At 62.1% G+C, this 56387-nt stretch carries 57 protein-coding genes, 1 tRNA gene and 2 pseudogenes (1 of these 60 running past the window's edge); 20 read left to right on the forward strand and 40 right to left on the reverse strand.

The features are described 5' to 3' along the window. Positions 1–109: 109 nt before the first annotated feature. The 5 genes and pseudogenes from DIE11_RS37550 to tssI form a co-directional block, all read right to left on the reverse strand. A pseudogene (locus DIE11_RS37550) lies at positions 110–394 on the reverse strand (HNH/ENDO VII family nuclease); the annotation flags it as partial. Positions 395–520: 126 nt separating this feature from the next. Next, positions 521–622, reverse strand: a pseudogene (locus tag DIE11_RS25585) (RHS repeat-associated core domain-containing protein); the annotation flags it as partial. 22 nt (positions 623–644) lie between these two features. Then, positions 645–1148, reverse strand: a complete 504-nt coding sequence (locus DIE11_RS25590) for a DUF4265 domain-containing protein (protein WP_124627982.1) — start codon at positions 1146–1148, stop codon at positions 645–647. A gap of 7 nt (positions 1149–1155) precedes the next feature. Continuing rightward, positions 1156–5700 (reverse strand): RHS repeat-associated core domain-containing protein, encoded by a 4545-nt coding sequence (locus DIE11_RS25595; protein ID WP_124627984.1) that lies wholly within the window; start codon positions 5698–5700, stop codon positions 1156–1158. Positions 5701–5751: 51 nt separating this feature from the next. Continuing rightward, the gene (gene tssI, locus DIE11_RS25600; protein WP_124627986.1) at positions 5752–8931 is read right to left on the reverse strand and encodes a type VI secretion system Vgr family protein; all 3180 of its coding nucleotides are present in this window, start codon (positions 8929–8931) and stop codon (positions 5752–5754) included. Between the two features lie 357 nt (positions 8932–9288). On the opposite strand from tssI, the gene DIE11_RS25605 reads away from it, so the two are divergent. Continuing rightward, positions 9289–10089 (forward strand): cystine ABC transporter substrate-binding protein, encoded by an 801-nt coding sequence (locus tag DIE11_RS25605; RefSeq protein ID WP_059599833.1) that lies wholly within the window; start codon positions 9289–9291, stop codon positions 10087–10089. Positions 10090–10171: 82 nt separating this feature from the next. On the opposite strand, the gene DIE11_RS25610 is transcribed toward DIE11_RS25605, so the two are convergent. Together DIE11_RS25610 and DIE11_RS25615 are read right to left on the reverse strand one after the other, a co-directional pair. Then, on the reverse strand, positions 10172–10375 hold the full coding sequence (locus tag DIE11_RS25610; protein ID WP_059599832.1) for a hypothetical protein: 204 nt from the start codon (positions 10373–10375) through the stop codon (positions 10172–10174). 822 nt (positions 10376–11197) lie between these two features. Continuing rightward, on the reverse strand, positions 11198–11530 hold the full coding sequence (locus DIE11_RS25615; protein WP_124627988.1) for a hypothetical protein: 333 nt from the start codon (positions 11528–11530) through the stop codon (positions 11198–11200). 1061 nt (positions 11531–12591) lie between these two features. On the opposite strand from DIE11_RS25615, the gene DIE11_RS25620 reads away from it, so the two are divergent. From DIE11_RS25620 to DIE11_RS25645, 6 genes are all read left to right on the forward strand, one after another. Then, positions 12592–13119, forward strand: a complete 528-nt coding sequence (locus tag DIE11_RS25620) for a PAAR domain-containing protein (RefSeq protein ID WP_124627990.1) — start codon at positions 12592–12594, stop codon at positions 13117–13119. Beyond that, positions 13116–13856 (forward strand): VRR-NUC domain-containing protein, encoded by a 741-nt coding sequence (locus DIE11_RS25625; RefSeq protein WP_105810533.1) that lies wholly within the window; start codon positions 13116–13118, stop codon positions 13854–13856. The genes DIE11_RS25620 and DIE11_RS25625 overlap by 4 nt, the downstream gene beginning before the upstream one ends. 4 nt (positions 13857–13860) lie before the next feature. Beyond that, positions 13861–14979: a DUF3396 domain-containing protein gene (locus DIE11_RS25630; protein ID WP_124627993.1), complete on the forward strand. Its 1119-nt coding sequence runs from the start codon at positions 13861–13863 to the stop codon at positions 14977–14979. A gap of 390 nt (positions 14980–15369) precedes the next feature. Then, entirely contained in the window at positions 15370–16671 is a 1302-nt protein-coding gene (locus DIE11_RS25635) for an AAA family ATPase (RefSeq protein ID WP_185633820.1), read from the forward strand. Next, entirely contained in the window at positions 16668–17222 is a 555-nt protein-coding gene (locus DIE11_RS25640; protein WP_124627997.1) for a hypothetical protein, read from the forward strand. The genes DIE11_RS25635 and DIE11_RS25640 overlap by 4 nt, the downstream gene beginning before the upstream one ends. Positions 17223–17663: 441 nt before the next feature. Next, positions 17664–18032 (forward strand): hypothetical protein, encoded by a 369-nt coding sequence (locus DIE11_RS25645; protein WP_260437178.1) that lies wholly within the window; start codon positions 17664–17666, stop codon positions 18030–18032. Positions 18033–18295: 263 nt separating this feature from the next. Here DIE11_RS25645 and DIE11_RS25650 read toward each other — a convergent pair whose 3' ends face one another. Then, entirely contained in the window at positions 18296–18871 is a 576-nt protein-coding gene (locus DIE11_RS25650; RefSeq protein ID WP_124627999.1) for a recombinase family protein, read from the reverse strand. 239 nt (positions 18872–19110) lie between these two features. Here DIE11_RS25650 and iteA point away from each other — a divergent pair, with 239 nt between their 5' ends. The 12 genes from iteA to DIE11_RS25720 all read left to right on the forward strand — a co-directional run bounded on the left by iteA (position 19111) and on the right by DIE11_RS25720 (position 31041). Next, the gene (iteA, locus tag DIE11_RS25655; RefSeq protein ID WP_260437179.1) at positions 19111–20271 is read left to right on the forward strand and encodes an anti-phage ATPase IteA; all 1161 of its coding nucleotides are present in this window, start codon (positions 19111–19113) and stop codon (positions 20269–20271) included. Between the two features lie 148 nt (positions 20272–20419). After that, positions 20420–22513 carry a S8 family peptidase gene (locus DIE11_RS25660; protein ID WP_185633821.1) on the forward strand — a complete coding sequence of 698 codons (2094 nt, stop codon included), beginning with the start codon at positions 20420–20422 and terminating at the stop codon, positions 22511–22513. A 331-nt stretch (positions 22514–22844) separates the two neighbouring features. Further along, the gene (locus DIE11_RS25665) at positions 22845–23525 is read left to right on the forward strand and encodes a hypothetical protein (protein ID WP_124628003.1); all 681 of its coding nucleotides are present in this window, start codon (positions 22845–22847) and stop codon (positions 23523–23525) included. 116 nt (positions 23526–23641) lie between these two features. After that, on the forward strand, positions 23642–23863 hold the full coding sequence (locus DIE11_RS25670) for an AlpA family transcriptional regulator (RefSeq protein ID WP_089466515.1): 222 nt from the start codon (positions 23642–23644) through the stop codon (positions 23861–23863). After that, complete coding sequence (locus DIE11_RS25675) at positions 23860–24138, forward strand: hypothetical protein (protein ID WP_124628005.1); 279 nt, start codon at positions 23860–23862, stop codon at positions 24136–24138. The genes DIE11_RS25670 and DIE11_RS25675 overlap by 4 nt, the downstream gene beginning before the upstream one ends. Positions 24139–24301: 163 nt before the next feature. Beyond that, positions 24302–24676, forward strand: coding sequence for a hypothetical protein (locus DIE11_RS37080; protein ID WP_260437180.1), 375 nt, complete (start codon positions 24302–24304; stop codon positions 24674–24676). Next, positions 24669–24971, forward strand: coding sequence for a hypothetical protein (locus tag DIE11_RS25690; RefSeq protein ID WP_038765559.1), 303 nt, complete (start codon positions 24669–24671; stop codon positions 24969–24971). The genes DIE11_RS37080 and DIE11_RS25690 overlap by 8 nt, the downstream gene beginning before the upstream one ends. Next, complete coding sequence (locus DIE11_RS25695) at positions 24964–25176, forward strand: hypothetical protein (protein ID WP_124628007.1); 213 nt, start codon at positions 24964–24966, stop codon at positions 25174–25176. The genes DIE11_RS25690 and DIE11_RS25695 overlap by 8 nt, the downstream gene beginning before the upstream one ends. Beyond that, positions 25169–25516, forward strand: coding sequence for a hypothetical protein (locus tag DIE11_RS25700; protein WP_004522498.1), 348 nt, complete (start codon positions 25169–25171; stop codon positions 25514–25516). Before DIE11_RS25695 ends, DIE11_RS25700 begins: the two co-directional genes overlap by 8 nt. Positions 25517–25526: 10 nt before the next feature. Then, positions 25527–25820, forward strand: coding sequence for a hypothetical protein (locus tag DIE11_RS25705; protein WP_124628009.1), 294 nt, complete (start codon positions 25527–25529; stop codon positions 25818–25820). A 127-nt stretch (positions 25821–25947) separates the two neighbouring features. Continuing rightward, the gene (locus DIE11_RS25710; RefSeq protein ID WP_185633822.1) at positions 25948–28809 is read left to right on the forward strand and encodes a DUF927 domain-containing protein; all 2862 of its coding nucleotides are present in this window, start codon (positions 25948–25950) and stop codon (positions 28807–28809) included. Positions 28810–29592: 783 nt separating this feature from the next. Next, entirely contained in the window at positions 29593–31041 is a 1449-nt protein-coding gene (locus DIE11_RS25720) for an RES domain-containing protein (RefSeq protein WP_124628013.1), read from the forward strand. A gap of 259 nt (positions 31042–31300) precedes the next feature. Here DIE11_RS25720 and DIE11_RS25725 read toward each other — a convergent pair whose 3' ends face one another. From DIE11_RS25725 to DIE11_RS25765, 8 genes are all read right to left on the reverse strand, one after another. Further along, a complete protein-coding gene (locus DIE11_RS25725; protein WP_124628016.1) occupies positions 31301–32518 on the reverse strand; it encodes a phage integrase central domain-containing protein in 1218 nt (405 codons plus the stop codon). Positions 32519–32692: 174 nt separating this feature from the next. Beyond that, positions 32693–32768, reverse strand: a tRNA-Thr gene (locus DIE11_RS25735). Positions 32769–32787: 19 nt separating this feature from the next. Continuing rightward, a complete protein-coding gene (locus DIE11_RS25740) occupies positions 32788–33306 on the reverse strand; it encodes a ClpXP protease specificity-enhancing factor (RefSeq protein WP_124628018.1) in 519 nt (172 codons plus the stop codon). A gap of 71 nt (positions 33307–33377) precedes the next feature. Beyond that, positions 33378–33989, reverse strand: a complete 612-nt coding sequence (locus tag DIE11_RS25745; RefSeq protein WP_006400565.1) for a glutathione S-transferase N-terminal domain-containing protein — start codon at positions 33987–33989, stop codon at positions 33378–33380. 94 nt (positions 33990–34083) lie between these two features. Next, positions 34084–34842, reverse strand: a complete 759-nt coding sequence (locus DIE11_RS25750; protein WP_124628020.1) for a cytochrome c1 — start codon at positions 34840–34842, stop codon at positions 34084–34086. A gap of 21 nt (positions 34843–34863) precedes the next feature. Continuing rightward, entirely contained in the window at positions 34864–36246 is a 1383-nt protein-coding gene (locus DIE11_RS25755; protein WP_108064681.1) for a cytochrome bc complex cytochrome b subunit, read from the reverse strand. Then, positions 36243–36863, reverse strand: coding sequence for a ubiquinol-cytochrome c reductase iron-sulfur subunit (petA, locus tag DIE11_RS25760; protein WP_059599826.1), 621 nt, complete (start codon positions 36861–36863; stop codon positions 36243–36245). Before petA ends, DIE11_RS25755 begins: the two co-directional genes overlap by 4 nt. 218 nt (positions 36864–37081) lie before the next feature. After that, the gene (locus tag DIE11_RS25765; RefSeq protein ID WP_059599825.1) at positions 37082–37828 is read right to left on the reverse strand and encodes a Nif3-like dinuclear metal center hexameric protein; all 747 of its coding nucleotides are present in this window, start codon (positions 37826–37828) and stop codon (positions 37082–37084) included. A gap of 21 nt (positions 37829–37849) precedes the next feature. Here DIE11_RS25765 and DIE11_RS25770 point away from each other — a divergent pair, with 21 nt between their 5' ends. Then, positions 37850–39055 carry a Do family serine endopeptidase gene (locus tag DIE11_RS25770; protein ID WP_059535654.1) on the forward strand — a complete coding sequence of 402 codons (1206 nt, stop codon included), beginning with the start codon at positions 37850–37852 and terminating at the stop codon, positions 39053–39055. A 228-nt stretch (positions 39056–39283) separates the two neighbouring features. On the opposite strand, the gene tatC is transcribed toward DIE11_RS25770, so the two are convergent. The 24 genes from tatC to mlaE all read right to left on the reverse strand — a co-directional run. Next, a complete protein-coding gene (tatC, locus tag DIE11_RS25775; protein WP_124628022.1) occupies positions 39284–40066 on the reverse strand; it encodes a twin-arginine translocase subunit TatC in 783 nt (260 codons plus the stop codon). Between the two features lie 41 nt (positions 40067–40107). Beyond that, complete coding sequence (gene tatB / locus DIE11_RS25780) at positions 40108–40638, reverse strand: Sec-independent protein translocase protein TatB (protein WP_059599822.1); 531 nt, start codon at positions 40636–40638, stop codon at positions 40108–40110. A 26-nt stretch (positions 40639–40664) separates the two neighbouring features. Further along, positions 40665–40895 carry a Sec-independent protein translocase subunit TatA gene (gene tatA / locus DIE11_RS25785; RefSeq protein WP_034183658.1) on the reverse strand — a complete coding sequence of 77 codons (231 nt, stop codon included), beginning with the start codon at positions 40893–40895 and terminating at the stop codon, positions 40665–40667. 93 nt (positions 40896–40988) lie between these two features. Then, the gene (locus DIE11_RS25790) at positions 40989–41354 is read right to left on the reverse strand and encodes a histidine triad nucleotide-binding protein (protein ID WP_044845951.1); all 366 of its coding nucleotides are present in this window, start codon (positions 41352–41354) and stop codon (positions 40989–40991) included. 29 nt (positions 41355–41383) lie between these two features. Continuing rightward, positions 41384–41776 (reverse strand): hypothetical protein, encoded by a 393-nt coding sequence (locus DIE11_RS25795; RefSeq protein ID WP_059599820.1) that lies wholly within the window; start codon positions 41774–41776, stop codon positions 41384–41386. A 71-nt stretch (positions 41777–41847) separates the two neighbouring features. Beyond that, complete coding sequence (locus DIE11_RS25800) at positions 41848–42213, reverse strand: phosphoribosyl-ATP diphosphatase (protein WP_044845953.1); 366 nt, start codon at positions 42211–42213, stop codon at positions 41848–41850. After that, positions 42210–42626 (reverse strand): phosphoribosyl-AMP cyclohydrolase, encoded by a 417-nt coding sequence (gene hisI, locus DIE11_RS25805; protein ID WP_044845954.1) that lies wholly within the window; start codon positions 42624–42626, stop codon positions 42210–42212. The genes DIE11_RS25800 and hisI overlap by 4 nt, the downstream gene beginning before the upstream one ends. Beyond that, positions 42626–43399, reverse strand: a complete 774-nt coding sequence (gene hisF, locus DIE11_RS25810; RefSeq protein ID WP_059599819.1) for an imidazole glycerol phosphate synthase subunit HisF — start codon at positions 43397–43399, stop codon at positions 42626–42628. Before hisF ends, hisI begins: the two co-directional genes overlap by 1 nt. 105 nt (positions 43400–43504) lie before the next feature. After that, the gene (gene hisA, locus DIE11_RS25815; protein ID WP_039366646.1) at positions 43505–44260 is read right to left on the reverse strand and encodes a 1-(5-phosphoribosyl)-5-[(5-phosphoribosylamino)methylideneamino]imidazole-4-carboxamide isomerase; all 756 of its coding nucleotides are present in this window, start codon (positions 44258–44260) and stop codon (positions 43505–43507) included. A 163-nt stretch (positions 44261–44423) separates the two neighbouring features. Further along, entirely contained in the window at positions 44424–45065 is a 642-nt protein-coding gene (gene hisH, locus DIE11_RS25820) for an imidazole glycerol phosphate synthase subunit HisH (protein WP_059599818.1), read from the reverse strand. After that, entirely contained in the window at positions 45062–45682 is a 621-nt protein-coding gene (locus DIE11_RS25825) for a YchE family NAAT transporter (RefSeq protein WP_059599817.1), read from the reverse strand. The genes hisH and DIE11_RS25825 overlap by 4 nt, the downstream gene beginning before the upstream one ends. A gap of 62 nt (positions 45683–45744) precedes the next feature. Next, positions 45745–46332 (reverse strand): imidazoleglycerol-phosphate dehydratase HisB, encoded by a 588-nt coding sequence (hisB, locus tag DIE11_RS25830; protein ID WP_059599816.1) that lies wholly within the window; start codon positions 46330–46332, stop codon positions 45745–45747. A gap of 65 nt (positions 46333–46397) precedes the next feature. Next, a complete protein-coding gene (gene hisC, locus DIE11_RS25835; protein WP_059686481.1) occupies positions 46398–47471 on the reverse strand; it encodes a histidinol-phosphate transaminase in 1074 nt (357 codons plus the stop codon). Between the two features lie 119 nt (positions 47472–47590). Further along, the gene (gene hisD / locus DIE11_RS25840; RefSeq protein WP_059599814.1) at positions 47591–48907 is read right to left on the reverse strand and encodes a histidinol dehydrogenase; all 1317 of its coding nucleotides are present in this window, start codon (positions 48905–48907) and stop codon (positions 47591–47593) included. Positions 48908–48931: 24 nt separating this feature from the next. Next, positions 48932–49585, reverse strand: a complete 654-nt coding sequence (hisG, locus tag DIE11_RS25845; protein WP_059599813.1) for an ATP phosphoribosyltransferase — start codon at positions 49583–49585, stop codon at positions 48932–48934. Further along, positions 49582–50931, reverse strand: a complete 1350-nt coding sequence (gene murA, locus DIE11_RS25850; RefSeq protein ID WP_059599812.1) for a UDP-N-acetylglucosamine 1-carboxyvinyltransferase — start codon at positions 50929–50931, stop codon at positions 49582–49584. The genes hisG and murA overlap by 4 nt, the downstream gene beginning before the upstream one ends. Positions 50932–50944: 13 nt before the next feature. After that, positions 50945–51184 (reverse strand): BolA family protein, encoded by a 240-nt coding sequence (locus tag DIE11_RS25855; RefSeq protein ID WP_006477131.1) that lies wholly within the window; start codon positions 51182–51184, stop codon positions 50945–50947. A gap of 50 nt (positions 51185–51234) precedes the next feature. Then, positions 51235–52074, reverse strand: coding sequence for an ABC transporter permease (locus DIE11_RS25860; RefSeq protein WP_226118283.1), 840 nt, complete (start codon positions 52072–52074; stop codon positions 51235–51237). Further along, positions 52071–52997, reverse strand: coding sequence for an ABC transporter ATP-binding protein (locus tag DIE11_RS25865; protein ID WP_124628024.1), 927 nt, complete (start codon positions 52995–52997; stop codon positions 52071–52073). The genes DIE11_RS25860 and DIE11_RS25865 overlap by 4 nt, the downstream gene beginning before the upstream one ends. 192 nt (positions 52998–53189) lie before the next feature. Continuing rightward, entirely contained in the window at positions 53190–53465 is a 276-nt protein-coding gene (locus tag DIE11_RS25870; RefSeq protein WP_124628026.1) for a lipid asymmetry maintenance protein MlaB, read from the reverse strand. After that, positions 53462–54091: a phospholipid-binding protein MlaC gene (locus DIE11_RS25875; RefSeq protein ID WP_124628028.1), complete on the reverse strand. Its 630-nt coding sequence runs from the start codon at positions 54089–54091 to the stop codon at positions 53462–53464. Before DIE11_RS25875 ends, DIE11_RS25870 begins: the two co-directional genes overlap by 4 nt. Before the next feature lie 110 nt (positions 54092–54201). Then, a complete protein-coding gene (locus DIE11_RS25880) occupies positions 54202–55167 on the reverse strand; it encodes a VacJ family lipoprotein (RefSeq protein WP_124628087.1) in 966 nt (321 codons plus the stop codon). Between the two features lie 31 nt (positions 55168–55198). After that, positions 55199–55759, reverse strand: coding sequence for an outer membrane lipid asymmetry maintenance protein MlaD (mlaD, locus tag DIE11_RS25885; protein WP_059599808.1), 561 nt, complete (start codon positions 55757–55759; stop codon positions 55199–55201). A 24-nt stretch (positions 55760–55783) separates the two neighbouring features. Next, on the reverse strand, positions 55784–56387 hold the 3' portion of the coding sequence (gene mlaE / locus DIE11_RS25890; protein WP_059599807.1) for a lipid asymmetry maintenance ABC transporter permease subunit MlaE. It continues 164 nt past the right edge of the window; only the last 604 of its 768 coding nucleotides appear in the window; the start codon falls outside the window, past its right edge — the gene reads right to left on this strand; the stop codon is at positions 55784–55786.

Below are 56387 nucleotides of genomic sequence, written 5' to 3' on the forward strand. Positions count from 1 at the left end.
GCGCTCGCCGTCACTCTCGTACGCCAGCGTGTCACCATCCCACCCGAACACCGTCCGCTCGCCGTTCAACTCCTTCGCAATACGCCGGCCGAATCGAGTAATTTCGACGAAACCGGTCATATCCGCGTGCGGCTGCTGGATCATTTCGGAAGCTGGCTCCATCGTCAATCAACCCGTGAAGTTGCTTGTAATACCTTTGATGCGTCGCGGCGGACAGCTCCACGATAGGTCCCGGTTCGTCACCAAGCACATGATGCAGATTTACCTGATTGCCATCGGGCCCGAAAGGCGCATAGCCCGCTTTCATCAAGTCCACATTCGTCGCAACGTTGTTGATCATACCCTTCAGCTTATCGAAGCTAGGCGAATTGAGTGCCTTCTGATTGATGCTCATTTGAATGATGGGAGTGGTCGCGTCAATCAAGGAGTCGTCTTGATTGACCTTGCGGCCAAGAACGCTATTAGGGCAACGCGCCAAGCCGAGGGGATCAACCCATCCAGTTGGATTGGGCGCGTACTAATAAACGTTGATACCGCCCGCGAGCCCGATCGGGTCTTTCGAGAGGAAGCGCCCGGTGCTGGGATCGGAATACCGATGCCAGTTATTGTGTAAGCCCGTATCTCACGCAACGGAATTGCCCGTGCTAATTGAGCCGCAATGGTACCGTCGCTAGTGACGCACACTCTTCCGTTCGCATGCTGTCTATTCCCGCGTGCTGTAGGCATGCATCCTCATAGGCAACGTGCTCGCCATCGCATTGTGAAGCCAAGAAGGCGTCGATTCTCTGAAATTCGACATCAGCAGCAATGTCAACTGCAAAGAGCGATAACCCGTCGGTTACTGAGCATTGTGCTCCAAGTTGCGTGAGGTTTTGGACAATTGCCTTTCTGGTTACATCATCCTCCGCAAATACCCGGAGGGTCGAGTGCCCCCCCCGAGCAACTACTCCAGCGGCAACAAGTTCGCCGTCAATCTCCTCGGTCACGACCGTATCACCTTTGCTCACCCCACATATGTAGTAAGGCACGTTGTCGATCACGTAGGAATTCTCGCCAAGAGCCCCCCCCCACAGTGATTCGAAGCCAACGGGCGGATATCCGTCAGCGTCAGTCTTCAGACGAAACACGATTTTTGCGAAGCCTGGCATGATGATCCTATTCGTTTCCGCAGGGGTTGCGCCCCAAACGGTTGAGTTGCTTGAAATTTTCCTTCAGCTTATTCGAGAAGCCACGATTGCACTTACGGCAGAGCAGTTGGGTGTTTTTTTCGTTGTTCGCCCCACCCAGCGAGTCGGGTTCGACGTGGTCGAACTGACGTTCGTTCGCCGGAGGTGTGACACCGCGTTGACTCTTTTGGCCAGGAATCACGTCGGTGCCACAGCACTCGCACTTTTCCGTTCCAAAGAAGTCTTTATTCTCCTGAGCAACCTTCTGTTTGACAGACGCCGGGATGCGCGCTAGCCCAAGCGGATCGATCCATCCGGTTGGCGCGGGTACGTATTGATAGACGTTGATGCCACCGGCGAGCCTGATCGGGTCTTTCGAGATGAACCGTCCACTGCTCGGATCGTAATATCGATGCCGGTTATAGTACAACCCCGTTTCCGCATCAACCTGTTGCCCCTGAAACCGCAACGGATTCTTAGGCACGATCCCCGCCGCCTTCGACGCCCGCGCGATCACTTCCCGCGCTTCGCCCCAAGCCATGTACGACGCTTCCCACACAACATCACCGTCGCCATCCGTCATCAATTGAGGCGTCCCGATCTGATCGCAGTGGTAATAGAACAGGGCAGCATCACCACGCCGCTCCGGCACCTGCTGCAGCGGGTCCTCCTCCGGCACATAGCGGTCGGTACTCTTCCACTCCGGCGTCACGATCCCATCGACCGGTTCCGCCACATACTGGGCCAGCGGCACGAACGTCCCCGGCTCGTAGAGATAGTGCGTGGTGCGCTCGCCGTCACTCTCGTACGCCAGCGTGTCACCATCCCACCCGAACACCGTCCGCTCGCCGTTCAACTCCTTCGCAATACGCCGACCGAACGCATCATAGAAATACCGCGCGCGACTCTGCCGCGACGTCTCGGCAACCCGCGCGGATAGCAATCGATTGAATTCATCCCACTCGTATTCCTGCTCACCCGCAGGCGTGCGCTTGCGCACGAGATTCCCGCGCGCGTCGTACTCGAAGTGCATCCCCGCATACGTCTTCAGCAAGTTACCGAGCACCTTCGGCACCTCAACCGGCAACGTGCTGTCCGGCCGCACCGGACTCGGACGCGGCGCGGGCGTCTCCGTAGTCCGCGCCGGATCGATGATGTTGCTCGCCGGATCGAACGCAAACCGTTCCTTCGCGATGGGACTGATCGCCTCGATCAGCCGTCCGACAGGATCGTATCGATAGTCGGTCCCGCCCTTGCGGCTGTCCTCGATTCGCGACAACTGCCCCGCCGCGTCATAGCGATACCGCCGCTCGGCGAGCGGCGCAGGTGACGTCGATCGCTGGATCGACTGCTGCAACACGCGTCCCGCCGGATCGTAGTGCGTGCGCTGCCCGACCTTGCTCGACAGCACGCGCACCGTCTCGCGATGAAGATCATCGCGCTCGAACTGCACGCGGTCCTCGCCGTCGAGCAGCATCCCGTGCACATGCCCCGAGCCATACAGCAACCAGTCGACGACATGCCCGTCCGGCCGAACGGTACGCCACCGGTTGCCGAGTTCATCGTATTCGTGATGCCATACGTAGCTGCGCCGGTCACCGAACAGATCGTAGGCGTGATGTTCACGCACGAGATTGCCAACCGGATCGAAGAAGAACTGCACGCGGCTGTATCGGTTCACCGCGTCGATCAACCTGCCGCTCGGATCGTAGGCAAACCGTTCCTCGCTTTCCCCGGCGACACGCTTCAGCAGACGGCCATTTGCATCGATTTCGACCGAAGTCAGGCAGCCCGCTTCATCGATCGAAACAAGACTGCCGCTGTCCGGATCGTACTGGTAACGCGTCGACTTGCCGTCGAAGCCGATTTCCTCGATCAGCCGACCTGCCGGATCGTAGTGGAACTGATACGTCGCAAAGTTCGCATCGGTCAGCGCGGACAAGCGGCCGAGACGGTCATAACGATACGCAACCGTCTGCCCGAGCACATCGGCGCGACTCGCAATGCGACCGACCGCATCGTAGGCATATCGCGTCGACCGATTGAGCTGATCCGTATGCGCAAGCAATCGCCCTTCGGCATCGTGTTGCACATGTTCGACACCGGCCGGCGAACGAATCGCCGTCAACCGGCCGTTCGGGCCATATGCATAAGCAACGACGCCACCGGACGCGTCCTTTTTCTCGATCACACGCCCTATATCGTCGTAGCGCCACGCCGTCTTCTTTCCGGAGCAGTCCGTGTAGCTGGTCAATTGCCCGGCGGAGTTGTATTCGAGTGCCTTCGATCCGCCTTTGGCATCGGTGATCTGTGTCGGCAGTCCCTTGTCGTTATAGCTGTACTTCGTAGCGTGCTCGAGCGGATCGATTTCCTCGACGAGATTGCCAGCATCATCGTACTTGCGCTGCCAGACATGCCCATTCGGATCGACGAGCCGGATCATCTGATCCTTGTCGTCATATGCCATTTCGACAATGCTGCCGTCAGCGCGCTCGTGCCACGTCCGGTTACCGCGCGCGTCGTAACGCATCTGCTCGATGCTGCCGTCCTGCAGAATATGCAACGTCAGATTGTTGTGCTCGTCGCGCCTGAACCACTCTTCGTTTCCATCCGGATAGGCGATCCGATAAACGTAGCCCTTGATGTTGAAGTAATAACGCGTCGTCTGACCGAGCGCATCGGTTACGTAGGTCAATCGAATGTTCGGGTGCCACGCAAGACGGATATCGAGACTGCCATCGTCCGCGTACTCACGCACGCATTTCGCATTCGCGTTGTCGTCAGCGTCCGCGCCGTCCCATTCAAGCGACATCCCGCGGCCGGTGCGATCGGTATAACGCGTCACGAGATGTCGGTCGTACTGGTAGTTCCACGCGTTGCCGTGCCGATCGGTTGCACGGATGAGATCGGCCGCTTCGTCATAGGCGTAACTTGCGAGCGTGCGGCGCTTGCCATCCTCGATCACCTGCTCGATCAGGACGATCCGACCTTGCTTGTCGTGCTCGAACGAGAGCACGTTGCCATTCGCGTCAATCAGGCGCGCCACGCGGTCGCGCGCATCGTAGTCGAGCGTGATCGTGTTGCCCGCGCGATCTTTCTGCATCGCGAGCCGGAACGCGTCGCCACGCCGCTCGTATACGTGCAACTCGTCATGACCGTACGCGATCGTCACCCACGTATCGTCGAGTCGCGACAGCGTCAGGTTTTCCGACAGATCGTCATACACGCTTCCAGCTGCCAGCGCGCGATATTCAATGCTGCGTCCGCTGGCATCACGGTAGAACCATGTATCGCCTTCGACATCGATGCGCGTCGTGTACGGCGTAATCCATCGCGCGCCAAGTTCTCCAGTGTCATATGCAGACAGGCGTGACCGATAAGTACGCGCCCAGACAAGCGGCAATGCGCCGGGCAGTTCAAAGTCCGTATGCGTGAACGTCTCATCGCCGAAAGCAAAATCGATCGATCCGGTCGACGCGCCAATCCCGCAACTTTTGCAGGGGCTCTGGCCAGCACCTTCCGGATGCACATGCTGTTCGGTCGCACCCACCGGCTCCTGCGGGCGGTCATGCTGTGCCCGTCCCTTGCCGCCGGGTGGCACGTCAGCGCTCTTTTCACGAAGCTTGCCGCCCGCACGCACCCTCGCCACGGCCTCGATCACTTGCGCGATCAGCCAAAGCATCTTGCCTTCTTCGCTGCCATTCAGATCGCGGATTGCCTTCGCGACTTTCGGTGCTTCGGTCTTCAGGAACGCGACGATATCGCGAAACGGTTGAAGCCACGAATCCGGCGCAAGCCTCGCAGCGGTCCCGACCGTCGCGTTCCCGGCTTCCTTCCCTAACGCGATCGAACCTTCGTAACCGTACTCGAACGCATCGACCACGATCATCGGGTTGTACCAGGATCGCTCGTCCATCTTCCGCGCGATCTGCTGCGTACGTCGTACGTTCGCACTGCTGTCGAAAATTTGCCCTTTGAGGGCAAGCTCCAATCCGCTGGCAATACCGACCATCAACTCCTGCGCCTTGGCCGCGCAGTCATTCAGCAAGTCGACCAGAACCTCCTGCAACGTCTTCAGGAAGTTCTCGATTTCCGTCGCGGCCGCGGCGTTGACGTGCGTAATGAGCACGTTAATGATCGCGGCCCCGAGATTGCCGCGCGACACCAGCAACTGATTGCGCACGAGCGCCAACAACGGTCGCGCCGACAGGCGAAACGATGCCAGCGGCGGCGGCACCGGAATGACCCCGATCAGGTTGATCGCGAGTCCAAGGTAATCGAGCAGATCGGCGTGACGCTTCTCGACGATCATCACGATGTCGCACACTGCATCGTAGAACGCCATCAGGTTGCCGATGATCGGCACCGCACTGGCGACGGTTTTGAGGTCCTCGAACGAAATGTGATTGCCGCTGATCTTGAGCAACCACTTATTGAAACGGTCGCCCCCCGCCGCCACGTCTTTCGGCGAAATATCGCTGAGCCAGGAAACAGCCTGTTCCTTCTCAGCGCCCGGTGGAAGTTGTTGTGCCATGTCGTTCTTCGTTCAATTCGTTTTTTTCAAGACGGCTGACATGCCGCCCTCTCAGGATTTCAGCGGTCCACCAAACCCGCTCGTCGGCAGCTTCATGCCCGTCGCGCCTGCGGCCGACGCCACGGTCGTGGCGCCCTTGCCCGCGATACTCGCGACGCCCGGCAATGCGCCTTGCAACGCCCCGGACGCCGCATTCGCAGCCGGTGCGGCCAGCGCTGCAAGCCCGCCCTGACGTGCGGCCTGCACCATCCCGGCCACCTGCTTCGCCGCACCACTCAGGCTCGACGCCGTCTGCAACGCAGACGCAACGCCGGCCCCACCCAACGCGGTCGCCGCAGCCGGCAATGCGGAACTGGCGAGGCCGCCAAGGGCAGCACCCGCGCCACCGCCGCTCACCAGCCCCATTGCTGCTGTCGTCGCGGCCGGCGCCATCCCCTGCAGCTGGCTCGCGAGCTGCCCGCTAGCTGCCGCCTGCGCGGCTTCCGGCGACGGTTGCACGGGCTCCGCCGGCCACTTCACCTGCTTGAAATAGTTCGCTGGCTGATCCGACTCGCGCGGGTCCTTGCCGAACTCGACGCGCACCGCCCCCGGCGGCAAACCGCTCACAACCGTATAGCCGCTGTTGTCGAGTGCGCCTTTTTTCAGCACGGCGCCGTTCACGTCTCTCACCGTGAACAGGCCGCCTTTGACCGCCTCGCCGTTCACGTACTTGTGGAACAGTTCGAGCTGCCCCGGCTGATCCGGCCTCGGGCTCGGCAACGGATAACCCATGCTCGCCGGCCCCGCGAACGTATGAGATGCCCCCTTCACATCAACCGCGCCCGGCGTATGAATCTCGATGTTGCCGTCCTTGATGCGGATATACCCGCCGCCGCTCGTCAGCAGAATCCCCTGATCGGCGGCGATCTCGATCCGATCAGTTGCGGACACAACCTTCACCGCTTTCTGCGCAGTCACCTCGACGTTGTCCGACTGCGCCTGGATCTCGACCTTGCCCTTGCCCGCGAACAGCTTCATCCCCGCGTTCTGCACGAACAGGCTCAGCTTCTGCCCGATGCTGCCGATCAGTGACTTGCCCGCCGCAACGTGCACGCTCTGCCCGCTCGCGACGTTCACGTGATCGTTCGCGACCAGGTGCAGCGACTGCTGCGTCGACATCCCGATCCCCGACGGGCTGCCGAACAGCATCACCGGCTCCTTGAACGCATTCGCGTTGCCCGTGCCGCCACCTGCCGTGCGTCCGCCTGACGCGCTGCCCGACGCGCCGTCCTGCGTCGCGTCGGTGAACGCGCGCATCGTGTCGTGTGCTTCCTTGAGACTTTCCGCCTGATGCTGCTCGCTTACGCCCGACATCGCTTCGACGAGGCTCTCGCCCGTCACGAGCTGCTGCTGCGCTTCCTTCACGTCCAGCGGCTGGCTGTTCGGTGCCTTCGGATGGGTGGTGACGTACAGCCCTTGGCTCGCCCGCACCGCGCCGTATGCGTCCGAACGCAGATCGAAGCCGCTGCCCAGGTACGATCCGCGCGAATTGCCGTTCTGGTCGATGATGTAACCCAGATGCAGCAGGCTGTTCGCGCTGCTGCTCATCAGCTGCACGCGGTTCTGCCCGGTCGCGTCGTCCATCACGAGCTGGTTGTAGCCGCTGCCCGAATACTCTTTCGACCGGTAGCCGGAGAGAATGCCGTCGCTATGCCACTGGGGCTGGTTCGCGCCGTTGTACACGCGGCCGACCGCGAGCGGCCGGTCGCAGTCGCCGCCGACGTAGTCGATCAGCACTTCCTCGCCGATGCGCGGCACATGCACGCCGCCATAGCCGCCACCAGTATCCGACTGCACGACGCGCACCCAGCACGACGCGTTCTCGTTGCCCGGATTGAGGCGATCCCATACGAACTGCACGCGGATCCGGTTCAGCTCGTCCGTATAGACTTCCTCGCCCTGCGGCCCGACAACGATCGCCGTCTCAAGGTGCATCTTCGGCTTCTCGTGTTCGAACGGGCTACGATACGGCACGCTCACGCGCTGCGCTTCGACCTCGACGAGATAGAAGCCGACCGAACCATCGTCATGCGGCACGCGAAACGCCGGATCGGCACCGTAACCTTCCTGCGCTTGCATCAGCGCGTCGCGCAGGCTGTACGGAAAGTCCGCGCTGCTGCTCGCCACGGGCAGATTGTTCTCGATCCACCATTCGACGCCGATCGCCGCGAATTCGCGCTGGTCCGCCGGATCGCGATCATGTTCGGGATGGTCCGACAGCGTGAAGCGCCGGCCCGCATCGATTGCGCGCACGCCACCCGCGCCATGGAAGCGCTTTGCCTGCGACTCCCATTCCTCCATCCGCACCTTCGTCAGATGGTCGCCGCGCGTCTGGTCCAGATACGTGTAGGCACCGGTGTACTCGTACACTTCGAGCTGGTCGGGCAAATCACCCTGGCCACTCATCGTCGGCAGCGTCGTGCCCTTCGGGTTCGACGGCTGCGACGGGTTCTTGTAGTCGAACGTGCGTGTCGTTCGCGTCACGCTCTGCAGCGTGCGCGAGCCCGACCATTGCGTGAACGCGTCGGCTTCGCTCGCCGCGCCGCCGCGGTAGAAGCGCACGGTCTCGGGCGACAGCGGCGCGAACGCCTGCAGGTTGTCGGTGATGACGAGCGTGTGCGACTTGCCGTCGTCGGCCTGCTGCCATGTGCTGTAGAGGCCTTCGCTTTCCATCAGCCGATGCACGAAATGCCAGTCGGTGTCGTGCTGGCGCGTGTATGAACGGTTCGGCAGCGGTTTCGACAGTGCGAAGCGGAAATGGCCCTGCGCCTGCGGATGCTGGTTCAGCACATCGCTGATGATCTGGTCGACGGTCGTGTCGTTCCAGAGCCGCTGGTCGCGACGAAACTTCAGGAAATGCGTGAAATCGGCGAACGTAAGCTGATAGGTCGTGAGCCCGCCGTCGGCGCCAAGGCGGCGCGCGGTGTGGACGTATCCGTTGATCGGCCGGTAGCTGCGATCGCCCTGCTGGATCCACAACGTGACGGGCTGCGCGATCAGCTTTTTAAGTTCCAGATCACTATCGGTCGACAGCACGTCGAGCGTGAACTCGTACGCACGCCCGACGCGCGAATGGCCGACCGCCCGCTGCACGGTCAGCACATTCGGGCCCAATGGCGTATCGAGCTTCAGCAGCCGGTCCTGCTGAAGCAACCCGCCGCGTAAAGCGGCAACAGTGTTCTGCATGTTCATGGCAACGGCCTTTTCTTCTTTTGACGCGCCCTCGGATGGCGCGCTATGCGATTTCGCTCGCGCGATTTTACAGACAAATTACTGCGAGACTCCGAAAAATGAACTGATTTAAAAGAGTTTTTCAAGCGTATTCCGAGCGGCCCGGTCGAACCGTTCGAACGCTTGTTCGACACGTACGCGCCATGACGTCACGCCGAACTGCTCGCCCATCGCCCGCTGAAATCGATGCAATCAGGGCCAATTCGACTTCCGGCGCGGCCCGGTTGCGAGTAGTGTCTACGTGCCCGTATTCCGGCCCAGTCCGGGCACGACCGATGCCCGGCGCTCGATTACCACACTGAACACTGGAGATCTGCGATGAAACGTTCGAAGTTCCTGCTGTCGGGCCTGCTGCTCGCGTCGGCCCTCGGTTTCACGGCCGTTGCCGCCCATGCGGAAGACCTGCTCGACTCGGTGAAGAAAGCCGGCGTGCTGCGCGTCGGCCTCGAAGGCACGTATCCGCCGTTCAACTCGCGCGGCACGTCGGGACAGCTCGAGGGCTTCGACGTCGATGTCGCCAATGCCGTTGCCGGCAAGCTCGGCGTGAAGACGCAATTCGTCCCGACCGAATGGAGCGGGATCATTGCGGGGCTGCAGGCCGGCAAGTTCGACGTGATCGTCAACCAGGTCACGATCACGCCGCAGCGCAAGGAAGCGCTCGACTTCAGCGAGCCGTACACGTACTCGGCAGCGCAGCTGATTCAGCGCAAGGACGACACGCGCAACTTCAAGTCGCTCGAGGATTTCAAGGGCAAGAAGCTCGGCGTGACGCTCGGCACCAACTACGACCAGATGGCACGCAGCGTGCCGGGCATCGAGGTGCAGACGTATCCCGGCGCGCCGGAAAAGCTGCGTGACCTCGCCGCGGGCCGGATCGAGGCGACGCTCGACGACCGCCTGATGCTGCCGTACATGATCAAGACGTCGAACCTGCCGCTGCGCTCGGGCGCGGTGCTCAACGGCGGCAAGCAGGAGATGGCGATCCCGTTCCGCAAGGGCAATCCGAAGTTCGAGAAGGCGATCAACGATGCGCTGGAGTCGCTGCGCAAGGACGGCTCGTTGAAGAAGATCTCGATGCACTGGTTCGGCAGCGACGTGACGGTGCCGGTCGCGCAGTAAGCGGTTCGCCGCGCTTGCGTTGCGTCACGTCCTTCGCTGCGGCGAAGGCGTGACGCGCAACTGCATTACTCTTCCCTTCCCCTCAAGCCGCTTCGTCGAAGCGCGCAAGCAGCATCTGGCCGATCGGCGTCAGCGCCGGACGCGCGGCCACCGCACTCACACGTACCTGCGTATCGTCGACCAGCCGCTTTTCGACGAGTACGGCGAACGCCGGATTCGACGGGTCGACACTGTCCGGTGCGCGGGCAATGCGCAGCAGCATCGAGAATTCGTGCGGACTCAGCATGGTCCTTGTCTCCTGATCGTCCGCGATCCGGTTCGAATCGGCGTCGATCGTCTCTTTTGATGAAATGGCCCGAAGGCATGTGAATGCGAAAAGGCGTAGCTGTTTGCGATGAGGGCACGTCGTCGCGAGGAGCCAGCCGCTCCCTGCGCGGTGCGATGTCATCGGATCCGCTGGATGCGTACGTCACGGCAGGACGTGCAACGTTATTGGGCCATCGTGACGCGGGCGTGACAGCAAAGCAGGAGCGCACATCTGGCCGACCGATACCGACGACCGCGCTCATCGCCGACGGCAGATTGCTCGTTTGCAGGCATTGCCTGGAAGACTGGCTGCGGCGCCAAGGCATCGCTTGGAGAGGCATTGCAACCGGGTGAATGCGCCGCTCCTGATAAGCGCGGCGCGGGCCGGCCAGGAAATGTACGGCACCGAGTCGAGAAATCCCGCATGCGCGTGTCCACACATGCATGCGCTGAAATGCGCTGAAGCGGGCATGCCATGCGCCCCGTGTCCCCGCGTCAGATTTGTCGGCTCGCGGCGCTGAAACGACGAAGGGCCGGGAGAAAAAATCTCCCGGCCCTTCGTTCAATTTGGAGCAGTCGCAGGACTCGAACCCGCCACCTGATGCTTACAAAGCACTCGAACGATCAAGCAAACTCAATCACTTACGCAAATTTCGCGTTACCAAAATACCGAATTCGACGGTGTTCTCAGCCATATCCGACGGGCATCGTGACATCGATTGAAAACGCGCCGATATACGTCAAGCAGGGACAGCTTGATATATCAGCGCGCGCTCCACTTCCGTCGTGTAAAAAATTTCATTCACACTGCGGCCTGCTCAAAACCAATCACGATCAACCGAATCAACGCGAGGACGATCAAGATCGAAAGAACAAAGCACATCAGGGGCACGGCAAGGTTCGATCTCGGCCTCCCTTTCGCATCGAATTGGACGAAGTGAAGTAAAAATGGGTGGCGTTTGGCGCGAAATGGGAGGATGGCAAATGACGCGAGCGTGATCGCAAATGCAGCGTTCCTGATATTAGACGTCGATGCCGACTGGTGAATTTCACGGCGAAACGCCACGAAATAGAAAAACGTGACGATACCAACTATCAAAATCGCATCAATCGCATACCCGGCAGCTTTCTTCACGTCATACTCCTTACCGAACCCGTCGCATTCGCTTAAACGCAGTTGCTCCGTCGGTCCACGCCCCGGACGTCGTGAAAAGTGTAGGCTGACTTGGATACCGATTCAGATCTCGTTTACGCGCATGGACGCGCGTAACGGCTGTCCCCGCGACGCAACTCCAACCGGCACGCTCCCGATTCGTCAAGGCGCTCCGGAAGTCGGAATGCCTCGTTGCATGCGTTGCGCGGTTCCAGTTGATGACGAAGAAAGATTCGCAAAGACGGAATAGCAACCCGAGAACCACTAGACACTGTCCGACCGGCAGCGGTGATTGTTGCCTTGACTATGTGGTCTTGCGGAGTCGCAGCTTGTGAACATACTCGTGCGCCCGCGGATGATGAAGACGAACGTCCGCACCGAATGCTCGGCCCCGCCACTGGCTCGATTTCCGGACTGTCACGCAAAAGCTGAATTGGAAACGCGAAGGGGCTACGCAAACATCGCGTAACCCCTTGCTGGATATGGTGCGGCTGCAGGATCAACAATCCTTATCCAATATATTGATTCAAAACGAAAATAGAATCGGCGATTGGAATCTGAACCCCCAAACATACCCCCAATCGGGTGAAACCATGTGAATGAGGCCACCCAGCGAAAAATTGTGGCGTAAGTCGCCGGTCGTCGGCCGCCCGAACAGAAAACTTCTGGAGATTTGGAGACATATGCTCAACTCGCCCCGGAAGCCTTACTGGTCAAGGGTCCGACTATCTCCAAGTGTATCTCCAAAACACTCATTTACTTGGAGACAAAGTTGGAGATAGCCGGCAAATACGTCCCATGACGGCAGCCGTGTCGAGAAGCACCCTGCGGTCTGGAACGCTGCGCGCAAAGAAGCTCCCGCGCCGCAGCCCTCCCCGATGCCACGGCAAAGGCCGGCCTTGTGTTCAATGAAAAGTGACTTTGGACGTTCAAAAATTGCACCGCGCCATTCACCTGCGAAGCCTCCCGGCAACTTTGACAGGGTAGTTACCCTTATTCGGTGCGTGCTACAGTCCTCGCAAAATTTCAACAGAGGATTCGGCATGAGTTCTGCGTTCATTCGGGAAGGCGATACGACTTCGCACGGTGGCCGGGTGCTCGCCTGCACGTCTACCAACATCGTCTTCGGCAAGCCACTCGCGCTCGAAGGCGACATGGTGTCGTGTCCCAAGTGCAGCGGCGTCTACCCAATCATCGGCGTCCGCGTTCGCAGCATGACGTTTGGCGGCCGGGCTGTGGCGACCGAAGGCGACAAGACTGCATGCGGCGCGACGCTGATAGCATCGCAAGGCATGGCGACGGTTGAGCCGACCGCCGGCGTAGGCGGCTCGGTTGGCGCAGGCAAAAGTGTAGTCACGCAGACGACCGCGCAAGACGATGGCGCATATCGCGGCCGCTTCCAGCTCGTCGACGACAAGACACGCGCGCCGATCCCGAATCACCCATACACGGTCACGTCGGCGGACGGTCAAACGATTCAAGGCACGACGGACGCGAGCGGCCACACCGATTGGATCAGCAGTCACCAAGCTGCATCGCTGTCGTTCCATCAGCCCGGGAGCGATGCATGACCGGCCCCTACTCCCCAGGGTCGTCTACTGGGGGCTCGAGCACCGGTGGCCAGACAACGCAGGTTGGATTAAGCGCCTCCAAACTCTCCCCGAAGGATCGGAAAGTTCTGTGTCACACGTTCTGCGAGTGCCGTCGGATCGGCGTCGCGACGAAAGCCGGAACAATCCAGCGGCAGCGCTGCGTCGAAATGCGCCTCGGGCTACCCAATGAGGTGTCGAAGATGCAGACGGGCGTTCCAACGGAATACCGGCCGGAACAACCGTACGATATGACGACGAATCCACCCCAGCCGATCATGGACTACGACGATCCGCTGGAGCCCAATTCGGGCATTCGCCAGTGGATCAAGGATGTGTGGCCCAGCAAGGGCAGGAAATACGAGAAAGGCGACGTCCGCCGCCCTGACGTCGTCATCGTGAACGACCCGTCGAAACCTCCGGAGCAATCTAATATCAAGACCGTCGTGGAAATGAAATTCCCCGGCGATCGATACGGCCCTGATCAGGAAGACGACTACATCGAAATCGCGGGCGGCCCGTCGAAGTTTGTTCACCTCGGCGCGGCTGATTGCGGATGCGGCGACGACGACGGCCAGAAGGAAACTTCGCGCTCGAAGCAATCCGCGCGACAATCCGAGCTTGACGATTTGTTCGGCGGCAATAGCACCGCGCCCGGAGGCCCACCGCTCCCGACCGCGCCCTCATTGCCGCCACCTGCATTCCCGCTCCCGCTTTGACGCCATGACGAACGACGAAATTGAAGCTTGGGCCAAAGATCCGCGCCGTGCGGACACCATGCCTTTCGGGCTTTACGAGCCCGCGCACCAAAAAGGGATCACGGGTGCCGCCCTTGTAGTGCGGGGCGTGCTTTACTTCCGCAACGGTTTCACGTCGGAGGTTCGGCAAGCGCTGATGCGCTGCTTCAAGCAGTACAACGCGGCGATCGAGGAATATCAACACGCGCTCGAAGTGGCGGCCGGCCAGACGCCGTCGAAGTCCGGGCCGCTGCGCTGGTTCTATTCCGAGGGAGAGGAACCGATCCAGTACGACAAGTCTCCGGGATTCGAAAGTCTCGCGACGAGCGTCCCCGCCGACGAGGCCCTTGCGGTCGCGATCACCAGCGCCGAGCACAAGCTCGCGACCGGGTTCTATGAATTCACGGTGTTCGCGCTTAGCGAAAAGAAGGCTGCACGGAAACGCGGTCTCGACGGACTGGTCTTCACGGTACCGCGTGCGTTTATCGCCCACCGCCCCGGCGTGTTCGAGGCGATGTTCCGCGCGTTCGCAGAAGCGTTGCCGATAGTTAGCGGTCACGGCGGACTGGCCGTGAACGTGCCTCCAATGGGGCGGCGACCAAACGAAGCCAGCGAGTATTTCTACGCGCGCCGTTTCGGGCCTGGGATCGACGTCGGCGATCCAATGCGTTCCACCATTCGTAAGCTTTACACGAAGATCAAGACCGTTGACTGGCTCAACGCGCTCGATGCGGACTTGGTCGCGGCTGTCGGTGGTGCATCGGCACTCGGACTCCCGCCAGATTGGTTCGCCAGTATTCCCCTGGGGAACGGGGGCTTGATTATTCAGGCCGGTGTCGCGCCCCAGTCCGGCGTATCCAATGGACCAGGCATTCCCGTATCTCCACCCGCCGCGTACGTCATTCTGAACCACGCGCTGCGGCCGGTCATCGCGGATGACGTCGATACCCTGCAAGATGGAACACTCGACAGTACGGCACCTCTGCTAAACACGGTCGTGGCCACCGAAAGTTGGCTGCGCCGGTTCAACGTACCCGACGATCAACTCAACGGCTTCTGGATCGAACTACACAAGACGCCGAAGCTGCGCGGAGAATCTGCCTGATGTTGGGACCCAAACGTCGCATGTAGTCGACCATGCGCAACGATCCGCAGGCTTCCGTGGGTGTCGCTTACCGACCCCGTAGCCGTCGACCAATTTTCGACGTTCCGGACAATCGAAGGTCTCGCTCGCCGATAAACCTAAGCGCGCATTCGCATGAGGCCTTGGAGACGTACGTCACGTAATTTCCAACGACTTGTCGCGCCCTATGCCTGTCGACGATGGCTCGCCTCGAGACGCTACCCACAACGGTTTGCAACCGATCCTGTTTGCCGCGTCAAACCAATAGGCACTGACGCACTAGCCGGCCGGCGCTTGGTTAAAAAACTTGCCGTACTTGCCAGTTTGCTCGGTACAATCCTTGCGGGACCAATACGCATCCGTGGAATCAGAATGCAGAAAATAATAGTTAAAGACTTCTCGTGCATCAAAAGCGCTACGTTGGCGGTCGCGCCGCTCACCTTGGTGATCGGGCCGCAAGCAAGCGGGAAAAGTGTGCTGTCAAAATTAATTTATTTTTGCACAAACATAATTTCCGATTACGATCGCCTTGTCATCGAAGATAATCTCAGCTTCGAGGCATTAGAGCGTCGCATTGGGTCTCAATTTATCGAATGGTTTCCCATATCAGCATGGGGAAGCAAGCGATTCTCCATTAATTTTCAACTCGGAGAATTCGAGTTGAATATTACAAGAATCGGAAAAAGCGAGCGGGTACGAATAAAGTTCTGCGAACAGTTTGTTTCTTTTTACAAGAACTCACACGATCAATTTCTGGCCGCCATCAAGAAAGCCGAGGTCAAAGCAGCGGCCAAAGCAGATTTATACGATTTTGAGCTAATGTGGCGCCTTAGACAGAGTGCGACGCTGAATCTTAGAAAATGGCTCGGTCGCGATCTTGTCGAAAATCAACTGTTCGTTCCAGCCGGTCGTTCGTTTTTTACCAGCGTCGGAAAAGCTCTAGTCGCCTTTGAGCACAGCGGCATTTTGGATCCTGTTACTCTCGAATTCGGCCGGAGATTTTCTGCAATCCGCGAAAGATATATCCGTCGGATGCCGGGGGTAGACGTATCTCAGTCCTCGCTCGCTGGCATTCTGTTTTCGGAAATTTTAGGCGGGCATTTGAAGACAGAGGGTGGAAAAGAATACGTCCAGACAGCAGATGGGAGATTAATTCCCTTCTCCGCCCTGTCGTCAGGCCAACAAGAACTTTTACCGCTAGCGGTTGCTATTCGCGCAATGCTGCCGAGCGGAGTGCCGCGACAGACTGGAGCGGTCAGCGGCGGCGTCGCTGTACGCCGCACGATCTACATAGAAGAACCAGAGGCGCATCTCTTTCCCCGCGCGCAAAATAAGCTCGTCGAAATTCTGGCGGCGCTCGTGGCCCGGCGTCGATTTAACAATCTACTGCTTACAACCCACAGCCCGTATGTATTGGCGAAATTCAACAACCTGATTAAAGCAGGCAGCCTCGCGCGCAGTAATAAGACAGGCTCGAATGCCGCAGTCGCAAAGATAGTTCCAGAAACGTCATGGGTACCTTCTAAGTCTGTGAATGCGTACGCGATCATTGATGGCCACCTCACCGACATCATGGACGAAAGCGGCCTAATTGCAGCGGATTACCTAGATGATGTTTCTGGGGACATTGCCAGGGAATTTTCTCAGCTTTTGTCTATCGAGGTGGCACGATGAGCAAACGGTCTGCGCCGTCGAAAGCGAAGTCGTCGGCCTCTTCGTCCGCTAAAAAAGCTGCGAAGCCCCCGCAAAAAACAAGGACGTCGGTCATTGCGGGCCAAAACCCTAACGATGAGGTGATCAGCGTCAGCAAGATTAAACTATCAGATAAGGGAAGCGTACGCCATGCGGTTTTTCTGAATCCGGAGCGCAAGGATCACATCAAGCGAAGAATGGACGGCGGCTATATGAAGAATGAAACAGCCGCCGATTGGATGCTGTCAAAGAAAGGCACCGGTGACGTATTCCTTGAGCTGAAAGGCGGCGACGTTATGCACGCGATCGAACAAGTATGCGCTACTGCCGAGTTTGCCGTCGCTAACGATCTAGTATCCGGTTCTCTCGCAGCCCTTATTCTTTGCACTGAGCATCCGGGATTCAATACGAAAATGCAAAGGATGATGCAGACATTTGCAACTCGGTATAAAGGTCCGGTGCATACTCGAAACCGCAGTGGCGAATTCGTGTTTGAACACGTGTTGAGCTTTAATGGCCCCGAGCGCCTATAGCGTCAAACACGCCTTGCAATGCGGCCTGGATCACCGCGGGTTAACAGGGGGTGCCCGCTTCTGCGGACACCCTCCCCTACCCTTCATCGCTGTTTCCCGCGAAATGGGGGCGGTCAACAAGTCCATAGCCGACTACTGGTGACTCGACCCACACCCGCAAGGGTCGCCTTGTGGGCGGTTGCGAGCATCAAGGCTTCTCCAATAGGCGGATGTCCAAGGACAGCATCACCATTGAATTCGCGTCATTCCTGTCGGGGAGCACCATGAAGATCGAACGATTTCGCGAGGCATGCACCAAGGACAAGTTGATCGGCCAGTAGGTCCGGAGCGTCTTTTATTTGTTTTATTATGGTTTCTTTGGCGCGAAAGAAATTGAGAGATGAGGCAACTTGAATAAATGCCTTAGCACCGGTTCCGATCGGCGCCGAAGACCTCTGCACCATGTTTGAAGATGATGAAGTGAAACAAAACACCACGGGGGAACCCATGAAGCAATTTGAGCTTGATGAAATCCGCGCTATGTCTTTCGAGCAGTTGGGTGCAATTGAAGACCCGATGGACCTCATGGCCACAGGATCCGTCGCGCCGATCCTTGTGCGTTATGCCATACGTACCGGGCAGCTACAGCGCCGGTATCCCGGGATTGCGCTGCCGGCGCTGCTTGACGCGATCATGAAGTCGGCAACGATGATCAACTGGCCTCTTGCCACCGTTGCACAGAAGGCTCCCCAGGCGAAACAGGATGCGGACGTGGACGCATACCTTGATGAACTTCAGCCGCATCTTGAACGCGCGCTGAAGCCTCACTGAATAAGGCGGTTTGGCTATGGTGGAGCCAACGCCGGTAAAGCGTCCGCAAACTTCCTCACCGAGGTCAATACGCTAGTGTCAGCAAAGGCCGAATTGCACGCCAACTTCGTCCTAGACTCCGGAGTAATGCAGCCCCTTCAACGGCAGGCTTCGCGGCCCTCTGAACGGCCGCGCTTGGTCGTGAGCGATAGCATCGACCTGATGCAAATTGCGGCCCTTGGATTGTCGCGCTAACCGAAAAGTGACTTTGAGCGATGCGGCATTTACGCCAGGTCACGCACCCGCATGATCGTCTGGCGGCTTGTGCTGTAGCGCTTCGCAAGACTCGCCACGCTCGCCCCTTCGTTTAGTAGCTGTCGCACCTCGTCCTGTTGTTGCTTGGTCAGTGCGGACGGACGGCCCATCGCTTTCCCTTCCGCTCTTGCTCGTTCGATACCGGCCTGCGTCCGCTCGATCAGCAAGTCGCGCTCAAACTCGGCAACGGCATTCAAGACCTGCATCGTCATCCGGCCAGCTGCGCTGGTCAGGTCGACACCGCCAAGGGCAAGGCAATGAATTCGAATACCGCGAAAGGCCAAAGCTTCGACGGTTGCTCGCACGTCCATCGCGTTCCGGCCAAGTCGGTCGAGCTTAGTAACGATCAGCACGTCACCTTCTTCCATTTTGAGAAGCAGTTCCGCAAATCCCGGACGCTGGTTTGCGCTGACACTCCCCGAAATGCTTTCCGTAATAACCCGACGCTTGTCGACGGAGAAACCGGCCGCTTCGATCTCGCGAAGTTGATTAGTTGTCGACTGGTCGATCGTGCTGACACGGGCGTATGCGAAGGTTCGGGACATGCGGCACTCTCAGTATGTTCGAAAAGGATGTCCGAATCATACCTCATGTCCGAAAGTTCGAAAGCATTATTTTCGGACACCCCTAAACACGCATGTCCGCAAGGGATCGGTTTCGTACACCCAACCCAAGATCGTACCGTCTAGGCTAAAATTCGGATCGAATTTCCGAAAAAGCGAATCAATTCTGCCCACTTTCGGATCATAGATACATATTGCCGCATCATAAAAAAGGGGTTGAGATGGAACATATGTCCGAGGTCCTCAAGATTCTCGACGGCGCGCTCCGTGCGAACGTCCGGATGGCGCTGGACTATGCCGGGCTGCTGGCGCAGAAGCTGGAAGATGAGGGATCGCGCGACCAAGCTCGACGAATTCGTGACCGATTGGCTCGTGCCCCTCAGCAGTTCGTCACGCCACAGGGTGCATTGGTTGGAACGTTACCGGTTGATCAAGACTCACGCCTGTCGACCGTCGATGTTCTATATCCGCGCATCGAGGATCTGGATTTGGTCCTTCCCGACGCCGTCGAAGGCCGCTTGAGAGAATTCATCCAGTCGGTCCGATCATTCGAGAAGCTAGCCGCCGCTGGCGTAGCATTACCGACGCGCCTACTGTTGCATGGCCCCCCCGGGTGCGGAAAGACACTATCCGCGCAATGGATTGCCGCGAACCTTGAGCTACCCTTATTCACAGTTCGTTGCGACACGCTGATTTCATCGCTTCTTGGGCAGACATCCAAGAACCTGAGAAGGGTGTTTGATCACATTCAGACTCAACCCTGCGTCCTGTTTTTAGATGAGTTTGATGCGCTCGCAAAATCGCGTGCCGACGAGCGGGAGATCGGCGAACTACAGCGAGTTGTAATTTCTCTACTGCAGAATATCGACTCTCTGCCGCCGAACACGGTAGTTATCGCTGCAACCAACCATGACCAACTTCTGGACTCGGCGGTCTGGCGGCGCTTCGCGTTTCGCATTCACTTTCAGCTACCTGATGCCACCTTGCGAGAAGGTTTGTGGCGTCGCCGGCTCAAGACGTTTGCTCCGAAGGACATAAATTGGTCGCGGTTGGTATCGCTCTCTGATGGGATGTCGGGCGCAGCAATCGATTTTGTGGCTCAAGACGCCATGCGCAATTCGGTTCTCAATGGAGAGGATTTCGTGACTGAAGCAGAGTTGCTGCGTCGTCTCGGACTTACCATAGCGGCTACTCAACGTGTTACCTTATCAAATGTACAGGATGAAATTCGATGGCTGCGTCAGTGGCAGCCGTCATTGTTTTCGCAACGGGCACTAGCGAATCTGTACAAGGTATCCATACGACAAATTCGAAATATTACGGGGGCGTTTGATGGCGCAAATGGAGAACCCGATACTACGGGTCGATTTATCGGAGCATGACTATCGCGACGCAGGCGGCGGAGGAGGAGGGCCCAAGGAGCTTGTGCCAATAACTCCGCAGTTGCGTAACGAATTAAGGGCCTCTCTCGCCGGAGTGAGGCAGGCTCTCAGTGAGACGCTCCGACGATATCCTCAGCTGCCGGCCGTTATGGTGATGCATCTGCGGGACACCGCTATTGCAAAAAGCCACCGCCCGGCCACCCTCGCACAAGAGGGACAAACCATACCGATCGGAAACGCCGCACTCGGCGAAGTATTGTTGGCGACTAGCCTCGGTAGCTTCGATGCGATGGACCGAGTCATTGCCACACGCACCACAAGGCAAATCAAAGCGAATCTTTCGGCGATCAGTGGATTTGAGGCGTGGGGTATCGATCGCGTGCTAGACGCAGAGCTTCGCAACCCAGCCGCTCTTGAACGTCTACAAGCTTGGCGAAACGCCGATATACCGATACTCATCGAGCTTTTTCATCAGCCCAATGCTCACTTGCAGCAAGTGGCAGAAGAATTGTTCCAGAGAGTATCAAACCAACTTGGGTTAGATATTTCGGAGCGCCACCCAGGATTAGTTGGGCGAAGCTATCGGGTTCGGAATGCAAATCTCGACAGCTTGCACGCTCTTAGCTTGTTCAGCGGAATCAGACGCATTTTTGCGGCTCCAATGATTGCGCCTGTCCTAGATGTCGCTCCAATGGCAGAGGATCATGGCCCACTTCCGGGTGCTCTAGTCGACATTCCGAACGAAGCTGAAAATTTGCCAATCGTCGGAGTCTTCGACACGGGTATGTTTCCAAATTCTGTCGCGCTTGGCCCATGGGTAGCTGGACGTGAAACTTATGTCCTTCCTCCGGATACGGACTATGTACATGGCACGATGGTGTCGTCGATCGTTTGTGCGGCGCGTCCCCTAAACGGTAACGACATTCGCTTGCCTGATGCTCGCGCTCGAATACTCGATGTCGCAGGAATGGAAGTCGCCAATGCGAATGCTGATGACATCATCGAGCGCCTCCGCGCCGCAGTTCAAGCCCATCCGGCAGTCAAAGTTTGGAACCTGTCGCTCGGCACCGTAGATCCGGCTCCTGAAGATGAGTTCGGGTGGCTTGCACAGCAACTCGATAGAATCTCTGACGAATTCAATGTTTTGTTTGTCGTGTCCGCGGGCAACGAAGGGCCGCCCAATCTACGTGGTTGGCCTCCCGGTGCAGACAATCCTCGTCATCGCATCAGTAGCCCCGGCGACTCGGTAAGAAGCCTGACAGTCGGCGCCCTCGCCCACCGAGAGAATGCTCCTCATACGCTGGTTCACGAAGAAGAGCCTTCACCGTTCAGTCGACGCGGGCCGGGGCCGGTACGGACGCCCAAACCTGACGTTGTTCACTATGGTGGCAATTGCAATCAAATGGCTCAGGTTGTCGGAGCTGGAGTCCATACGGTATTACCGGGGGACCGCCTGGGCATGACCCTCGGGACAAGCTTCTCAGCTCCGATGGTCGCCGCACAAGCGGCGCAGCTCTGGCAGGAACTTGAGCAACGCGGCACCGCCGCCTATCCTGCCCTCGTGAAGGCGCTGCTCATTCATAGTGCCGCAGTACGCTCACCAGAGCGCGATGCAAGCGCTCGGAGATTTTACGGTGCAGGGGTGCCGTCCACGTTGCTGGACACGCTCTTTTGCGACGATGACTCATTTACGTTGTTGTTCGAAGTCGATGTTGCGGATCGACGCAAATGGACAAGACTAAACTACCCGATACCCGCATGCCTGCGCCCTGAACCTGACAAGTTCCGTGGAGAAGCATTCGTCACCCTCGTCTACAGCCCTCCGCTCGACGCAAGTCAAGGGGCTGAATACGTGCGAGCAAACGTCGACATTAGCTTTGGCCGCGCATCGGTGGTGGATGGTCGCCTAAGCATAAAAGGGCTTGTTCCATTGGAACAGGACGAAAACCTCGCCGATCTGTACGAAACCGCTCGAATCGAAAATGGCTATAAGTGGTCGCCGGTAAAGGTGTATCGCGAGCGCTTCCGAAACGGCATTACTGCCGCGAATTGGGCGTTGCAAGCGAGCATAACCCGACGCTTCGGTGAGCTGATCCCCCCCGAGCCGCAACGTGCCGTCATTTTGGTGACGCTACGCGCACTCGAAGACGGCTTGCCTGTTTATGCGGACGGCATTCGAGCGCTTGCCACATCGAACTGGACGGCAAACCCGATTTCCCAACGACTCAATATCGCAAGGTAGTTTTGCGCTATCCGGCTACGCGGAGGAAGTATTCCCCTCCGCGTTCATCGTCCTTCAACATCTCGCAAATTTTCAATTGCGTGCATCGCTGCCTGGCGATGCCCATGCCCTCTTGCTCGTGCGAAAATGCAGATCGCCGAGCCTAGGGTGGCCCCCGAAAACCGGACACCTTCTCCGGCCGGCTCGACGCCGGTTCTGAAGGGCGTAGGGAGAACTCTCATTGTTTGTCGTTAACGGTAGACGGCTTGGTTCCGTCCAAGCGCGACGCCGCGTTCGGAGTTGGTTTCAAATCCCAGATTGGCGTAACCCGTCCGCATACCCGCCCGCGTCCGTGAGCGGTGACAGATGGGCGTGGGAATTTCTGCGCAGAAATGAAAAGTTCATCAAGCAGCAGGCTGATTTCTGCAACCGCTTAGCACGCGTTCCCCACGAGCAGCGCCTTGCATCGCACCCCGACTTCGAAGCACATTCGAAATTCCTCATGGACTGGGGTATTGACTATTGGTACCCGCCGTCTTGGGTGTGGGGCTGGCCGCTAACTCTCGATGATGGAACCCAACAATTCGTGAACATGGAATTTGACGCGCCATGCGGGTTCATTAGTGGCCCAGTAGACTCGTCACGATACTTTGACCGACCGTTGCGCGACACTGAGTACAGAGTGATTTTTGACGCCTCTATGCCAATTTCTCGGCAGCTAGAGCAAGTGAAATCTGTGCTCGAATTCCGGCAATCTAAACTCCCTGCTGCGCGGAAAGCTGCTAGACCTCGATGGAGTTTGTTGCCTCGATATCTGCGTGCATTCGACGGATTTCGCGCAATGAAAGACCTTGGGTTATCCGAGTCACTGGCGCTGAACGAATTGGCAGATCAGTTCATGAGCGAAAAGATGGACGTCGATGACATCGACTATGTTCAAGATGCAAGAAACGCGCTCGATGCAGCTCGTCGATATATAGAACACGATTATAGAGTGTTGCCGATCATGAGAGGGGCACCGGTGTCAAGGTAGAAACATCGGCCCTATAGATATAGCTGCCCTAAACCTGACGTTTGCGCTGCCGTGGAAATGACGACACTACTCTCGTGCCGTGCAGTCCCGCGCGGTTCCATTTCACCGGAGCGCAAATGGAAGTACAAAACCCGCACCCTTCCCTCACCGCAAATCGAGTTGTTCGCCTGCGTCCACTTACCGAACGCATCGGATTAAGCAAAAGCGAGATTTATCGGCAAATTCAGGCCGGGACGTTTCCTCGCCCCATTCCGCTTGGGGTGCGGGCTGTTGGCTGGCTCGAACGGGACGTCGAGGCATGGCTCGCCGCACGTGCAAATCGGAGCCAGACACAATGACGACCGACTCATTAAACGTGCGCGCAGCAGCACGCGCAGAGAAAAAGAGAGCCGACGCTGCTTTTTACGAGAGTGAGCTGGAGCGCCAGCGTGAGCGCTTGTCCGAAGCACGCGGGCGCTGCACGGACGAAGTGCGGCGCGAAGCGGCTAGCTGGATCGCGACGGCGGCGACAGTGTTTGAGCGCGACGCCGAGCGTATTCCGTCTCGTGCAAAGCGTGCGGTCGAACTCCTGAAGCACGCGGTTTTCATGCTCGATCCGAAGGCTCCGGCATGATGTTTTGTCAAAGTCACTTTGCCGTGACGAAGGGCGCGGGGTGTTGGTCACGTCGCGCAGTTGACTCTGGTCCGTCCCTTCATCGATTTGCACATCGCGGCCGTGCGCAGTATCCTGTGAACGTCGCTGAAACAACAGCGAACCGGGTTTGGAAGCCCGGAAAATGTCGGCGGACGACCGCCAATGCGCGGTTTTTTTACGTCCGTATGCCTTTGCGCGCCTGTTCAATGGGTGGGCGATGGTGGGGAGGCTTCGGCCTGCCGGTGCCGACGTTCCGGTCTTCCAACCCTGCTATCTGCCCGCCCACCCCATTTGGAAGTGGGGTGCGGGCTTCCGAAACGCTAACGTCGGAGGTCGCATCTTGCGCCAGTTCACGCACGCCCGTACCGGGCAGCAATCCCACCTCATTCAATCCATTGTCCGCGCAGCACTGCGCGACGCAGCAACCGCCAGCACGTACCAAGACGCGCTCGATGCGACCGGTGCAGCACTGGCCGCGATCGCCGCGCTCGTCCGTGCGGAGGTGCGCCATGGCTGAGCTGCGCTGCAAGATTGGCGATCTGGCGATCGTCACGAAATGCGACGCACGCGCTCGCATCGGCATGCTGGTCGAGGTGGCATCGGCTCGCCCGACGCCGGATCACGATTGGCGAGTGCGGATCTTGGGCGGCCCCGTCTCGGGGCGTAGCGTCTACGGTCGGCGGTCCGGCGAATTCACGCACGCAGCCGTCCACGACTGGAACCTCACGCCGATTCGCGGCGAAGCGGAGCTGGATTGCGCGATCGATGTCGGGCAACTCCTCGCGTCGATTCTGGAGGTGCGCCATGTCTAAATACCGCCTGCCGAACGAAGTCACGATGATCGCCATGTGTGCGGCCCATCAGTTCGCCCAGCTCGAAGCCCTGTTCGATGCTATCCGTTCGCATCTTGCGGAGGGCACCTACGAGCGAGCGCTCGTCGACATGGGGCAAAGCGTCGCGAGCCGGTATTCGGCCGAAATGCGCCGCACGGCGCAGCCGGAGGTGTGCCATGACTGATCAGCGCATCCGAACCGCGGTTGTCGACGGATTCGACAACGCACCGCCGCTGGATACGGGCGCACCGATCGAGCTGCAATTCGCCGTCGACCTTGGCGCGATCTGCGCCGACGCGTGGCTCGACCTGAAAGGCGACGTGCGGCTGCACGACTACGCGGCGCATCAGGCCGCCGCGTTCGCACGCGGCATGGAATCCGCCATGCAAGACGCGGGCGACGTCGACGCGCACCGCGTAACGATCAGCCGCCAAGCGTTCGCAGCCGGCCTGATGGGGCGCGTGCAGCAGCATCTGTTCGCGGCGCTCGGGCTTGTCACGCGCGAACCGCGCACGACGCATTGAGGGCGCGGCCATGGCAAAGACGAACAAGAACGCCGTGCAACCGCTCGCCTCGCACTTCGTGGCCGAGGTGAACCGCCCCGATCGCAACCGGATCGGCACGCGGATCAGCGATGCGATGGAGCTGCTCGACAGCCTGCATTGGGCGGCCGACAAGGCCATGTCCGATGACGACTACTGGCTTGTGCTGAGCCTGTTCCGCGCGTCCCTGCCGTCGATCGGCGCGGCGCTGGAGGCGGCCAACGACGCCCTTGGCGAGTCGCGGCTCGGCCGCTACGTCTACAGCAACGACATCACGGCCGGCTGACGCTCCGCCGCTAGGCATCGTCGCATCATTCAATTTTTCGCGCGTCGGGTAGCTGCTTACCCGATATGGACTACTAATCGGGAGTCGGCCGACGCGCGTCCAGTGGGAACCTATGAGTAACGCACCCATGTCCGAATTCGAGCGGGCGAGAGTCGCGCTCGGCTATGTCCCGCCCGACGACCGCGATACGTGGCGTCAGGTGGGGATGGCGCTCAAGGCCGAGTTTGACGAGGAGGGCTTTGCCCTCTGGAACGAATGGAGCCAAGGCGCGCAGAACTACAACGGCAAGGACGCGCGCGATGTGTGGAAGTCGTTCAAGGGCGGCAAGATCACCATCAACACGCTGTTCCACCTTGCCAAACAAGGCGGCTTCGATCCGCGTGCGCATCGAGCGAAGCCGGTCGACCCAGCGGAGCGCGAGCAGCAGAAAGCCGAGCGCGCGGCACGCGAAGCGGCCGAGCTGGCCGAACTGACCGAGAAACAGCAAGCCGCGTCGGCGCTCGCTGAATCGATCTGGTCGGCGGCCGAGCCTGCGCCGGCCGATCACCCGTATCTCGTTCGCAAGCGCATTCCGGTCGACGCGCTCCGCGTCTATCGCGGCGGCATGTGCATCGGCACGGCCGCATGCGACGGAGCGCTCGTCATCCCGGCGCGTGACGCGGACGGGAAGCTGTGGACGCTGGAGTTCGTCCTGACGGACGGCCAGAAACGCTATCTGCCGAACGGCCGCAAGGCGGGCTGCTTCTCGTTGATCGGCGGTCCGCTATCTTCCGCGCCGTCCACGCTGCTGATTGGCGAGGGTTACGCCACGTGCGCGACGCTCGCGGCCGCGACGGGCTATCCGGCCACTGTCGCGTTCGACGCCGGCAACCTGCACGCGGTCGCGACGGCGCTGCGCGGCCAGTATCCGGACGCCCGCATCGTCGTTTGCGCCGACGACGATCACACGACGAAGGGCAATCCGGGCGTAACGAAGGCCCGCGCGGCGGCCGAGGCCGTCGCCGGCATCGTGGCCGTACCCGACTTCGGTCCGAACCGCCCGGCAGCCGACACCGACTTCAACGACCTGGCTGCGCACCTCGGCCCGGATGCGGTGGCCGCCGCCGTGCGTGCTGCGCTCGCGCCGGCCGGCTCGGCGGATGCCGGCAAGGGCAAGGCTGCTCCAGCCGCCGCGAAGCCCGCCAAGCGCCCCAAAACGGCCCGCGCGCAGGATGGCAAGTCGCGGTTCGTCGTTGATGACAAGGGCGTGTGGTTTCACGGCTTCAACAATCAAGGCGATCCGCTTCCGCCGCATTGGGTCAGCACGCGTATCGACGTGATCGCGGAGACGCGAAACGAGATGAACAGCGAGTGGGGCTACCTGCTCGAATTCACGGACCGCGACGGCATCCTGAAACGGTGGGCGGTGCCGGCCGGCCTCTTTGCCGGCGACGGTACGGAGCTGCGTCGCATGCTGCTCGATATGGGCGTGAAGCTCGGCGTGACGCAGATCGCCCGCACGCAGATCGCGAACTATGTGCAGATGGCGCAGCCGGACGAGCGCGTGCGCTGCGTGCCGCGCGTCGGCTGGCATCACGGCGCGTTCGTGCTGCCCGATCGCGTCATCGGCACCGGCAAAGAGGCGCTGATCTATCAGGCCGACACGCCGATCCAGAGCCAGTTTAAGGAGCGCGGGACGTTGGACGGCTGGCAACGCGAGGTCGCGGCCTACTGCGTCGGCAATAGCCGCCTCCTGTTCTGCGTCGCTACCGCCTTCGCTGGTCCGCTGCTGCACTTCTCCGGGCTTCAGTCGGGCGGCTTTCACCTGCTCGGCACGACGTCCAAGGGCAAGTCGACGGGTGGCGTCATCGCCGCGTCCGTGTTCGGCTCGCCGGACTACGTGCGGAGCTGGAAGGCGACCGACAACGCGCTCGAAGCCGTCGCCACGCAGCATAGCGACGCGCTGCTGATTCTCGATGAAATCGGGCAGGTCGAGCCGCGCTTGGTCGGCGACGTGATTTACATGCTCGCGAACGAGTCGGGCAAGGCCCGCGCGTCGCGTAGCGGCTCAGCAAAGCCGGTTCTCACTTGGCGGCTGCTGTTCCTGTCGAACGGCGAAAAGAGCGTGTCCGCGCTGATGGCCGAGGGCAACAAGCCCATGAAAGGCGGTATCGAGGTGCGTTTGCCCGCGATCCCGGCCGAGGTCGGCGAAATGGGCGTGGTGGAGAAACTGCACGGCTTCCCGACGCCGGCCGCGTTGATCGAGCATCTAGAGCGGCACGCGGGCATGCACTACGGCACGGCAGGCCCCGCGTTCATCGAGTGGGCGTCGTCTCAGGCCGGCGAGCTGGCCGAGCATCTGCGTGTGCGCGTCGACGAGCTGGTCGGGCAATGGGTGCCGGAAGGCTCGCATTCGCAGGTCGCCCGCGTCGCCAAGCGGTTCTGTCTCGTTGCGGTGGCCGGCGAACTGGCGACGGCGCACGGGCTGACTGGCTGGCCGCAAGGCGAAGCGGTCGAGGCCGCGCGTCGCTGCTTCGAGGGCTGGCTCGAACTTCGCGGCGGCACCGGCAATTCGGACGAGGCGGAAGCCGTGCGGCAGGTACAGCATTTCCTCGCCGCGCATGGCGACAACCGTTTCGTGTGGATGAACCGGGCACAGGACGACCATCGGCCGAACGTGCCGCATCGAGCGGGCTTCAAGCAGCACGTGAAGCGCGACGAGCGGCGCACGCCCATCGCCTCCGATCGCGAGTATTACGCCGAGTTCGGCGGCAAGATGAGCGCCGACGATGCCGAAAGCGTCGAGACGGAGTACCTGATCGAAGCGGCCGTGTTTCGCAAGGACGTGTGCGCCGGGTTCGATCACAAGATCGTCGCCAAGGCACTGATGAAGCGTGGCGTGCTGATGCCGCGTAGCGACGGCTATCCGTACCGGCAGGAGTACATCCCCGGTCACGGCAAGTTCATGGTCTATCGCGTGTTGCCGTCCATCTTCACGCTTGAGCTGTGAAATGCACCGCCGCCGTCCGGTAGGGCGGTGGCGGGCATTCCTTTGCGCGGCATTTTTCGCCCGTGCGTCAAAGTTACTTTGAGCGATCCGCTCCAGATGGAACCGGGCGGGCGCTGGCCGTGAATCTTGCCGCCACCGTAACAATCCGGGCTGGTTTATCTCCAGTATCTCCAGCGTTCTCCAAATTGTTTGGAGACACGCGAAGCCTTACCCCACAAGGCTTTGCGGCCGATTCAGGCGTTTATCTCCAAATCTCCAACTCGTTTTGCACTGAGCGGACAGGCGTCAAGCGTCTGCGTCGACCGCGACGCCAGACGGGGCGCGGCTCTCCGGGATTTGACGGGTGTCGGAGACGTGTTTTTGAGGGGGGTGTCCGCGACGCGCACCGATCCGGCATTGTTGCGCCCGTGGCAACTGTCGGGGTGGCCGGAAAGCGGGGGACCCTGCGTCTAGGCCAAAGACGCGGGGGCTCACACCCGCGTTTTCTCTCTAGCCGCGACACCCCAAGGGGGGTCATATTCATACCGAAATGCAGGGAGCCGGCAGTGCCGCGGCATTTCTGAAAAATCGGTGGGAAATACTCGGCAAGGGGGTCATATGAAGCTGGGCTAGACTAAACAGCTAGCGTCAGATCGTCTGACTCGGTTCGGCCTGAGCAGCCATCGCACGTGCATCAAGCGATGACCGTTTTAGGCTGGGAGTTGCCGGTCACGCGTCGGCATGTAAACGACTGCTGCGATCAAGAGCTGACACTACTAGTCGGACCTGGAGGTATCAAACGGCATGAATGACGACGATGACGATCAGAAGCACATTTGCTTTGAGTGTGCCGCAGAGTCCTACCTTTCAGCGGCGATCGAGAAGGACGGCAAGCCGGAGGAGTGCTCCTACTGCGGGCAGACGCAGACCTGCATTCCCATCAAGGAACTGGCGGACCGTATCGAGTCTGCTTTCGATGATCACTACATCCGCACGCCCGATCAGCCGAACTCATGGCAGCAAAGCCTGCTGTCGGATCGCGAGTCTGACTACGAGTGGGAGCGCGAAGGCCAACCGGTGCTTGAGGCTATTGAGGAAGCTGCTGTTATCCCGCGGGAAGCTGCCGAAGACGTCCTTGACATTCTCGACGACCGGCACGGCGACTTCGATGCAGCGGCCATGGGCGACGAGACCGAGTTCTCATCCGACACGTATTACGAGGAGAAAGGCGCAAGCGCTCAGGGCTGGCACGAAGAGTGGCAATATTTCGAGCAGTCGCTCAAGACCGAGGCCCGGTTTTTCAGCCGTTCTGCCTCAGAACTTCTCGCGCGGATATTCGGGAGCATTGACGTGCTCAAGACCAGGCCACGTCATCCGCTAGCTGTGAATGCCGGTCCCAGCCGCAGGCTCACTAACCTATATCGCGCCCGCGTCTTTCAGTCTGAAGACAAGCTCGAAGAGGCGCTGTGCCGTCCCGACGTGCATCTGGGTTCGCCTCCGACTCGGTTTGCCAACTCAGGCCGGATGAACGCGCGCGGTATCTCGGTTTTCTATGGTGCCACTAGTGCATCCGTGGCCCTGGCCGAAGTACGCCCCCCTGTGGGGAGCAAGGTTGTCGTCGCGAAGTTCGCCATCACCCGCCCCTTGCGCCTTCTCGACCTCACCGCCCTTGACGGTGTCCAAGACGGGGGCAGCATTTTCGATCCATCCCTGAAGAGCCGCCTCGAACGCGTTGCCTTTCTCCGGTCCCTTGGGCAACTCATGACGCGCGCTGTGATGCCGGATGACGAGGCTTTCGACTACCTTGCGACGCAAGCCATTGCGGACTTTCTCGCGACCGAGAACGAGCCAAGGTTCGACGGCATCATTTTTGGTTCAGCTCAGTCTAAGGAAGGGAACAATGTCGTGCTCTTCCACAAAGCAGCGCGTGTGGAAGCCATGGATCTTCCTATTGGCACCGAGATCGATGTGCACACCGGCTATGGAACCGAAGATGGGTGGGAGACTGACTACGGGGTGAGCGAAGTCGTACCGAAGGCGGAGCCACCCGTGCCGAAAGATGAAATGGACGGTCTAACCGGCCTTGTTCCGCATTTCGGCCTTTCCTACAGCGCTGATGACGACTATCGCGATACTGCTTTGCGCGTCGATCCTGCCTCGGTTGAGGTCCATCACGTGAACTCAGTCAAGGTCTATAGCACACGGTTTGCCGTGAGCCGCCACCGCCGCGAGAAGCAAGACTGGAAGTTCTGAGCTGGGCGGCAGGGCGGGTGGATCGGACTCTTGATAAAGCCACAACTTCCTCCGGCAGTTCTTGTCCCCAAACCCATTCGCGCATTCGTTCATCCGCGCAAGGTCGCACACAAGACGTTCGTGATGCAATCTGACAGACCGCAACCGCTGCAAAGCGGACGTTGAACAGTAACGTTTGAATGGCAGGGTCGATCACGGCCCTTGATGAAGTGGCGGCCAAGCGATCTCGGACCCGACACTGATTCATACGCGCAGCGGTCTATCTTGCCGCCGCGATCAGGATGATCTGCGCCCCACCTTGTTTGTCGAGATAGTCCGCCCACCACTGCATCATGCGATGGCGCTCCGACAGATACTCAGCATGGTTGTATGCCGCCCGCACACCGTCCTGCTCTGAGTGGGCGAGCTGGCGCTCGATCCAGTCGGAATTGAATCCCTTCTCGTTCAAGATCGTTGAAGCGAGACCCCGGAACCCATGCCCGGTCATGCGGCTTCGATAGCCCATCCGGTATAGCGCGTACAGGATCGTGTTCTCGCTCATCTGCTGCAACGGTCTACGGCTGTTCGGGAACAGCCAGCGACGGTGACCCGTCAGCGCGCGTAGCTCGGAAAGCAGCGCGATCGTCTGCTCTGCGAGCGGCACGATATGCACGCGGCGCATCTTCATCTTCTCGGCCGGAATGCGCCACTCTCGACGCTCCAAGTCGATCTCCGTCCACTCCGCCTGCCGCAACTCGATAGTGCGAACGAACGTCAATGCCAGGAATCGCAGAGCAAGCCGAGTCTCCGGCTCGCCCTCATAGGCCGCAATCGAGCGAAGCAGCTCCGGCAGCTCGCTTTCGCCGACTCGCGCCATATGCTTGACGGGCACTGCCTTCAATGCGCCTCGCAGGTCCGGCGACGGATCTCGCTCGGCACGGCTCGTTGCAACGGCATAGCGAAAGACTTGGCCGCATGTCTGCAACGTCTTGCGCGCAGTCTCGAACGCCTCTCGACCTTCGATTCGTCGAATGACCGCGAGCAAATCCGGTGCGCCGATCGAAGAAATAGGACGCTGGCCGATCAGGGGAAACACCTCGCGATCGAGCTGTTTCTTGACTCGGTTCGCGTGCGAAGCGCTCCATGTCGCTTGCTGCGCCTCGTACCACTCCAGCGCGACGGCCTCGAAGGTGTTCTGTGCGGCAATGGCGCGAGTCTGCTTCTCGACGTCACGCTCGAACGCAGGGTTCTTCCCTTCCGCTAACAGCCGCTTCGCTTCGTCACGCCTCGACCGAGCATCAGCGAGCGACGTCGCGGGATAGTCGCCGAACGTCAGCAGGTTTTCTTTGCCATTGAACCGGTATTTGAGCCGCCATTTCTTCGAACCACTGGAGCGCAGATCGAGATACAGGCCGCCGCCGTCGAAGAGTTTGTTTCCCCCGGCCTCATCGAATCTAGCGTTGCGGCACTTGGCGTCGGTAAGAGGTTTGGTTTTCATTGTTCGTCGGGGGTACGGCATACCCCCAAATCCCGGAAGTCATACCCCGAATCTTACCCCCAAATTTTGGGGATGCCCCGGCCTCTCACGGGACGTCCTGAAACAAAAAACCCGCGTCAGCGCTAGGCTGGACGCGGGTTTTGGGACTTCCGGGTACTACTTGAAACTAGTGTTTGGTGCCGGCTGCAGGACTCGAACCCGCCACCTGATGATTACAAATCAACTGCTCTACCAGATGAGCTAAGCCGGCGTAAGCGCGAGATTCTACCTCATTTCACGATCTTGAGGCGAGGTCTGCCGCCTTTCGAGCCGTCGCCGTCGGTTTTCGGCGGTTCGTCGGCGCCTTCGGACGGCTCCTCGTTCGCCCCGTCATCGACGACAGGCGTCAACACGGCAGGCGACTCGTCACGCGGCGCATCTTCCGCCTGCGCGGCATCGTCTTCGAACGCGCCCGAATCCGCGCCCTCGCCCGCGACCGCATCGACCTGGAACGCCATCCCCTGCCCGTTCTCCCGCGCGTAAATCGCGAGCACGTTGGCCACCGGAATCTCGATCTTGTGCGCCTTCCCGGAGAACCGGGCGGTGAACTCGATCCACTCGTTACCCATCTGCAGCTGGCTCGTCGCCTCGAAGCTGATGTTGAGCACGATCTCGCCGTCACGCACGAACTGACGCGGCACGCGCGTCGAGTTGTCGACCCTCACCGCGATATGCGGCGTGTAACCGTTATCGGTGCACCACTCGTACAACGCGCGCAGCAGATAAGGTTTCGTTGAAATCTCTTGCATCACAATCCTCGAACCCGGAGCGGGCACGCGGCACGCCGCGCCGCCCGCTCCGTCATGCACTCATTGCACCATCAACGACGCATGACCTTTTCGGACGGCGTCAGTGCTTCGATATAGGCCGGACGGCTGAAGATCCGCTCGGCGTACTTCATCAGCGGCGCGGCATTCTTCGACAGCTCGATGCCGTAGTGATCCAGACGCCACAAGAGCGGCGCGATCGCGACATCGAGCATCGAGAACTCCTCGCCGAGCATGTACTTGTTCTTCACGAAGATCGGCGCGAGCTGCGTCAGGCGATCGCGGATCGCGAGGCGTGCCTTCTCGTGGTTCTTCTCCGCTGCCTTGCCCTTTTCGTTCTCGAGCGTGCTGACGTGAACGAACAGCTCCTTCTCGAAGTTGAGCAGGAACAGGCGTGCACGTGCGCGCTGCACCGGGTCGGCCGGCATCAGTTGCGGGTGCGGGAAGCGCTCGTCGATGTATTCGTTGATGATGTTCGATTCGTACAGAATCAGGTCGCGCTCGACCAGAATCGGCACCTGACCGTACGGGTTCATCACCGAGATGTCTTCCGGCTTGTTGAACAGGTCGACGTCACGGATCTCGAAATCCATGCCCTTCTCGAACAGCACCAGCCGGCAACGCTGGGAGAACGGGCAAGTTGTGCCGGAATACAGAACCATCATATTTGCGTTTCCTCAAAAAAGCCGAGGGCCGGCACGCGGCGCAACCCCTTTCACGGGTTCCGCCTTGCGCCGGCCCCACGCCGGTCAGGCGTGTTTACTTGATATCTTTCCAGTACGCGGCATTGAGCCGCCAGGCCAGGAAAGTCAGGACACCGAGAAAGACCAGCACCCACACGCCGAGGCGCTTGCGGGTCTGCTGGGCCGGCTCGGACATCCATGTCATATAGGCCACCAGGTCGGCCACCGCAGCATCATAGTCCGGCGACGACAACGTCCCCGGCGTGACCTGCTGGAAGCCGACGAGCTTGTGGACCTTCTCGCCCGTCTCCTCGTCCGTCTTGTCTTCGAATTTGGCAGTGCGCTGCCCCTGCAGTTGCCACAATACATGGGGCATGCCGACGTTCTCGAACACCGCGTTGTTCCAGCCGCTCGGCCGCGTATCGTCGCGGTAGAAACTCCGCAGGTACGTGTAGAGCCAGTCGCGGCCGCGCGCCCGCTCCTCGACCGACAGGTCGGGCGGCGAGGTGCCGAGCCAGTTCTTCGCGTCTTCGGGCCGCATCGCGACGGACATCGTGTTCCCGACCTTGTCGGTCGTGAACAGGAGATTCGTTTCGATCTCCTTCTGGGATATGCCCAGATCCGTCAGACGGTTGTAGCGCATCAGGTTCGCGCTGTGGCAGTTCAGGCAATAGTTTACAAACAATTGCGCGCCGTGCTGAAGCGAAACGAGATTTTCCGTGTTATCGGGCGCCCGGTCGAGCGGAAAATTACCTTCCGCGCGCACGGCCGGCGCCGCCAGCAGCGCCACGGCCGTTGCCCCGATCAGTGCGAGCGTCGAAAGCAGTTTCTTCATGTCGTTCTCTCCTCGCTCTCGTTAATGGGGCTTGAAGCGCACCCGTTCCGGCGGCTGCTTGAACGTGCCAAGCGGTGTCCAGACGGGCATGCCGAGGAAGAACGCAAAGTAGATCAGCGCGCAGCCCTGCGCGATCAGCGTCGCGGCCGGCGATGGCGGCCGTGTGCCGAGGAACGCGAGGGTCAGGAACGCCGCGACGAAGATCCCGAGGAACACTTTGTGGAACAACGGCCGATAGCGGATCGACTTCACCGGGCTACGGTCGAGCCACGGCAGGAAGAACAGCGTGATCACCGCGGAACCCATCACGACGACGCCCCAGAACTTCGATTCCGTCAGGAACATGAACACGACGATCGCCGCGGCCAACACGGGCAGGCCGACCTTCCACTTGCCGCGCGCGCGGATCAGCGCGAGCACGCCGAGCAGCGCGATCACGATCATCAGCACGATCTTGAACGGGTCGGTGGTCGCGCGCAGCATCGCGTAGAACGCAGTGAAGTACCAGACCGGCGCGATCTCCGGCGGCGTCTGCAGCGGGTTCGCCGGGACGAAGTTGTTCGACTCGAGGAAGTACCCGCCCATCTCCGGCGAGAAGAACACGATCAGCGCGAACACCATCAGGAACACGCAGACACCGAAGAAATCGTGCACCGAGTAGTACGGATGGAACGGGATGCCGTCGAGTGGAATGCCGTTCGCGTCCTTCTTCGCCTTGATCTCGATGCCGTCCGGGTTATTCGACCCCACTTCGTGCAATGCGACGAGGTGCGCGATCACGAGGCCGACCAGCACGAGCGGAATCGCGATCACGTGGAACGCGAAGAAGCGGTTCAGCGTGACGTCGGACACGACATAGTCGCCGCGGATCCACAACGACAGGTCCGGGCCGACGAACGGGATCGCCGAGAACAGGTTCACGATCACCTGCGCACCCCAGAACGACATCTGGCCCCACGGCAGCAGGTAGCCGAAGAACGCCTCGGCCATCAGGCACAGGAAGATCGCACAACCGAAGATCCACACGAGCTCGCGCGGCTTGCGGTACGACCCATACATCAGCCCGCGGAACATGTGCAGGTACACGACGACGAAGAACATCGATGCACCTGTCGAGTGCATGTAGCGGATCAGCCAGCCCCACGGCACCTCGCGCATGATGTACTCGACCGACGCGAATGCGAGCATCGAGTCGGGCTTGTAGTTCATCGTCAGGAAGATGCCCGTGACGATCTGGTTGACGAGCACGAGCAGCGCGAGGGAGCCGAAGAAGTACCAGAAGTTGAAGTTCTTCGGCGCGTAGTACTCGGAAACGTGCTTCTTCCAGGTGGACGTGAGCGGGAAGCGCTGGTCGATCCAGCCGGTGAGACCTGTCGTGGAGACTTCCTTGTTGTCGGCCATCACGCTTCTCCTTTCTCGTCCTTGCCGATCACGAGGGTCGTCGCCGACGTGAACATGTAGGGCGGGATGTCGAGATTCTGAGGCGCCGGCTTGTTCTTGAACACGCGGCCGGCGAGGTCGTAGGTCGAACCGTGGCACGGGCACAGGAAACCGCCCGGCCAGTCGTCCGGCAGGTTCGGCTGCGGACCCGGCGTGAAGCGTTGGCTGGGCGTGCAGCCGAGGTGCGTACACACGGCCATCACGACGAGAATGTTCTTGCGATCGGCCCGCGCGCGATATTCGTTCGCGCAATACGCGGGCAACGGCATCGAATACGGGGATTTCGAGGTCGGATCGGCCACTTCCTTGTCGGCCTTGACGACGTCGGCGAGCATGTCGTCGGTGCGGTTCAGGATCCAGACCGGCTTGCCGCGCCACGGCACGGTGACCATCTCGCCGGGCTTCAGGCCGCTGATGTCGACCTCGACCGGGGCTCCGGCCGCTTTCGCTTTCGCGGACGGCGCAAGCGACGCCGCGAAAGGTATGACGGTGGCTACGCCTCCCACGCCACCTGCTACGGATGTCGCAATCAGCCAGGTACGGCGGCCGCTGTCGACGCGTTTCTCTTCCTTGTCTCGCATCACACGCCCCACTTCTGAGTTGGATTTTCCGTCACGACTTTTCATTCCGCCGCTAGTTTGCGCGAATGGAGTCGCCATTTACAAGGCCCGGAGATGAAAATCCCTTCGAAGTAGTTGATAGTTAAGGGTTTCCCCCCACTATCGGAGCGATTAAATCATTTCACTTTTAAGCGGATGCTACATTGCGAAATTTCGATGCGCCGCCGCAAATCCGTCGCTCAGACCGGATTATGAATATCGATAAAAAGGTGTTCGATATCGAATTCTTCGGACAAGTGGGCGCCAAGCGCCTGGATTCCGTAGCGTTCGGTCGCATGGTGCCCTGCCGCAACGAACGCGACGCCGCTCTCGGCCGACGCGTGCGTGACGGGTTCCGATACTTCGCCGGTCAGGAACACGTCGGCGCCAGCGTCGATCGCGGCATCGAAATAGCTCTGCGCGGCACCCGTGCACCACGCGATGCGGCGCAGCTGCATCTCCGGATCGCCGAGCACGAGCGGCGTGCGGCCGAGCGTGCGCTCGACCTTCGCGACGAAGTGCTCGAGCGTGACGGGCATCGGCAGCGTGGCCATCCAGCCGAGGTCGCCGTCGCCGAAACGCTGTTCGCCGATCAGCCCGAGCTTCTCACCGAGCTGAGCGTTGTTGCCGAACTCGGGATGCGCGTCGAGCGGCAGGTGGAACGCGAACAGGTTCAGGTCGTTCGCGAGCAGCAGCTTCAGGCGCCGGTACTTGCGGCCGGTGATCTGCGGCGCCTCGTTGCGCCAGAAATAGCCGTGATGGACGAGCACCGCATCCGCCCCCCATTCGAGCGCGGCTTCGAGGAACGCGAGCGACGCCGTCACGCCGGTGGCGATCTTCTCGATCTTGCGACGCCCCTCGACCTGGAGGCCATTCGGGCAATAGTCCTTGAAGCGCGCGGTTTCAAGGGTATTGTTCAAGTACAATTCAAGTTCGATCCGATCCATATAAACCTCTAATCCATTCAGATGCTTAGACGCTTCTGGCTGTTCTTCGCGCAGGCGGTGACCGTACTGCTCGCGCTGATGTTCATCGTCGTGACGCTCAAGCCGCAATGGCTGCAACGGCAAGGACAGCTCGGCAAGCAGCTCGCCACGCCGATCGTCGCGCTGCGGGAAGTCGCGCCGGGCATCGGCGGTGCACCGGCGACCACGTCATACGCGGAGGCCGCGCAAAAGGCGATGCCCGCCGTCGTCAACGTCTTCTCCAGCAAGGATGGCTCGCTGCCGCCCGACCCGCGCGCGAAGGATCCGCTGTTCCGCTACTTCTTCGGCGACCGCAACGCCCGCAAGCAGCAGGACGAACCTGCCGCCAACCTCGGCTCCGGCGTTATCGTGAGCCCTGAAGGTTACATTCTAACGAACCAGCACGTCGTGGACGGCGCCGACCAGATCGAAGTCGCGCTCGCCGACGGCCGCACGGGCACCGCGAAGGTGATCGGCAGCGACCCCGAAACCGATCTCGCCGTGCTGAAGATCAACATGACGAACCTGCCGACGATCACGCTCGGCCGCTCCGACCAGTCGCGGGTCGGCGACGTCGTGCTCGCGATCGGCAACCCGTTCGGCGTCGGCCAGACGGTCACGATGGGGATCATCAGCGCGCTCGGCCGCAACCATCTCGGCATCAACACGTTCGAAAACTTCATCCAGACCGACGCGCCGATCAACCCCGGCAACTCGGGCGGCGCGCTGGTCGACGTGAACGGCAACCTGCTCGGCATCAACACGGCGATCTACTCGCGCTCGGGCGGCTCGCTCGGCATCGGCTTCGCGATCCCCGTGTCGACCGCGCGCACCGTGCTCGAAAGCATCATCACGACGGGCTCGGTCACGCGCGGCTGGATCGGCGTCGAGCCGCAGGACGTCACGCCGGAAATCGCCGAGTCGTTCGGGCTCCAGCAGAAGTCGGGCGCGATCGTCGCGGGCGTGCTGCAGGGCGGTCCGGCCGACAAGGCCGGCATCAAGCCGGGCGACATCCTCGTGAGCGTGAACGGCGACGACATCACCGACACGACGAAGTTGCTGAACACCGTCGCGCAGATCAAGCCGGGCACGCCGACCAAGGTGCACGTCGTGCGCAAGGGCAAGGAGTTCGACGTGAGTGTGGTGATCGGCAAGCGCCCGCCACCGCCGAAGCAGACGCTCGACGAACAGGACAGCGACAGCGAGTGACATCCGGCGGGCGGTGTATCGGCGGGCGCCGCTTGCCGGCCAAGGATGGAAATGCAAAAGGGCAGCCTGATCGGCTGCCCTTTTGTTTTGCTTCGAAGATCCTTCGTCACGGTGACGGAGCTGCGTTCACCCGCCGCCTGCACCGCCCGGTCGCGCGCCCGGATTCAACGTCGTCGAAGTGCCGCATCGACGGCGCCCCTCATGCCGGGCGCCGCGCGCCGCGTTTCATCAACTCGCGGCGCCGTTCTCGGCCTCGGGTTCTTCCGTCGGCTTCGGCACGAAGAATCGCGCGGCCAGCAGCCCGATTTCGAACAGCACGACGAGCGGCAGCGCGAGCATCAGCTGCGAGAACACGTCCGGCGGCGTGACGACCGCCGCGACGACGAACGCGCCGACGATCACGTACGGCCGCATCTCCTTCAGCTTCTTCAGCGTCAGCACGCCCATCCGGACGAGCAGCACGACGACGATCGGCACTTCGAACGTGACCCCGAACGCGATGAACATCCCGAGCACGAAGCTCAGGTAGTTGTCGATGTCGGTCGACATCTCCGCGCCGAGCGGCGCGTTGTAGTGCGCCATCACACGGAAGATCGTCGGGAACACGAGGAAGTATGCGAACGCCATCCCGCACAGGAACAGGACGTAGCTGCTGCCGACGAGCGGCACGACGAGCTTCTTCTCGTGCTGATACAGCCCCGGCGCGACGAACGCCCAGATCTGGTAAAGCACGATCGGCAGCGCGATCACGAGCGCGACGAGCATCGTGACCTTCATCGGCACGAAGAACGAGCCGGTGACGTCGGTCACGATCATCCTGCCGCCCTTCGGCAGGTTCTCCATCAGCGGCCGCGCGAGCAGCCGGAAAATGTCGGGCGCCCAGTACACGAGCCCGAGGAACACGACGATCACGGCCAGCCCCGCGCGAATGATGCGATCGCGAAGCTCGACGAGATGGGAAATGAAGGTTTCTTCCGGGGCGTCGCCCGGATTCTGCTGGGGGTCGCTCACACCGGCCCTCGGTAGGATTGACGAGCGAGCATGCGCTCGGCTCAGAAGAAGCGCGTCGGCCGGCGCAGGCTGGCCGGCTGATGGCGCGCGACACGCGCGGCGCCCGACTGCACGTGCGTGCGGCGGGTCGTCGCGCGCTTGTACCAGACAGGCGTCGCCGCCTGTTTCACACGCCAGTTGCGACGCTTCGGCGCGAGCGCGGCCATGCTGCCCCGCCACGACGGCGCCGCGGGCGTGTCGGAGCCGTACGTGCCGGCATCGACCGAGCCTTCGTTAAGACCGCCGACCGCGGAGTTCCACGTGTCGTTCAGTTCCTTCTCGTGCTCGCGCAGGTTGTCGTGAATCGTCGTCTCGACATTGCGCGCGGCCGACTCGAAATCGGTCTTCATCGTCCGCAGCGCGTCGAGTTCGATTTCGCGCGAGACCTCGGCCTTCACGTCGTTGATGTACCGCTGCGCGCGGCCGAACAATGCGCCTGCCGTACGCGCGACGCGCGGCAGGCGCTCGGGGCCGAGCACCACGAGCGCGACGACGCCGATCAGCGCCATCTTCGAAAGACCGAGATCCAGCATTGCGAATGCCTGTCAGCGTACCGGCGTTACGCCTTGTTCGAGTCGGAACGCGTCGTTTCCTTCGCGTTGACGTCGACCGAACCCGAACGCGGCAGTTGCTGCGCATCCGCCGGTGTCTCGCCTTCCTTCATGCCGTCCTTGAAACCCTTCACGGCGCTGCCGAGGTCGTTGCCGATGTTGCGCAGCTTCTTCGTACCGAAAACCAGCGCGACGATCAGCAGCACGATCAGCCAGTGCCAAATGCTCAATCCACCCATGATGAAACCTCTCCTCAACCACGCCGCGTCGCGGCGCAAATCGCCGGCGGCACGCCGGCTTCGACTATCGATGCGGGGAAACGCCCCGCCACGTCAACCCATCCGCAGCCACGGGCGCGGGCCGGCCAGGATGTGCGCGTGCAGGTGGTAGACCTCCTGCCCGCCGCCGGGGCCCGTGTTGATCACCGTGCGAAAACCGGTTTCGCCTCCCGTGTATGCAACGCCGAGCTGGTCGGCCAGACGGGCGACCAGCAGCATCAGCCGGCCGAGCATCGGCGCGTCGGCCTCGCTCGCCGCCGACAGCGTCGGCACATGCCGGCGCGGAATGACGAGCACGTGCGTCTCGGCCGCCGGGCGGATGTCGCGGAACGCGACGAATTCGTCGTCCTCGTGCACCTTCGTGCTCGGGATCTCGCCCGCCGCGATCTTGCAGAACAGGCAATTCGGATCGTGACTCATGTTGCTCCTGCGAAACGCCCGTGCGCCGGTCAGAACCAGGCCTGCGGATCGAGCGTCTTGTTGTCGTTCAGGTACAGCCAACCTTTGATGATACGGTACAGCGTCCAAATCCACGTGACAAACATGATCACGAATCCCACCACCACGAACATCAGCGCGAAGCCGATCACGTAGGCGATCAGCGCGCGCCAGAACGTGCGGATCTGCCACTCGAAATGGTCGGCGTACGGCGTGCCGGCCACGTCGCCGCGCTTCACGTAGTTGATGATGATCGCGATGATCCCGGTGACGCCACCCGTCAGCCAATGAATCGCGTAGAGGCCATACAGCACGTGCGTCAGCGTGCGCAGACCTGCCAGTCGCTCGGCGTCCGCTGCGCCCGGCACCGACGGTGTCGGAAACTGGCTCGGCGTATCGGTCATGATGCTACCCCCGTTAGATGACAATTCTTACAGCTTACCGCACTGTCGTCGGCGCGGCAGGCCGCGCGTCGTCACCCGCCGTTTTCCTCGCGCTCGCGACGCTTGCGCAGCGCCTTTTCCTCGATGCCCGACAGACCTTCGCGGCGCTCGAGTTCGGCGATCACGTCGGCCGGGCTCAGGTCGAAATGCGACAGCATCACCAGGCAGTGGAACCACAGGTCGGCCACCTCGCCGACCAGCGCCGTCGGCGCGCCGCCCTGGCGCACGTCCTTCGCGGCCAGCACGACTTCGGTCGCCTCTTCGCCGATCTTCTTCAGCACCGCGTCGTCGCCCTTGTGAAACAGGCGCGATACGTACGATTGTTCGGGGTCGCCGCCCTTGCGGCTATCGATCACGGCCGCGAGGCGCAGCAGCGTGTCTTCGGTCGATTGCGTCATTTGTAGATGTGTTCGGGGTCTTTCAGCACCGGATCGACCGCGACCCAGTCGCCGCTGTCCACGGTGCCTTCGAATTTCTGGAAGAAGCACGAATGCCGGCCGGTGTGGCATGCGATGCCCGACACCTGCTCGACCTTCAGCAGCACGACGTCCTCGTCGCAGTCGAGCCGCACCTCGTGCACGTGCTGCACGTGGCCCGACTCCTCGCCCTTGAACCACAGGCGCTTGCGCGAACGCGAATAGTAGACCGCGCGCTGCGTCTCGATCGTCTTCGCCAGTGCCTCGCGGTTCATCCACGCGAACATCAGCACGTCGTTCGTCGAGGCTTCCTGCGCGATCACCGGCACGAGGCCGTTGTCGTCCCAGCGGACCTTGTCGAGCCACGCGGGCAGGGATTTCGTTTCCGTATTCATCACAGCCTCACCGGAATGCCCTGGTCGGCCATGAAGCGCTTCGCCTCGCCAACCGTGTGCTCGCCGTAGTGGAAGATGCTCGCGGCCAGCACTGCGTCGGCGCGGCCGTCCTTGATGCCGTCCGCGAGGTCCTGCAGCGAGCCCACGCCGCCCGATGCGATCACCGGGACCGGCACCGCGTCCGACACACCGCGCGTGAGCGCGAGGTCGAAACCGGACTTCGTGCCGTCGCGGTCCATGCTCGTGAGCAGGATCTCGCCCGCGCCGAGCTCGGCCATCTTGCGCGCCCATTCGATCGCGTCGAGGCCCGTGCCCTTGCGGCCGCCGTGCGTGAACACTTCCCAGCGCGGCGCCTCGCCGTCGGCCGACACGCGCTTCGCGTCGATCGCGACGACGATGCACTGCGAGCCGTACTTGTCGGCCGCGTCGCGCACGAGCTGCGGGTTCGCGACCGCCGACGAATTCATGCTGACCTTGTCCGCGCCGGCGTTCAACAGGCGCCGCACGTCCTCGACGGCGCGCACGCCGCCGCCGACGGTCAGCGGAATGAAGACCTGCGACGCGACGGCTTCGATGATCGGCAGAATCAGGTCGCGCTGGTCGGACGTCGCGGTGATGTCGAGGAAGGTCAGTTCGTCGGCGCCTTGTTCGTCGTAGCGACGCGCGATTTCGACGGGGTCGCCGGCATCGCGCAGTTCGACGAAATTGACGCCCTTGACGACACGCCCGGCAGTCACGTCCAGGCAGGGGATGATGCGTTTAGCTAGAGCCATGATGTTGCGCCAAATGCCGCGCTGGGACGGCCGGTTACGGAAGCCTCGCGCGAGGCTTCCGGTGGAGCCGCCCGCGGGCAGCTCCGGCAAACGGAACAACCGCGGTTACGCGTTGTCGAGTTCGCCGTTCAGTTCGTCCGCGCGCTTTTGCGCGGCCGCGAAATCGAGATCGCCGGAGTAGATCGCACGGCCGCAGATCACGCCTTCGACGCCATGCTCTTCCACTTCGCAGAGGTTCTCGATGTCCGTGAGGTTCGACAGGCCGCCGCTTGCGATCACCGGAATGCCGACCGCCTGCGCGAGCTTCACGGTCGCCTCGATGTTGATGCCCTGCAGCATCCCGTCGCGGCCGATGTCCGTGTAGACGATCGATTCGACGCCGTAGTCCTCGAACTTGCGCGCGAGATCGATCACTTCGTGGCCGGTCAGCTTGCTCCAGCCGTCGGTCGCGACCTTGCCGTCCTTCGCGTCCAGCCCGACGATGATGTTGCCGGAGAACGCGGTGCACGCGTCCTGCAGGAAGCCGGGGTTCTTCACGGCGGCAGTGCCGATGATCACGTAGGACAGGCCGGCGTCGAGATACTTCTCGATCGTCTCGAGGCTGCGGATGCCGCCGCCGAGCTGTACGGGGATTTCGTCGCCGACTTCGTCGAGGATCGCTTCGATCGCTTCGAGATTCTTCGGCTTGCCGGCGAATGCGCCGTTCAGGTCGACGAGATGGAGCCGCCGGGCGCCGAGATCAACCCACTTGCGGGCCATCGCCGCCGGGTCCTCGGAGAAAATCGTGGCCTGGTCCATATCGCCCTGTTTGAGGCGCACACACTGACCGTCTTTGAGATCGATGGCCGGAATCAGCAACATAGCAATCGGGTGTCGTCGTGGAAAATGAAAAGAATCCGGCGCGTACCGGCCAAACCGGTGCCGCGCCGTCTCGCTAGTTTAGTACAACTCTTTCGGCGCTTAAGCGGGCAAGCCCCGCGCGACAGGCCGTTCGGCCCGGTCGACTGTGGCTCGCACACCACGTTTACGGCTTCCAGTGTACGAAGTTGCGATACAGACGCAACCCGACCTCCGCGCTTTTCTCGGGGTGGAATTGGGTCGCGAAGAGGTTGTCCCGCGCGACCGCGGACGTAAACGGCGCGCCGTATACCGTTTCGCCGACCGTGTGCGCCGGGTTGTCCGGGCTCACGTAATAACTGTGCACGAAGTAGAAATATGCGTCGTCGGGCACGCCATCCCACAGCGGGTGCGGCTGCGACTGGTGCACGCGGTTCCAGCCCATCTGCGGCACCTTGAAGCGCGAGCCGTCGTCCTGCAGGCGGCCTTCGAGCTCGAAACGCACGACCTTGCCGGGCAACAGGCCGAGGCCCTTCGTGTCGCCTTCCGCGCTCCAGTCGAACAGCATCTGCTCGCCGACGCACACGCCGAGCAGCGGCTTCGTGCGCGACGCCTCGATCACGGCCTCCTGCAGCCCCGACTCGCCGAGGCAGCGCATGCAGTCGGGCATCGCGCCCTGGCCGGGCAGCACGACGCGGTCGGCCGCGCGAATCGCGGCCGGCGTATCGACGATCGCCACGTCGGCGGCCGGTTCGGCCTTCTTGAGCGCCTGCGCAACCGAGCGCAGGTTGCCCATCCCATAATCCACAATCGCAATCGAAGTTTTCATCTCAGTGCAGGCAGTAGCGCCCTCAGTCCATTGACGATGAATTCCACCGCCAGCGCCGACAGCATCAGACCCATCAGCCGCGTGGCGATGTTGATGCCGGTGCGGCCGATCCAGTTCGCGATCGGCTCGGCAAGCCGCATCGCGAAGAAACACAGGAGAGCCAGGACCGCGCCGATCGCGACGAGCCCGGCTCGCTCATACCAGTGATGCGAGTTCGCCGCATAGACGATCGCCGTGCTGATCGAGCCGGGGCCCGTGAGCAGCGGAATCGCCAGCGGCACGACCGCGATGTTGTCCTTCAGCTCGGCCTCGTGGCGCTCCTCCGGCGTCGATCGCGTGTTGCCGATCTGCGCGTTCAGCATGTTGATCGCCATCAGCAACATGATGATCCCGCCGCCCACTTCAAGGGAGCCGACCGAAATGCCGAAGAAGTCGATGATCTGCTGCCCGAGCAGCGTCGTCACCGTCATCACGCAGAACACCGACACCGACGCGATCCGGATCGTGCGGCGCCGCTCGATGTCCGACTGCTGCGCCGTCAGGCTCAGGAAAAACGGCACCGCGCCGATCGGGTTGATCAGCGCCAGCAGCGAAATGAACGATTTGAGCAGATCCATCGCAAGCCGGCGCGCCGCGCCGAAGCCGTGAGGTTGTCGTTGGCGTCCTGTCCGTTCGGAAGTTAGAGGCTGCCCTTCGTCGACGGAATCTGCCCCGCCGCACGCTCGTCGAGCTCCACCGCGCCACGCAGCGCCCGGCCGAAGGCCTTGAACACCGTTTCGAGCTGGTGGTGCGCGTTGATTCCGCGCAGGTTGTCGATGTGCAGCGTGACGCCCGCGTGGTTCACGAACCCGCGGAAGAATTCGATGGACAGGTCGACGTCGAACGTGCCGATCCGCGCACGCGTGAACGGCACGTGGAATTCAAGACCCGGCCGGCCCGAGAAGTCGATCACGACGCGCGACAGCGCCTCGTCGAGCGGCACGTACGAATGGCCGTAGCGGCGGATGCCCTTCTTGTCGCCGATCGCCTTCGCGACAGCCTGACCGAGCGTGATGCCGACGTCCTCGACCGTGTGGTGGTCGTCGATATGGGTATCGCCATGCGCTTCGACCTCGAGATCGATCAGACCATGTCGCGCGATCTGGTCGAGCATATGGTCGAGAAACGGCACGCCGGTGGCCAGCTTCTGCCGGCCCGTCCCGTCGAGATCGAGCTTCACACGGATCTGCGTTTCGCTGGTATTGCGAACGACTTCCGCCACACGCATGGCAATTCCTTGAATGAGTCTGATGTAAATGGGGATTGATCGTCGCGCGCCGCCGTGCCCTGGGCTCAACCGGGCAGCGCGAGTTTCAAAGCAGCCAGCAGGCGCGCGTTTTCGTCGGGAGAACCGACGGTCAGCCGCACGCATTCGGACAGCAACGGATGCATTTTACTCACGTTTTTGACCAGCACCCGCTCCGTGAGCAGCGCATCGAACACGGCGGCCGCGTCCGGCACGCGCACCAGCAGGAAATTGCCGGCGCTCGGGAACACCGTCGCACCCGGCAGCGCGGCCACGGCCTGCGCGAGGCGCGTGCGTTCCGCACGCAGTTCGGCCGCCTGCGCGTCGAGCACGTCGAGGTGGTCGAGCAGGAAATCGGCGGTCGCCTGGGTCAGCACGTTGATGTTGTACGGCGGGCGCACCTTGTCGAACTCGGTCAGCCACGCCGGCAGGCCGGCGAGATAGCCGAGGCGGATCCCCGCGAGGCCGAGCTTCGACACCGTGCGCATCACGACGACGTTGTCGAACTCGGCGGCACGCGGCAACCACGAGCGCTCCGCGAACGGCTGGTACGCCTCGTCGATCACGATCAGGCTGTGCCGCGCGGCCGCGATGATCCGCTCGACATCGGCTTCGTCGTACAGCGTGCCGGTCGGGTTGTTCGGGTAAGCGAGGTAGACGAGCGCGGGCCGATGCTCGGCGATCGCCGCGATCATCGCGTCGGCGTCAAGCGTCAGGTCGGCCTTGAGCGGCACGCCGACGAATTCGAGCTGCGCGAACTTCGCCGACAATTCGTACATCACGAAGCCCGGCACCGGTGCGAGCACCTTCGCGCCCGGCTTCGCACATGCCACCGACATCATGCTGATGATTTCGTCCGAGCCGTTGCCGAGCAGCACGTCGCATGCGGCCGGCACGCCCATCGCACGGCGCAGCTTGTCGAGCAGCGCGCCCGGGCGCGGCGCCGGGTAGCGGTTCAGCGCGACCTGCGCGAGGCGTTCGCCGAGCGCCGCCGCAAGCGGCGCCGGCAGCGAATACGGGTTCTCCATCGCGTCGAGCTTCACGAAACCGCTCGCGTCGGGCACCGGGTAGCTCGTCATCGCGAGCACGTCGCGGCGGATGATGTCTTGTGGCGTCGTCATGGTCTCAAGCCGGCGTGCGTCGCGCCGGCGTCAAATGGTCGGCAAGGCGGCGGCTGCCGCCCTGCGCTGGGTCTCCTCGTCGACCGGAACCGCTGCGTCGGCATCGGCTCCGGCGCGCGTCACCCCTTCATCCGGAGCTCGGCGCTACGCGCGTGCGCCTGCAGCCCTTCGCCGTATGCGAGCTCGGACGCGATCTCGCCCAGCGTCTGCGCACCTTCGGCGCTGACTTCGATCAGGCTTGAACGCTTGATGAAGTCGTACACGCCGAGCGGCGACGAGAAGCGCGCGGTGCGCGACGTCGGCAGCACGTGGTTCGGGCCCGCGCAGTAGTCGCCGAGGCTTTCGCTCGTGTAGCGGCCGAGGAAGATCGCGCCGGCGTGGCGGATTTGCTGGCCCCATTGCTGCGGCTCCAGCGCGGAAATCTCGAGGTGCTCCGGCGCGATGTCATTCGCGATCCGGCACGCTTCGGCCATATCGCGCACCTTGATCAGCGCGCCGCGGCCTTCCAGCGACGCGCGGATCACGTCCCGGCGCGGCATCGTCGGCAACAGCTCGTCGATCGCCTTCTCGACGCGCTCGAGGAACGCGGCGTCCGGGCACAGCAGGATCGACTGCGCGAGCTCGTCGTGTTCGGCCTGCGAGAACAGGTCCATCGCGACCCAGCTCGGATCGGTCGTGCCGTCGCACAGCACGAGGATTTCCGACGGGCCGGCGATCATGTCGATGCCGACCGTGCCGAACACGCGGCGCTTCGCCGACGCGACGTATGCATTGCCCGGCCCGCAGATCTTGTCGACCGGCGGCACCGTGGCCGTGCCGTACGCGAGCGCGCCGACCGCCTGCGCGCCGCCGATCGTGAACACGCGATCGACGCCGCCGAGCAGCGCCGCGGCGAGCACGAGGTCGTTCTTCACGCCGTCCGGGGTCGGCACGACCATCACGATCTCGCCGACGCCCGCGACGCGCGCGGGAATCGCGTTCATCAACACCGACGACGGATAGGCGGCCTTGCCGCCCGGCACGTACAGGCCGACGCGGTCGAGCGGCGTGACCTTCTGGCCGAGCACCGTGCCGTCGCTTTCCGTGTACTGCCAGCTATGGGTGCCGCACTCGATCTTCTGCTTCTCGTGATACGCACGCACGCGCGCGGCTGCGGCTTCCAGCGCCGCGCGCGCCTTCGGCGCGAGGCCGTCGAGCGCCGTCTGCAGCGCGTCCTGCGGCAGTTCGAGCGCGGCGACGCTGCTCGCGTCCAGCCGGTCGAAGCGGTTCGTGTACTCGAGCACCGCGGCGTCGCCGCGCGACTTCACGTCGGCGAGAATCTTCGCGACCGACTGCTCGATCGCTTCGTCCTCGCTCGCCTCGAACGCGAGCACCGCACGCAGCGCGGCATCGAAGCCCTCGCTCGTCGAATCGAGTTTGCGGATGGTGATGGCCATGGGAATTCCGTTACGGTGATGCGCTCAATTGCCATTCTGCGACGCGCGTTCGAACGCGTCGAGAATCGGCTTGAGCGCCGTGCGCTTCAACTTCAGCGCAGCCTGGTTCACGACGAGGCGCGACGAGATCGCCATGATCTCCTCGACCTCGACCAGATTGTTCGCCTTCAGCGTGCCGCCCGAACTGACGAGGTCGACGATCGCGTCGGCCAGCCCGACCAGCGGCGCCAGCTCCATCGAGCCGTACAGCTTGATCAGGTCGACGTGCACGCCTTTCGCGGCGAAGTGTTCGCGTGCCGTTTCGACGTATTTGGTCGCGACCCGCAGGCGCGCGCCCTGGCGCACCGCGTTCGCATAGTCGAAACCGGCCGGCACGGCCACCGACATCCGGCAGCGCGCAATGTTCAGGTCGATCGGCTGGTACAGACCCGAGCCGCCGTGCTCGACCAGCACGTCCTTGCCCGCCACGCCGAAATCGGCCGCGCCGTATTCGACGTAGGTCGGCACGTCGCTGGCGCGCACGATGATCACGCGCAGGTTCGGATCGGTCGTCGGCAGGATCAGCTTGCGCGACGTTTCCGGATCCTCGGCCACCTGCACGCCGGCGGCCGCCAGCAGCGGCAGGGTTTCCTCGAAAATCCGGCCCTTCGACAGGGCGAGGGTCAGCGGCGCGGTCATGCTTGGCTCCCGGAGAGGCGGCGCACGTTCGCGCCGACGGCGGTCAGTTTGGTTTCCATGCGGTCGTAGCCGCGGTCCAGGTGATAGATGCGGTCGACGAGCGTTTCGCCTTCGGCCCGCAGCCCGGCGATCACGAGGCTCGCCGAGGCGCGCAGGTCGGTCGCCATCACGTTCGCGCCGGACAGCTTGTCGACGCCGGTCACGAGCGCCGTGTTGCCGTCGATCGTGATGTTCGCGCCGAGCCGGTTCAGCTCCTGCACGTGCATGAAGCGGTTCTCGAAAATGGTCTCGACAACCTGCGCGGTGCCCGTCGCGACCGAATTGAGGGCCATGAACTGCGCCTGCATGTCGGTCGGGAACGCCGGGTATTCCGACGTGCGGATCGTCACCGCCGACGGGCGGCGGTCCATCTTCACGCGCAGCCAGCTGTCGCCTTCCTCGATCGACACGCCGGCCTCGCGCAGCTTGTCGATCACCGCGTCGAGGATGTGCGGGCGCACGCCCGTCAGCATCACGTCGCCGCCCGCCGCCGCGACCGCGCACAGGAACGTGCCGGCCTCGATGCGATCGGGAATCACCGAATGGCGTGCGCCATGCAGCCGCTCGACACCCTGGATCACGAGGCGGTCGGTGCCGATGCCGTCGATTTTCGCGCCCATCGCGACCAGCAGGTGCGCGAGATCGCTCACTTCCGGCTCGCGGGCAGCGTTCTCGATCACCGTCTCGCCGTCCGCGAGCGTCGCGGCCATCAGCAGGTTTTCCGTCCCCGTCACCGTGATCATGTCGGTCACGATGCGCGCGCCCTTCAGGCGCTTCGCGCGCGCCTCGATGAAGCCGTGCTCGATGCTGATCTCGGCGCCCATCGCCTGCAGGCCCTTGATGTGCTGGTCGACCGGACGCGCGCCGATCGCGCAGCCGCCCGGCAGCGACACCTTCGCCTCGCCGAAGCGCGCGAGCAGCGGCCCGAGCACGAGGATCGACGCGCGCATCGTCTTCACGAGTTCGTACGGCGCCACGAGGTTGTCGACGCGCGACGCATCGAGCTGCACGCGGCAGCCGTCGGTCTCGCTCTTCACGCCCATCTGGTTCAGCACCTTCAGCGTGGTGCGCACGTCCTTCAGGTTCGGCACGTTGTCGAGTTCGACCGGCTCGGCGCTGAGCAGCCCCGCGCACAGGATCGGCAGCGCGGCGTTCTTCGCGCCCGACACGACGATCTCGCCCGACAACCGGCGACCGCCTTCGATCACCAGCTTGTCCATCCCATGTCCCTGCGATTCCCCGTTGGCGGCCGGGTGTGCCGTGGCGACGCTCTGGACGGCGTCGCACTCGTTGACGGTGACTTGCACTCAGTGGTTCCGGTTATGCGTTCTGCCATTCGGCGGGCGTCAGCGTCTTCATGCTGAGCGCGTGAATTTCCTGCTTCATGCGATCGCCGAGCGCCGCATAAACGAGCTGGTGCCGCTGGATCGGCCGCTTGCCTTCGAAGGCCGCCGACACGATCGTCGCGAAGAAATGCTGGCCGTCGCCTTCGACTTCCAGATGGGTGCAGGCGAGACCGCCGGCAATGTATTGCTTGACCTGTTCGGGAGTCGGCAACATGAGAGGCTCCTGTCGGCGCGCGCCGCCCGTGGCGGCCGCCACCGTCGATATCAATGACGCAGTTTGTAGCCGGTCGCGAGCAGCCGCATCGCGAACATCGCGAGCAGCACGAAGAAACCGGTGACGATCGCGAGGCTCGCGAGCGGGTTGATGTCGGACGCGCCGAAGAACCCGTAACGGAAGCCGTCGATCATGTAGAAAAACGGGTTGAGACGCGAGATCTCGCGCCACACGGGCGGCAGCGAGTGCGTCGAATAGAACACGCCGGACAGGAACGTCAGCGGCATGATCAGAAAGTTCTGGAACGCGGCGAGCTGGTCGAACTTCTCGGCCCAGATCCCGGCGATCAGCCCGAGCGTGCCGAGGATCGCCGAGCCGAGCAGCGCGAACGCGATGATGAACAACGGCGCCGCGAAATGCATCGGGACAAACCAGATCGTCACGACGAATACGCCCGCGCCGACCGCGAGCCCGCGCACGACGGACGCGAGCACGTACGCGCCGAAGATGTCGCGGTACGACAGCGGCGGCAGCAGCATGAACACGAGGTTGCCGGTGATCTTCGACTGGATCAGCGACGACGAGCTGTTCGCGAACGCGTTCTGCAGCACGCTCATCATCACGAGGCCCGGCACGAGAAAGCTCACGTACTCGACGCCCGGATACACCTCGACGCGGCCCGACAGCGCGTGGCCGAAGATCGTCAGATACAGCAGCGCCGTTACGATCGGCGCGCACACCGTCTGGAACGACACCTTCCAGAAGCGCAGCAGTTCCTTGTAGAACAGCGTTTGAAAGCCGCTTCCCGGCACTCGCCGGGCCGCCCCGATAGTGGCGGGCGCCCCCTCGGGGGGCAGCGAACGAAGTTCGCGTGGGGATTGTTGATTCATGCCAGACCCTCGATCACCTCGGCCCCGTTCATCACCTGGACGAACACATCCTCGAGGTCGGCCTTGCGGACCTCGATCTCGTCGAACGTGCAGCCCGCCGCGCGGCATAGCGCGAGGATCCGCTCGACATCGTCGTAGCTCGTCAGGCGCAGCAGGTGCTCGCCCGGCGCGCGGGCGGCCGGGTCGGACTCCAGCCCGCGCAGCTCGGACGGCAGCGCGCCGGTCCCCAGGCGCAGGTACAGCTGCAGCCCGGCGAAGCGGCGCAGCAGCGCGTCGGTGCGATCGAGCGCAACGACTTCGCCACGGCGCAGCATCGCGATGCGGTCGCACAGCGACTCGGCTTCCTCGAGGTAATGGGTGGTCAGCACGATCGTGTGGCCCTCGCGGTTCAGGCGCGAGATGAACTTCCACAGCGTCTGGCGCAATTCGACGTCGACGCCGGCGGTCGGTTCGTCGAGCACGATCACGGGCGGCCGGTGCACGAGCGCCTGCGCGACCAGCACGCGGCGCTTCATCCCGCCCGACAGCGCGCGCATGTTCGCGTCGGCCTTCTCGGTGAGGTCGAGATTGGCCATCACTTCGTCGATCCAGTCGTCGTTGCGGCGCAGCCCGAAATAGCCGGACTGGATCCGCAGCGTCTCGCGGACGGTGAAGAACGGGTCGAACACGAGTTCCTGCGGCACGACGCCGAGCGCGCGGCGCGCATCGCGGAAGTCCTTGACGACGTCGTGGCCGCGCACCGAGATACTGCCTTCATCGGCCCGGGTAAGCCCGGCGAGGATACTGATGAGCGTGGTCTTGCCTGCGCCGTTCGGGCCGAGCAGACCGAAAAACTCGCCTTCCTCGACCGACAGGCTGACGCCCTTGAGCGCCTGAAGCGATTTGTAGCGCTTCTTGACGTGACGGATTTCTATGGCTGACATGACTGTGCGCGGCGCATGGGCCGCGACGCCTATTCTGTGCTTGCTGCGAAAGAAAATGGGGGCCGGACGCCGATTGGCTGCCCCGCAAAACGCTTGATTATAGGGCAAACCGGCTGGTGGAGCCGGCGCAGGAGGCGCGCGGCCTGAAGCGTGCGCGCGCCGGCTGGCGCGGCAGGCTTCGGTCGGGCAGGGTCAATGTCGCCGGGTGCCGTCGATGAGGGCGTCGACGCCATAGGCGCGCGCGAGGCTGGCGAGCTTCTGCGGGAGATTGAGGATGTCGAGGGTCGCGCCGCGCGCTTCGGCGGCACGTTGCCATGCGAGCAGCACGGCGAGCGCGGACGAGTCGAACTGCGTCAGCGCCGTGCAATCGACGGCGGTCGCGCCGGCGCCGATGCGCGCAAGACCGTCCGCGAGCGCGGACTTCGCGCTCGCGACGGTCAGCGAAGAGCCTGCTTCGAAGCCGCTCACGACGCCTGCTTGCCGGAGGCAAGTTGCTGGTTGCGCTGCGTCAGGAACTGGATCAGGCCGTCCACGCCGCTTTGCTGGATCTTCTCGTTGAACTGCTGCTGGTACGTCTGGATCAGCCACGCGCCGAGCACGTTCAGGTCATAGACCTTCCAGCCATTCGCCGACTTGTACAAGCGATAGTCGATCTGGACCGGCTGACCGTTGTTCATCGCGACCGTCTTCACCACCACGTCGGTGTCGGCCGGATCGGCGCGGAACGGCGGGTACTGGATCTGCTGGTCCGGCTTCAACTGCGCGAGCGCGCCCGAATACGTGCGGATCAGCAGCAGCTTGAACTGCTCCTGAATCTGCTGCTGCTGTTCGGCCGATGCCGTGCGCCAGTTGCGGCCCATCGCGAGCTGCGTGGTACGGCGGAAATCCGTGTACGGCAGGATGTCCTTGTTGACGATCGTAATGATGCGGTTGGTGTCGCCCTGCTTGATCGTCTGCTGCTTGACTTCGTCGAGCACCTGCTGCGTCGCCGTCTTGATCAGCGCCTGCGGGTTCGACTGGTCGACTTGCGCGTGAGCTGCGCTGCCGAACGAGAACAGCGCCGCGAAAACGGGGATCAGGAACAGTTTTTTCATCATAGTGACCTGCATGAAGAGTCGATGCGAAGGTTGGAGCCGGTAGCTTACGCGCAAGTTCGCGTGCGCTACCGACTGAATCGTTTCCGGCTGTAACGAATGTAAGTTGGTCAGTGCAGCTTGATGCTCGGGAAACGAATCCCGCCCGGTGCGGGCGGCGTCATCTGCATTGCCGGCACGTTCGTCGCGCTGGCCGGGTTCGGTGCTTCGGCACTGCCCGACGCCGGTACGGCAACGGCCGCGCCCGATGCGCCGGCCGGTGCCGTCGCGCCGCCGACTGCAGCCGCGCCCGCCGTTCCGGCCGCGCCGGCTGCCGCCGGTGCCGCGCCGTCGTCCGGCAAGTCGTACTTCGGCAGCGCATCGTTGCTCGACGCCGTCGAGGCCTCGCCGCGCGCGTTGTCGATCAGCATCTGGCGGCGCTGCAGGTACGCATTGCGCACGAACGAATACTTGTCGAGCGCCGCGGCATCCAGCACGTCGCCCGCGCCGAGCAGGTTCGCACGCGTGTTGACGAGGTTCACGCCGAACAGGCCCCAGCTCAGGCCGTCCGGCTTCACGTAGGTGAGCGGATTGCCCACGTAGTCGACGCCGAGGCCTGCCGTGTCGCGCAGCGTGCTCGGGCCGAGCAGCGGCAGCACGAGATACGGGCCCGACGGCATGCCGTAGCGGCCCATCGTGATCCCGAAATCGGCCGTGTGCTTCGGCAGTTTCGCAATCGTCGCGACGTCGAACAGGCCGCCGACGCCGAACACCGTGTTGATCACGACGCGCATGATGTCGCCGACGCCGTCCGCGATTCGCAACTGCACGATGTTGTTCGCGGCGATGTAGACGTCGCCGATGTTCGAGAAGAAGTTCGTCACGCTGTCGCGCACCGGCTGCGGCACCACGTACTGGTAGCCCTTCGCGACCGGTTTCAGCGCGTACGTGTCGACCGTGTCGTTGAACTTGTACATCGACCGGTTGAAGCCTTCGAGCGGATCGCCCTTGGTCGGCGTCTGCACGGTCGCGCAACCGCTCAACGCGGCGACTGCCGCCACCGCGAGCGCGGCGTGCCTGATGCGGATCGTCTGCATGGTCATTCCCTCTTGTCTTTCTCTCGTGTGGTTATTGGGCAGCCGAGCCAGACACCGCGGAGGCCGGCACCGCGACCGGCGCGGGTGCCGCCGGCGCGGCCGAGGCCCCGGATGCCGGCTTCGCGCCGCCCGCGTCGGCTGCCTTGCTGTACAGGAACTGGCCGATCAGGTTCTCGAGCACGATCGCCGACTGCGTCATCGTGATCGTATCGCCCGCCTTCAGCATTTCGGTGTCGCCGCCCGGATCGAGGCCGATGTACTGCTCGCCGAGCAGGCCCGACGTCAGGATCTTCGCCGACGAATCCTTCGGGAACGGATACTGACCGTCGATATCGATCGTCACCAGCGCCTGATAGGTGTTGGTGTCGAAGCCGACCGACTTCACGCGGCCGACCACGACGCCCGCGCTCTTCACGGCGGCGCGCGGCTTCAGTCCGCCGATGTTGTCGAATTTCATCCTCACCGAGTAGGTCGGCTGAAACGACAGCGAGCTCATGTTGCCGACCTTGAGCGCCAGGAATAGCACCGCAAGGAAGCCCACCACCACGAACAGGCCGACCCAGAAGTCGAGAGCAGTCTTTTTCATCGTCATCCCAAAATTTGGCTTGGCTGAGGCTTAGCTGAACATCAGCGCGGTCAGCAGGAAATCGAGGCCGAGTACGGCGAGCGACGCGAACACGACCGTCTTGGTCGTCGCGCGCGACACGCCCTCGGGCGTGGGCTTCGCTTCATACCCCTGAAACAGTGCAATGAAGGTCACGGCGAACCCGAACACGATGCTCTTGATCACGCCGTTGCCGACGTCGGCCCACACCTCGACCCCGCCCTGCATCTGCGACCAGAACGCGCCCGGATCGACGCCGATCAGCACGACCCCGACGAAATAACCGCCGAGCACGCCGACCGCGTTGAAGATCGCGGCGAGCAGCGGCATCGCGATGATGCCGGCCCACATGCGCGGCGCGATCACCGTCTTGATCGGATCGACTGCCATCATCTCGAGCGCCGTGAGCTGCTCGCCGGCCTTCATCAGGCCGATCTCGGCGGTGAGCGACGTGCCGGCGCGGCCCGCGAACAGCAGCGCGGTCACGACCGGGCCGAGCTCGCGCACCAGCGACAGCGCGACCAGCAGGCCGAGCGCCTGCTCGGACCCGTAGCGATTCAGCGTGTAATAGCCCTGCAAGCCGAGCACGAAGCCGACGAACAGGCCCGACACGGCA

Origin of the sequence: Burkholderia sp. Bp9012, assembly GCF_003853825.1 — a bacterium.
Taxonomy (GTDB): domain Bacteria; phylum Pseudomonadota; class Gammaproteobacteria; order Burkholderiales; family Burkholderiaceae; genus Burkholderia; species Burkholderia diffusa.

Bases quoted from the DNA above. Each gene is read 5' to 3' on its own strand.
- hisB (WP_059599816.1), bottom strand. From the start codon at position 46,332: ATGCGTGTGGCGGAAGTCGTTCGCAATACCAGCGAAACGCAGATCCGT.
- DIE11_RS25640 (WP_124627997.1), top strand. From the start codon at position 16,668: ATGAGCAAACGGTCTGCGCCGTCGAAAGCGAAGTCGTCGGCCTCTTCG.
- DIE11_RS25710 (WP_185633822.1), top strand. From the start codon at position 25,948: ATGTCCGAATTCGAGCGGGCGAGAGTCGCGCTCGGCTATGTCCCGCCC.
- hisA (WP_039366646.1), bottom strand. From the start codon at position 44,260: ATGTTGCTGATTCCGGCCATCGATCTCAAAGACGGTCAGTGTGTGCGC.
- DIE11_RS25630 (WP_124627993.1), top strand. From the start codon at position 13,861: ATGACGAACGACGAAATTGAAGCTTGGGCCAAAGATCCGCGCCGTGCG.
- DIE11_RS25645 (WP_260437178.1), top strand. From the start codon at position 17,664: ATGTTTGAAGATGATGAAGTGAAACAAAACACCACGGGGGAACCCATG.
- DIE11_RS25705 (WP_124628009.1), top strand. From the start codon at position 25,527: ATGGCAAAGACGAACAAGAACGCCGTGCAACCGCTCGCCTCGCACTTC.
- DIE11_RS25690 (WP_038765559.1), top strand. From the start codon at position 24,669: ATGGCTGAGCTGCGCTGCAAGATTGGCGATCTGGCGATCGTCACGAAA.
- DIE11_RS25660 (WP_185633821.1), top strand. From the start codon at position 20,420: ATGGTGATGCATCTGCGGGACACCGCTATTGCAAAAAGCCACCGCCCG.
- hisI (WP_044845954.1), bottom strand. From the start codon at position 42,626: ATGAATACGGAAACGAAATCCCTGCCCGCGTGGCTCGACAAGGTCCGC.
- DIE11_RS25595 (WP_124627984.1), bottom strand. From the start codon at position 5,700: ATGGCACAACAACTTCCACCGGGCGCTGAGAAGGAACAGGCTGTTTCC.
- DIE11_RS25790 (WP_044845951.1), bottom strand. From the start codon at position 41,354: ATGAGTCACGATCCGAATTGCCTGTTCTGCAAGATCGCGGCGGGCGAG.
- DIE11_RS25720 (WP_124628013.1), top strand. From the start codon at position 29,593: ATGAATGACGACGATGACGATCAGAAGCACATTTGCTTTGAGTGTGCC.
- DIE11_RS25695 (WP_124628007.1), top strand. From the start codon at position 24,964: ATGTCTAAATACCGCCTGCCGAACGAAGTCACGATGATCGCCATGTGT.
- DIE11_RS25625 (WP_105810533.1), top strand. From the start codon at position 13,116: ATGACCGGCCCCTACTCCCCAGGGTCGTCTACTGGGGGCTCGAGCACC.
- tatA (WP_034183658.1), bottom strand. From the start codon at position 40,895: ATGGGTGGATTGAGCATTTGGCACTGGCTGATCGTGCTGCTGATCGTC.
- DIE11_RS25855 (WP_006477131.1), bottom strand. From the start codon at position 51,184: ATGTTGCCGACTCCCGAACAGGTCAAGCAATACATTGCCGGCGGTCTC.
- tssI (WP_124627986.1), bottom strand. From the start codon at position 8,931: ATGAACATGCAGAACACTGTTGCCGCTTTACGCGGCGGGTTGCTTCAG.
- DIE11_RS25825 (WP_059599817.1), bottom strand. From the start codon at position 45,682: ATGGATCTGCTCAAATCGTTCATTTCGCTGCTGGCGCTGATCAACCCG.
- DIE11_RS25650 (WP_124627999.1), bottom strand. From the start codon at position 18,871: ATGTCCCGAACCTTCGCATACGCCCGTGTCAGCACGATCGACCAGTCG.
- DIE11_RS25865 (WP_124628024.1), bottom strand. From the start codon at position 52,997: ATGTCAGCCATAGAAATCCGTCACGTCAAGAAGCGCTACAAATCGCTT.
- DIE11_RS25765 (WP_059599825.1), bottom strand. From the start codon at position 37,828: ATGGATCGGATCGAACTTGAATTGTACTTGAACAATACCCTTGAAACC.
- hisH (WP_059599818.1), bottom strand. From the start codon at position 45,065: ATGAAAACTTCGATTGCGATTGTGGATTATGGGATGGGCAACCTGCGC.
- hisC (WP_059686481.1), bottom strand. From the start codon at position 47,471: ATGACGACGCCACAAGACATCATCCGCCGCGACGTGCTCGCGATGACG.
- DIE11_RS25750 (WP_124628020.1), bottom strand. From the start codon at position 34,842: ATGAAGAAACTGCTTTCGACGCTCGCACTGATCGGGGCAACGGCCGTG.
- iteA (WP_260437179.1), top strand. From the start codon at position 19,111: ATGGAACATATGTCCGAGGTCCTCAAGATTCTCGACGGCGCGCTCCGT.
- hisG (WP_059599813.1), bottom strand. From the start codon at position 49,585: ATGACCGCGCCGCTGACCCTCGCCCTGTCGAAGGGCCGGATTTTCGAG.
- DIE11_RS25725 (WP_124628016.1), bottom strand. From the start codon at position 32,518: ATGAAAACCAAACCTCTTACCGACGCCAAGTGCCGCAACGCTAGATTC.
- hisF (WP_059599819.1), bottom strand. From the start codon at position 43,399: ATGGCTCTAGCTAAACGCATCATCCCCTGCCTGGACGTGACTGCCGGG.
- DIE11_RS25745 (WP_006400565.1), bottom strand. From the start codon at position 33,989: ATGATGGTTCTGTATTCCGGCACAACTTGCCCGTTCTCCCAGCGTTGC.
- DIE11_RS25770 (WP_059535654.1), top strand. From the start codon at position 37,850: ATGCTTAGACGCTTCTGGCTGTTCTTCGCGCAGGCGGTGACCGTACTG.
- hisD (WP_059599814.1), bottom strand. From the start codon at position 48,907: ATGGCCATCACCATCCGCAAACTCGATTCGACGAGCGAGGGCTTCGAT.
- DIE11_RS25605 (WP_059599833.1), top strand. From the start codon at position 9,289: ATGAAACGTTCGAAGTTCCTGCTGTCGGGCCTGCTGCTCGCGTCGGCC.
- DIE11_RS25795 (WP_059599820.1), bottom strand. From the start codon at position 41,776: ATGACCGATACGCCGAGCCAGTTTCCGACACCGTCGGTGCCGGGCGCA.
- DIE11_RS25675 (WP_124628005.1), top strand. From the start codon at position 23,860: ATGACGACCGACTCATTAAACGTGCGCGCAGCAGCACGCGCAGAGAAA.
- DIE11_RS25590 (WP_124627982.1), bottom strand. From the start codon at position 1,148: ATGCCAGGCTTCGCAAAAATCGTGTTTCGTCTGAAGACTGACGCTGAC.
- DIE11_RS25670 (WP_089466515.1), top strand. From the start codon at position 23,642: ATGGAAGTACAAAACCCGCACCCTTCCCTCACCGCAAATCGAGTTGTT.
- DIE11_RS25610 (WP_059599832.1), bottom strand. From the start codon at position 10,375: ATGCTGAGTCCGCACGAATTCTCGATGCTGCTGCGCATTGCCCGCGCA.
- DIE11_RS25875 (WP_124628028.1), bottom strand. From the start codon at position 54,091: ATGAAAAAACTGTTCCTGATCCCCGTTTTCGCGGCGCTGTTCTCGTTC.
- DIE11_RS37080 (WP_260437180.1), top strand. From the start codon at position 24,302: ATGTCGGCGGACGACCGCCAATGCGCGGTTTTTTTACGTCCGTATGCC.
- tatB (WP_059599822.1), bottom strand. From the start codon at position 40,638: ATGCTGGATCTCGGTCTTTCGAAGATGGCGCTGATCGGCGTCGTCGCG.
- DIE11_RS25700 (WP_004522498.1), top strand. From the start codon at position 25,169: ATGACTGATCAGCGCATCCGAACCGCGGTTGTCGACGGATTCGACAAC.
- petA (WP_059599826.1), bottom strand. From the start codon at position 36,863: ATGCGAGACAAGGAAGAGAAACGCGTCGACAGCGGCCGCCGTACCTGG.
- DIE11_RS25635 (WP_185633820.1), top strand. From the start codon at position 15,370: ATGCAGAAAATAATAGTTAAAGACTTCTCGTGCATCAAAAGCGCTACG.
- DIE11_RS25880 (WP_124628087.1), bottom strand. From the start codon at position 55,167: ATGCAGACGATCCGCATCAGGCACGCCGCGCTCGCGGTGGCGGCAGTC.
- DIE11_RS25800 (WP_044845953.1), bottom strand. From the start codon at position 42,213: ATGACGCAATCGACCGAAGACACGCTGCTGCGCCTCGCGGCCGTGATC.
- mlaD (WP_059599808.1), bottom strand. From the start codon at position 55,759: ATGACGATGAAAAAGACTGCTCTCGACTTCTGGGTCGGCCTGTTCGTG.
- DIE11_RS25860 (WP_226118283.1), bottom strand. From the start codon at position 52,074: ATGAATCAACAATCCCCACGCGAACTTCGTTCGCTGCCCCCCGAGGGG.
- DIE11_RS25620 (WP_124627990.1), top strand. From the start codon at position 12,592: ATGAGTTCTGCGTTCATTCGGGAAGGCGATACGACTTCGCACGGTGGC.
- DIE11_RS25740 (WP_124628018.1), bottom strand. From the start codon at position 33,306: ATGCAAGAGATTTCAACGAAACCTTATCTGCTGCGCGCGTTGTACGAG.